Source organism: Corallibacter sp. (genome assembly GCF_048381695.1).
GTDB classification, from domain to species: domain Bacteria; phylum Bacteroidota; class Bacteroidia; order Flavobacteriales; family Flavobacteriaceae; genus Corallibacter; species Corallibacter vietnamensis.
The window spans coordinates 1-56673 of record NZ_JBLXHI010000002.1 but is presented as its reverse complement, the minus strand read 5'-3'; the positions used below and the strand labels follow the sequence as shown (position 1 = coordinate 56673).

Below are 56673 nucleotides of genomic sequence, written 5' to 3'. Positions count from 1 at the left end.
TTAACATTTGAGAGACATTCATTTTTCCCCATTGTGGTTTGTGAGTTGGTGATAGTTGTTCTAAACGAGATTTTATTTCTGTAACTGCGTCTTCTGAAAACAATGATTTCATAATAAGTTTTTAAAAGGTTGAATGGATAAAAAATTGCTTCTGAAAGTTACAATATTTATCTTTATGCTATGCAGGAGAAACCCACGTCATTTTCTATAAAACATTGGAGTCAAGATGACCAACCTAGAGAAAAGCTTCGCGATAAAGGTAAAGCAACGTTAAGTGATGCCGAATTGGTAGCTATATTGATAGGTTCAGGAAATAAAGAAGAAAGTGCTGTAGAGTTGTCTAAACGTATTTTGGCAAGCGTGGGCAATAACTTAAACGAACTTGGAAAACTATCACTCAAACAATTGATGGATTTTAAAGGTATTGGTGAAGCTAAAGCCATTACTATTGCAGCAGCTATGGAATTGGGACGACGACGTAGAGGAGAAGAAGCACTGGAAAGAAAGAAAATTACCTCAAGTATTTCGGTATTTGAATTGATGCAACCTGTTATTGGCGAGTTGCCACATGAGGAATTTTGGATTGTATATTTAAACAATTCTAATAAAGTAATTCAAAAGCAACAATTAAGTAAAGGAGGCATTACAGGAACTCTAGTAGATGTACGTTTAGTGATGAAAAATGCATTAGAGCTTGGTGCTACAGGACTTATTTTAGCGCACAATCATCCATCAGGAACATTAAAACCTAGTGAAGCCGATAAGCAACTTACCCAAAAAATGAAGCATGCAGGAGAAAGTTTAGATATAAAAGTACTAGATCACTTAATTGTTACAGAGAAAGCGTATTTTAGTTTCGCCGATGAAAATATCTTATAAGTGCTATTAGTTTACACCCATAAAATCACGCCAAGAGTAAAATATGCCTTTAAGCATATACTTACACGAATTTTAGGAATACCTGTTACATTTACTACAACTATAGAAGATTTTATAGCTCATGACAGCCTAAAAATGTCTTATACAAAGCAACCTTTAAGTCATGAAGTTTTTGTAAGAAGTCACGATATTTTATTTGAGCATGGATTATCAGATATAGATATTCATGTTCAAGATTGGGAAAACACAAAATGTTTCTTTTCTAATGGAGAAAAAAGCGCAATACCTTTTGATATTTTTTCAGCAGCATTTTATCTGTTGAGTCGCTATGAAGAATATCTACCACACGTAAAAGACGAATATGGACGCTTTACGGCTGTAGAAAGTTTAGCGTACAAGCATGATTTTTTACATCAGCCAGTGATAGATATTTGGGCTTACAAGTTTAAAAAGGTTCTTGAAACTCAATTTCCAGATTATGAGTTTCCAAAAAAATCTTATGCTATAAAGCCTATAATAGATGTGCCTTCACCTTACAATTTTAAGCTAAAAGGTCTAATGCGTAATTTTGGAGGAACCATAAAAGACCTTTTCGGATTTAAGTTTAAACGCCTTTACTATAGGTATATGGTGCTTTTTGGAATTAAGAAAGACTCTTATGATACCTTTAAGTACATCATAAACAAGCAAAAGCAAAGCGACTTTAAATTCTTATTCTTTTTCTTGATAGGCGATTACTCTACATATGATAAAGGCATTAGTGCAAATAAAAAACAGTTTATTTCTTTAATAAAACAAGTAGCAGACTATTGTAAAGTAGGAATAAAAGCATCATATTTTGCACTAGAAGACATTGATGTTTTAAAAAAAGAAAAACAACGTATGGAAGCTATTTTAAATACCTCATTGACAGCTTCTAGACAATCTTTTTCTAAACTAAATCTGCCTCAATCTTACAGAAACTTAATTGAGTTAGAAATACTTGAAGATTATACTATGGGTTATGTAAATCATACAGGATTTAGAGCAGGTACATGCACGCCTTTTTTCTTTTATGATTTAGATTATGAAATACAAACACCACTTAAAATTACATCATATCATCTGTTAGATTTTTCGTTGCTGAAACACCAATCATTATTAGATAAAAAGAAAGCTCTGAATGAGATAATATCAGAAATAAAAGCTGTAAACGGAGAGTTTGTTCCAGTGTTTCATAATTATACATTTAGTGATGTAGATAGATGGATTGGCTACAAAGAATTATTTAATAATATATTAAATTCAGTAAATGAAGATTAACGGAATAGAGCATGTGTTTTTTGATTTAGATCACACACTTTGGGATTTTGATAAAAACTCTGCATTAACATTTGATTATATTTTTAAAGACAATAATATCTCATTAAGTCTTGATGAGTTCTTAATGCATTACGAACCAATAAATCATGCTTATTGGAAATTATTTAGAGAAGATAAAATAGATAAGGAGAGCTTACGCTACAAGCGTTTGTATGATAGTTTTAAGGCAGCAAATTACCAAGTATCAACAAGTATGATTTATAAACTATCAGAAGCCTATATTAACGAACTGTCTAATTACAACCATCTATTTGTAAATGTATTTGAAGTTTTAGATTATTTAAAACCAAAGTATAAGCTACATATTATTACCAACGGATTTAAAGATGTACAGCATAGTAAATTAAATAAATCTAATATTAATCATTATTTTGAAACCGTAACAAATTCTGAAATGGTAGGTGCAAAAAAGCCTAACCCAAGAATATTTAATCATGCTTTACAAATGGCAAGAGCTAACCCAGAAACAAGTATTATGATTGGTGACAATTATGAAGCTGATATTTTGGGAGCACTTAATATGGGAATGCGAGCTATTTGCTTTAATTATCATGACACAAGCTTAGGTAACGACATACATCAAGTTAAAAATTTGATAGATTTAAAAAACTATCTATAAATCGCCGTATCTTTATAAAAAATATGACAAGTATTATGGTAAAAAAAATGTTTCTTCTTTGTTCTTTATTTGTATGTACAACAATTGTTTTAGCTCAAGATAATTTAAACGCTTACAAGTATGTAATTGTACCATCAGCGTATGATTTTCAACATGAAGAAGATGAATATCAGTTAAACTCACTTTCAAAATTTTTATTTGAAAAATATGGTTTTAACGCTGTTATTGATGATGAAGCCTACCCAGAAGAGATAGCAAAGAATGCCTGTTTAGCTTTGCGAGCTGATGTTTTAAAGGATCCAGGAATGTTTAAAACCAAGCTTAAAATTCAATTAAAGAATTGTAAGAATGAGGTTGTTTATGTTTCTAAAGTAGGAGAGTCAAGAGAGAAACAATTTAAAGTAGCATATAATGAAGCTTTAAGAGATGCGTTTTCATCTTTGTCAATGTTAAACCATAAGTTTGATTCATCTCAAGCTATAGTTAATACGTCTCCACAAGTAACTCAAACAGATACGTCATCCAAAGAAGAAATCAAGCGTTTACAGGAAGAAATAAAAACTCTAAAAAGAGAAAAACAAGTTGAGGTTGTTAATAAGGTGCCAAAAACAGAAATTTCTAAACCTGAAGAAGTAAAAAGTAAATCTGTAAATTTTACAGCTAAGTTAAAGAGTGGTGGTGTTTTTAATTATGATTTAATAGATGAGAATAATCAAATAGCTTATACCATTTTATTTTCAGGAAAAGAAGATGTCTATATGGTAAAAGATACCAATGCAATTATTTATAAAATGAATGGAAACTGGGTGCTTGCAACAAGCAAGCCTGATAACTCTTTAGAAGTTAAAGCTATAAAAATTACTTTTTAGTAGTTATACTTACCTTTCCAGCGTTGTTTTAAAAACTCTCTATGGCCATTTTCACGTGCATTATTTCCCGGGTCATAAAGCTTGGTGTTTTTTATATCGTCAGGTAGAAATTCTTGTTCAGCAAAATTATTGGCATAGTTATGAGCATATTTATAATTATCTCCATAGCCAAGTTCTTTCATAAGTTTTGTTGGCGCATTTCTAATTTCCAGTGGAACCGATAAGTCTCCAGTTTGCTTTACTAATTGTTGAGCACTATTAATGGCTTGATATGCAGCATTACTTTTTGGAGAACACGCAAGATAAGTAGCACATTGACTTAAAATAATACGAGATTCAGGGTAACCAATAGTTGAAACGGCTTGAAACGTGTTATTAGCAATAACTAAAGCTGTTGGGTTAGCATTACCTACATCTTCACTTGCTAATATTAATAAACGTCTAGCTATAAACTTAACATCTTCGCCTCCTTCTATCATTCTTGCTAGCCAATAAACAGCTCCATTAGGGTCGCTACCTCGAATAGATTTTATAAAAGCAGAAATGATATCATAATGTTGCTCTCCAGTTTTGTCATAACGCACCGTGTTGTTTTGTACTTTGTTTAAAACCGAATCGTTAGTTATGATAATATCATCACTAGCTTCAGAGTTTACAATCAACTCAAAAATGTTGAGCAATTTTCTTGCATCACCTCCAGAAAGACGCAATAAAGCGTCGGTTTCTTCAAGTTTTATATTTTTTTTAGAGATGTGTTCATCTTTTTCAATAGCACGCTTTAAAAGTGCTTCTAAATCGGTTTTACTAAAAGATTTTAAAATATAAACCTGACAGCGAGATAGAAGCGCTGGGATAACTTCAAAACTAGGGTTTTCAGTTGTCGCGCCAATAAGTGTAACCCAACCTTTTTCTACAGCTTGAAGAAGCGAATCTTGTTGCGATTTGCTAAACCTATGTATTTCATCAATAAATAGAATAGGGTTTTTACTTGTAAATAAACCTCCAGATTTTTTAGCTTTTTCAATAACATCTCTTACATCTTTAACACCAGAGCTTATAGCGCTTAACGTATAAAATGGTCTATCAGACTCTGTGGCAATAATATTAGCGAGTGTCGTTTTTCCAATACCAGGAGGACCCCAAAAAATCATAGATGGTATAAGTCCTTGTTGTATTTGTTGGGTCAAAGAACCATTTTTACCAACAAGATGTACCTGACTGATGTAGTCATCAAGAGTTTTTGGTCGTAAACGTTCTGCTAAAGGCTCATTCATAATGTAAAATTAATAGAATTATTTTGAGTTTATGTTCATGTGATTTGATTTTTTGCTGACAATTTATCATTTATATAAACATTGGATTGCTATTTGCTACATCTGTTAGTAAATTTACTTATGAAATCTTCAGAACAATTTCAATTTACAAATGGCGTCATCGTTTACCCTGTTTTTATGGTGTTAAGCTTATGGCTAGTTTTTTGGGTTGAAATTCGTTTTGGTTATGACTTTACAAAATGGGGTATTTACCCACAAACACTTAAAGGGTTAAGAGGTGTTGTATTTAGTCCGTTTATTCATTCAGGTATTTCCCATTTATATCACAATACCATACCGCTTTTTGTGCTATCAGCAGCAGTTTTTTATTTTTATAAACCCATTGCTTTAAAAGTATTTGTTTTTGGTGTTTTACTTTCTGGTTTATTGACTTGGTTGATAGGAAGATCATCTTATCATATTGGTGCCAGTGGACTTATATATGTACTTGTTAGTTTTACTTTTTTTAAAGGTGTTTTTGCAAAGCATTATAGGCTTATAGCATTGTCATTATTGGTTGTTTTTTTATATGGAAGTATGGTTTGGTATACCTTACCAATAGAGAAAGGTATTTCATGGGAAGGACATTTATCAGGTCTTATTGTTGGTTTGTTTTTTGCTCTCATTTTTAAAAAGCAAATAGCTAAACCCAAAAAATATGTTTGGGAAGATCCTGCTTATAATGAAGATAATGATCCTTTTTTAAGACATTTTGATGAAAACGGAAATTTTATAGAGCAATTACCTGATGACGAGCTTTATGATGTAAATGAAAGTGTAGAAGAGAGGTTTAATAAAAACCAACCAACAGTTAATTACATTTATAAAAAGCAGTCAGATGATTAACGACGTTGTCTTATAGCTTCATATAAAAACGCTCCACAAGCCACAGAAACATTAAGTGATTCAATCTCTCCTAATAAAGGTAGTTTAGCTTTGTCATCAACAAGTTTTAATACAGAAGGGTTGATGCCGCGACCTTCAGATCCCATGATGATTGCAGAAGGTTCTTTTAACGAGATATCGTATAGCGTATTGTCAGTTTTTTCTGTTGCTGCAATAACTTTTATGCCACTTGCTTGTAAATGAAATAAAGCATCTTTAATATGATCTACCTTACAAATAGGGATTTTAAAGACAGCACCAGCACTTGTCTTTATTGTATCACCATTTACTGGAGCACCACCTTTTTTCTGAATAATAATACCATTCACGCCTGTACATTCAGCAGTTCTAATTATAGCTCCAAAATTTCTTACATCATTTACTTGGTCTAACAACAAGAAAAGCGGAGTTTTAGTAGCTTCTGAAGCCTGCATAACTAATGTCTCAATATCTACAAAATCAATTGGAGAAATTTGAGCAATGGCACCTTGGTGGTTTTTATTGTTTAGTCTATTTAGTTTTTCTACAGGGACATAAGAATAGTTGATATTTTCTCTTTTTATAAGAGTTTCAAGTTCTTGAAAAAGATCACCGCGTAGTCCCTTTTGAAGAAATACCTTATCGATTGTTTTACCAGATTGAATAGCTTCAATTATAGCACGTATACCAAATATTTGTGTGTCTTTTTCCATGCAGTAAAGGTAAAAAAAAAGAGGCTGATTTTTCAGCCTCTTTTTAGTATTTATTGATAATATTTCTATTGCTCTTGAGCAACTATATTTCCATCAATATCCTTTACAGTGTACTTACCACCAACTACTTCTATAGTAGCTACAGTTACTGAACCAATAGGAGAGTATGTATATAATACATCACTATAATCTATAACAGTTTTGAATACACCAGTTTTTCCTATAGTAATCTGGAAAGGTATAGCAAAGCTACCTACTAGAGATTCATCTGGATCAAAACCAAAGTTGATTTCATATAAGTCAACATCGATTCCCCATACTCCATCAGGAAGTGTATAAGTTTCTAAAGCAACTTCAGGACAATCAGCCGTACCTGCTAAATAACCTACACCAGAAAGAATAACATCTAAATCAACAATTCCACATAAATCACCATGGTCATTGATAATTTCATCATCATCAGGATATGAAATAGGTGCACCAGTAGTTGGATCTGTATCTTCATGATTTAGCTTAAGGTATTGATAATTTTGATCTTTAGACCAAGCCAATTCAACACCTAAAGTTGTATTTGTATAGTTCTCAACATCTACAGAAAAAGTATCGTTTCCAACTAATGAACCATTACCATTTCTAGTACTTCTTAACTTGAAAACATATTTGTCTGTACCTTCTACTTCTAAATCGATTACTGGGTTAACAGAAAATGTATATGAAGTTGCATATGCAGGTATTTGGATTAAATATCCATCAACACCTAAACCATCTTCAATTGTTGTAGGAGCATCTGGTTCACTAGGGTCTCCAATATTGAAGTCAGACATGTCACCACCAGAAACTATTTCTAATTTAAAATCTAAAGTTTCTTTATATGGAGTATTTGTGTTTAAAGTTACAGTAAAGCTATCTCCTTCTGTTACTGTTGAAGCAGAAACATTATCTATAGTAACTTGTGGTTTTACAGAATATATATACTCTGTATCATCATCGTTACAAGACGAAACTCCTAATACAACAAGAGATGATAAAATTATATTTTTTATATATTTCATTTTATTAAGTTTAATAATTATTAATTAAGAGTCATAACTAAAGTCCATCCTGAATAAAGAGGACCATCAGATCCACCAATTCCAAATTGTTCGAAAACAATTTGACCACTAGCGTTTACATAACCTGGCACACCTTGAATAATCTCATTAGAGTAAGCCCATTCAGTAAATACTAATTGACCAGCACATGCATAGAAATAACCTGTATAACCAGCTCCTGGCCATCCAAACATACTATCAATAGAGTAATTACCATCACCAAGGTGAGTTATAGTATGAGTATATGAGTTACCACCATTGTATTGTACAGAATAAGATCCTTGTAAATCAGTTCTACATAATTGTAATTTTACAATAGTAGATTTTAATTGCTCACCAATTACTGTATTACCAGCAGTAACGATAGTTCTTAAGTGTAATACATAAAATGTGATTTTAGATGGGTTTAAAGCATCATTATATACATTTGTATCAATTAAATCAAAAGTTAAATTAGCAGGAACTACAGCTTCTCTTACTGTATCAACAAAATCAAAGTGAGTACCTTCAAAAGCTTCATCTACAAAATCTCTAATTTCAGCGTTACCATCTTCTAAAGCAATTCTTTGATCTTTAGTTAAATTAAAAGTAGAAGCATATTCTGAAGGTGTTAGATTTAAATCTTCTATTGTTCCTAATTCATAAGTTATTTTAACTTCAGCATTATTAGGTAAACCATTGTTACCACCTAAATAATGTACTGGAACTCCCATTTCAAATGTAGCACCAGGTTCTTCAACAAAGTTTCCTAATGTTACTTCGTCTTTGAACCCATATATACGGGCTAAACTTTCATTTTGAGTTGTGTTTTCAACTTCATCATCAACTAAACATGAAAAGCAAAATACTGATGCCATGATAGCGATGAAACAAATTTTTATATTTTTCATAATTTCTATTTTTTTTAATTATTGAGCCCAGAAAGGACCAGTTGCAAATACATCAGCAGATGTTTGTTGTGGAACATTTCCCGAGTTAGATACTAATTCAGATGATGGATACATCAATCTTTTTGGTCTTGTCGGTGATTGAGCTGTTAATGCTAATGGTATGTCATCAGGATATCCTGTACGAGTAAACTCGATGTAAGATTCAATAGCATTGATACCATTTGTAGCAATCCATTTTTGTCTCATGATAGCTTCTAATTTATCTTCATCAGAACCAGTCCATCCTAAACCAGGAGCGGTTGGGTTATAGCTAGCACGATTTGCACCTAACAAATTAAAAGAAGCATCTATTGCAGCGTCAAAACTTGCTTGAGGATCACCAGGAATATACGTTTTTAATTGAGCTTCAGCTTGAAGTAATAAACTTTCAGCACCAGTCATAACATATCCATCTTGACCAGAATCAATTACTAAACCTGGACCAATTGGAGATAAACCAGCAGGAGAGTTATCACTATCAGCACCTTGTTCATGTCCAACAATACCACCACTACCATCGTCAGCTTCATCGTATAAGTAGTTTACACGATCATCTGCACTGTTAATTAAAAAGTTAACAGCATATTGAGAAGCTCTGTAGAAATTGTAGTTTACACTAGTCGTTTCATTGTTAGAGAAAAATAAAGCGTAGAAAGGATTTTGTTGTGCTACACTTTCGTTAGAATAACCAGGATTTATAGTTACATCAGAATTGATAAAAACAGCTGTTTGTAAGCTAGCAAATTGTTGGTTTAAGTAAGTTTGAGATTCAGTATCTCCGTTTTCTGCTTTTGTAGATTCACGCATTAGTATACGTAATTTAACAGTGTTAGCAAAGCTAACCCAGCTAGACATAGAACCGTTAAAGATGATATCTTCAGAACCTACTTCAATAGTTGAAGCATCAGCATTTCCAATCATAGCAATAGCTTCATCTAACTGTACTATTAAAGCTCTATAAACATCCTTGTCATCATCATAAGCAGGAGTAAGGTTATCAATACCTTTGTGTGCTTGAGAGTAAGGAATATCTCCATATAAATCTACTAAATACTGGAAGTAGAAAGTCTTCATTATTTTAGATATTGCTTTATGGTTATTATAAGCATCACCAGGATAGTTTATAATAGCTTCAAAATTAGCAGTGTTTCTGAATAATGAGTTAAATATTCCAGAATAAAAGTTGTTATCTATAGCAAGAGAAAACTCTTCAGAAAATCCACCTGTAAATGAATTAACGTTAGCTCCCCAGTTGTTCATCATGGCATTACCCAAAATGTTCATTGTTCTTGCTTGCGTTCTGTATGTGTCAGACATAGCACCTGATAAAATTAAATCTGGAGTTACGTCATCTGCTGAAGGTGCATTTGGATTATCATTAATATCCAAATAATCGCTACATGAGAAAGTAATCGTAAGGACTACTAATAATATTAATTTAAATTTCGTATTCATAATTTTTTTTAATTAAAAAGTTAAGTTTAGAGTCATACCATATGTTCTTGTAATAGGGTATTGTCCAGTAACACTAAGACCTTGATCATTTCCAGAACTTCTTCCGATTTCTGGATCTGCATAACCTCTATTTTCTTTAGGTAATACGATGAAAGGGTTTCTCGCATTAACACCTAATCTTAAACTAGTTAAACCAACATTTTTCAACATTTCTTTATTGAAAGCATAGCTTAATGAAAGCTCTCTAACTTTAAATGCAGTAGCATCTAAAACAAAGTTTTCAGTTACATCTCTATACTCATTTGAGAAATAATCTAAATAGTTAGCGTATGTAGTACCACCAGTGATTACACTTGTGTTAGCTTCGTATACTCCAGGAGAAGTTTCAATTGCTGAATTAGGGAAAATAAATCCTCTACGACCACCTTGAGCAGATTCTACTAAGTGTCCTGACCAAGATAACCAGTCTTTAGTTCCAGCCCAGAATTGGTGACCTGTTCTGTAATCCATAACAGCAGCTAATCTTAAACCTTTGTACTCAACAGAAGTACTTAAACCTAAAATATAGTCAGGAGTTGATTTTCCTAATACTTTAAATTCAGAAGTTTTAATAGGGTTACCTGTATCTGGGTCTATTAATACTCTTCCTTGAGGATCTCTCTCATAAGCAGTACCTTTAATAAGTGGGAACTCTTCTCCTTCAGTAGCGAAAATACCTACGTCAGCAAATGATGCTAAAGCAACCTCATTTGAGTTGTCAGAAACTTTATCAATAATAGTTTCGTTAGTAGAGTAGTTTAAGTTAAGATCCCATCTGAAGTTATCTGTTCTGAATGGAGTTAAACCTAAATCAATTTCATAACCACTAGTTGTAGAAGATGCAACGTTAATTGTAGAGTTTGTTAACCCTGTTGCAGCTGATGTACTAATAGCTGTTACTAAATCTGTGTTTTTAGACTCATAGATAGAGAAATCTAAAGTTACACGATCTCCTTTAAAGAATCCTAAATTAACGTTTAATTCGTAAGACTCGATAAACTCATTTACTAAATCTGGATCAGCAATTGATTGATCTAAAACAAAAGAGTTTAAAGTACTAAATGGATAACCTGTTGCTTGGTTTAAAGTTGAGTTAATTTGGTATACACCAACTCTGTCATTACCAACTTTAGCCCAGTTAGCAGATATTTTTGCATAAGATAAAACATCTCCACTGATGTCAAATGCTTTAGTAGGAACAAAAGAAAGACCTACTTTAGGATAGAAGAAAGAATTGTTTTCTTTCTTTAATCTTGATGTCCAGTCATTACGACCTGTAACGTCTAAGAATAAATAATCTTTATATCCTAAATTGATGCTTCCAAATAAAGAAACTCTTCTGTCTCTAAAAAAGCTGTTAGATGTATTAGGAATACCTGTTACGTTACTAATGTTGTAGTATCCAGGGATTGTTAAGTTACTTCCAGAAACAGCTGTAGCTGTAGACATGTTATCTTGAATGTTGTTACCAATGATAGCTTTTAAGTTAATATCATCAGTTAACATGTAATCAAAATTGATTAATAAATCGTTATAGATATCTCTAGACTCACTGTTTGTTTGACCAAAAGTAGAAACAGTTGAGTGATCTCCACCACCTACACCGTTGTTATCAACGTATCCATTAGTATAGCTCATAGCGTAAGATCTAAATGTTCTAACACTAGCATTGTTTACGATGTTGATGTTGTCGTTAATATCATACTTAACATTTAAAATACCGTTAAAACGGTCAGATCTGTTAAAGTTTCTGATATTATCTCTCATCCAATATGGGTTTCTGTAGTAAGAAGTCCAGTGTCCTTCGTTTCCAGAGTTTTCAAACATTTCAACAGGAACGTTTGAAGCAGTTTGTAATAATTCAGTAAATAAGTTTGAAGTTGTAGTTTCAGTACTTGCAGTGTTGTAAGTAACGTTACCACCAACAAACCATTTTCCTACTCGCTTACTAGCTTTTAATAAAACAGTTGTTCTATCTAATTCATCTCCCTCAACAACGAAATCAGTGTTTTGTTTGTTAACAGATAATAAAACGTTACCATCTCTATCTCCAGCAGAAATAGAAACACCGTTTTGAAGGATAGTACCAGTTTTAAAGAATTCTTTAATATTATCACTATCTCCAGTGTAAGGAGCCATGATATAAGATCCATTAGCTTGAGGTAAACCTACAGGTTGTAAAGTACCATCAAACTCAGGTCCCCAACCACCATTTTCATATGATGTATGAACACCGTTCCATCCTTGACCATATTTAGTTTGTCTTTCTGGAACAAAAGAAACTTCTTCAAAAGAAACAGATGAATTTACAGCAACTTCTAGCTTACCACCAGTATTTCCTGATTTTGTTGTAACAATGATAACACCGTTTGCACCTTGAGATCCATAAAGAGCACTACCACCAGCACCTTTAATTACGTTTGTAGACGCAATAATCTCTGGAGCTAAACTAGCTAACGTATTAGCGCTAGATATAATACCATCAATTACAATTAAAGCTTCGTTGTTACCAGTTAAAGATCTGTTACCTCTCAATACAATTCTTGTTGTTTGATTAACACCGTTATTAGTGGTATTAATTTGAAGTCCAGAAACTTTACCTGTTAAACTTTGTACAACGTTAGGGTTTGACGCTTGAGTTAACTCTTCAGACTTTACTACTTTAGAAGCCGATGTTAACTCGTCAGCCTTACGTTCTACACCTAAAGCTGTAATTACAACTTCATCAATAGCTTGAACATCTGGCTCTAAACCAAAACTAATAGTGTTTGATGCACCTACTGTCATTTCTTTACTTGTGTAACCAACAAAAGAATAAGATAGTACATCGCCTACACTAGCAGAAATGGAATAGTTTCCATCAAAGTCTGTTTGTGTACCGTTAGTCGTACCTTTAACAATAATATTAACCCCAGGAAGTGGTAATCCGTTTTCATCGGATATAGTTCCTGAAATTGTTTTTTCTTGTGCAAACGTGAATTGCACAACAAACGCTAGGAATAGCGTTAAAATTCCACTAAACTTTGTTTTCATTTTATATTTTATTTGAATTAGTCTACGCCAAAAATCATAATAAAAAGTTAATTAAACAATAATAATTGGTTAAAATTTTAATTTTTTTCAAAAAAAAGCTTTTGAAGCATTATTATATCTAAAAACTGCTGATAAACTTAAGTGAATTTGTGAGTTGGAAAGTTTAAATTTTTGGTTCTCACTTTTACCATTTGCATAGTTGAATTTTAATAAACCAGCTTTGGTTAATATTCCAAATCTAGTCCAAAACCGTAGAGTTTTCTTTTTGATTTATTAATTTGTTTTCAAAATATGAAAAATCTACAATGCTGTGTATGTATATGTTGTTGCTTAAGGTGTATCTGTACTCGGTGTTTATTAAGCCAAAAGTGAAGCCGTGAGGCTGTTTTCTTCAAAACCTCTAATTGAGTTGATGCCACCAAAGCGAATAAGCTCGTTTTCTAAAAAGGTATTAGAAAATAAGTTAAAGCTATTTAATCTTATGTAAGCACTGTTTTTGAATTTAATTCAAAAATGTTAAATGTGTTGAAACTTACTTGTGTTTGATTTTCAGAAATTGTTTCAAATTCACGTTTTCCAGTACCAACTTCAATATCAAATAATGATTTTACAGGAAATAAGCGATTATTATTTTTTATTTTAACGTATTCATATCTTAAGCTATAAAGAGTTTTTGAATAATCTTTAATAGAAGCTATGCTGTTTTGCTCGCTTAGTAAGTTTTCAGATTGTGTTGTGTTAACGCCAAGAGAAAGTTTGTTTTTTGTGTTTAATTGGTAGTTGATATAAATGTTTTGATTTACTGTTGAAAATGTTGAATCTTTTTGAAGATATTTAATTCTGCTTCGGTGCCAATTGGAGACCCAAATAGGTAAGGTATATTTATGTTCGCGTTAAAAGTTTTTTGGTCGTTCTCATCGCTCTTGTAAATGATGTTTAAACGCTCACCATAATTTAGATTGTTGAGCAAGCTTAAATTTAGATATCCGTTAAATTCTAATTTGCTAGTTTCTTCGTTTGTGCCAAAACCTAAAAACCATCGAAAGAGTTGCTTTTAATTTTATCAATATATAGATACAAGGTTGTTGAGTCTTCTGTAAAAAGAACTTCAGGATCTTTTAACTGGTTAGCAAATTTTAGATTCTCAAACTGAAGTGTTTTTCTTTTTATTGCAGATAAATTAAAAACGTCATCTGTTTTAATTTTAAAAAATACTTCAAATATGATTTGGAAATCTTTCATAACCTTTTACTATAATTTCATCAATGGTTCTTGTTTTTTGTTTTTGAGATACAAATAATGAGGCTTCAATATTGTCCTCATTAATGATTATGTTTGATAATTTAATTCTGTTAAAAGGTTGTCCGTTTTCAGAGAGTTTTAAGTTAATATGAGATAACGTTTCTTCTGTAGCTTCTATGGGAATTACAAAATAACCATCATTAATATTTTTTGTAATAGACTTTAAGATGGATTTAGGTATGATGTTTTCATTATACTTAATATGTAGATTATTGTATTTTTTTTAAATAAAGCGTAGCGTTAAAACAAGTCATTTTCTTTATTTATGTTTTGAACAAAAGAATTAAGGTAGCCTATTTTTAAAAACTTATTTTTTAATGAATCTACTTCTGCTTTTATAGATGAAAAATCTTTATGGTATTTGTTGTAAGAAACTGAATCAATAATTTTTGTTTCTATTTCATTATTGCCTATAACTTGTAGCTGTAAATCTTGAGCTTTAGTAGAAAAGGAAAAGTATAAATTGATAATGAAGAATAGAAGCAGTGATTTATTCACAATGTCGTAACTGTTTAATTTGTAAAACTAACGCAAAAAGTACATTTATTATATGTGAGGATATAATATTTTTAAAAACAGTTGAAAATTAATGTGTTTACATTTGAAAAATTCAAATTTATTTCTACCTTTGCAGCCCTCTAGAAGAGGTATTAGTAAAATAATATAGAAAATTTATGCCAACAATTTCACAATTAGTACGAAAAGGAAGAGCCAAAATAACCAAGAAGAGTAAATCGGCTGCTTTAGATTCGTGTCCACAAAGACGTGGAGTGTGTACTCGTGTTTACACTACAACACCTAAAAAACCAAACTCGGCAATGCGTAAAGTTGCAAGGGTAAGGTTGACAAACGGTAAGGAAGTGAACGCGTACATCCCAGGAGAAGGTCACAATTTACAAGAGCACTCGATAGTATTGGTTAGAGGTGGAAGGGTAAAAGATTTACCAGGAGTTAGATATCACATCGTTCGTGGTGCTTTAGACACAGCAGGTGTTGCAGGTAGAACACAACGTAGATCTAAGTATGGTGCAAAACGCCCTAAAAAGTAATTTTAAAAAACTTTAAGAAGAAGACATGAGAAAAAGACAAGCGAAAAAAAGACCGCTTTTGCCAGATCCACGTTTTAACGATCAGTTAGTGACTCGTTTTGTAAACATGATGATGTGGGATGGTAAAAAGTCTGTGGCTTTCAAAGTGTTTTATGATGCAATTGATATTGTAGAACAAAAGAAAACTGACGAAGAAAAAACAGCTTTAGAGTTGTGGAAAGATGCTTTATCTAATGTGATGCCTCACGTAGAAGTACGTAGTCGTCGTGTAGGTGGTGCAACATTCCAGATTCCAATGCAAATTCGTCCAGACAGAAAAGTTTCAACAGCTATGAAATGGTTGATTAGCTTTTCAAGAAAAAGAAATGAAAAATCTATGGCTCAAAGACTAGCTTCAGAAATTTTAGCAGCAGCTAAAGAAGAAGGAGCAGCAGTTAAAAAGCGTGTAGATACACATAAAATGGCAGAGGCAAATAAAGCATTCTCTCACTTTAGATTTTAATAAGACATGGCAAGAGATTTAAAATACACAAGAAATATAGGTATTGCTGCACATATTGATGCAGGGAAAACGACAACAACAGAGCGTATTCTTTTTTATACAGGTGTTTCGCATAAAATTGGTGAAGTTCATGATGGAGCTTCTACAATGGACTGGATGGAGCAAGAAGCAGAAAGAGGTATTACAATTACTTCTGCTGCAACTACTTGTACATGGCAGTTTCCTTTAGAGAATGCGCAACCTACTCCTGATACAAAAGGATATCACTTTAATATTATTGATACTCCAGGTCACGTTGATTTTACTGTAGAAGTAAATAGATCATTACGTGTATTAGATGGTTTAGTATTCTTATTTAGTGCTGTTGATGGTGTTGAGCCGCAATCAGAAACTAACTGGAGACTTGCAGATAACTATAAAGTACCTCGTATTGGTTTCGTTAACAAAATGGACCGTCAAGGGTCTAATTTCCTTGCTGTTTGTCAGCAAGTAAAAGACATGTTAAAGTCTAATGCAGTGCCAATCGTATTAAATATCGGTGATGAAGCTGATTTTAAAGGTATTGTAGATTTAGTTAAAAACAGAGCTATTGTATGGCATGATGATAACTATGGTTCTACATTTGACGTAGTTGAAATTCCTGATGATTTAAAAGAAGAAGCTCGTAAATACAGAGCGTTATTAATCGAGGAAGTAGCAACTTACGATGAAAACTTATTAGAAAAATTCATGGAAGATGAAGATTCTATTACAGAAGAAGAAGTGCACGCTGCACTTAGAGCTGCTGTAATGGATATGGCTATCATACCAATGATATGTGGTTCTTCTTTCAAAAATAAAGGTGTTCAATTCTTATTAGATGCGGTATGTCGTTACTTACCATCACCTTTAGATAGAGATAATATTGTAGGAACAAATCCTGTTACAGGAGCAGAAGAGTCTCGTAAGCCAGATGCAAAAGCACCATTTTCTGCTTTAGCATTTAAAATTGCAACAGATCCTTTCGTAGGGCGTTTAGCATTCTTCCGCGCTTATTCAGGACGTTTAGATGCTGGTTCTTACATTTTAAATAACCGTTCAGGAAAAAAAGAACGTATTTCTAGAATCTATCAAATGCACTCTAACAAACAAAACGCTATCGATTTTATCGAAGCTGGAGATATAGGTGCAGCAGTAGGATTTAAAGATATCAAGACTGGTGATACTATGTCTGATGAGAAAAATCCAATTGTATTAGAATCTATGGATTTCCCTGATCCGGTAATTGGTATCGCAGTTGAGCCTAAAACTAAAGCTGATGTTGATAAACTAGGTATGGCTTTAGGTAAACTAGCTGAAGAAGATCCAACGTTTACAGTTAGAACTGATGAAGCTTCAGGTCAAACAATTATATCAGGAATGGGTGAGCTTCACTTAGATATCATTGTTGATCGTCTTAAAAGAGAATTTAAGGTTGAAGTAAGTCAAGGTCAACCTCAAGTAGAGTACAAAGAAGCTATCATGAGACGTGCAGAACACAGAGAAGTTTACAAAAAACAATCTGGTGGACGTGGAAAATTCGCAGATATTGTATTTACTCTTGAACCTGCAGAAGAAGGAAAAGAAGGATTAGAGTTTATTTCTGAAATTAAAGGTGGTAACGTTCCTAAAGAATTTATCCCTTCAATTGAGAAAGGATTTAAAATGGCAATGCAAAACGGTCCTTTAGCAGGATACGAAGTTGATGCTATGAAAGTTACATTAACAGATGGTTCATATCACGATGTAGATTCTGATCAACTATCTTTCGAATTAGCTGCAAAATTAGGTTTCAAAGCTGCTGCAAAAGCTGCAAAAGCTGTTATTATGGAGCCAATGATGAAGTTAGAAGTTATCACACCAGAAGAAAACATGGGTGATATCGTAGGAGACCTTAACCGTCGTAGAGGACAAGTAAGTGACATGGGAGATAGAGCTGGAGCAAAAACAGTAAAAGCAATAGTTCCTTTATCAGAAATGTTTGGATATGTAACAACATTAAGAACATTATCATCTGGACGTGCGACATCAACAATGGAATTTTCACACTATGCTGAAACTCCTTCAAACATATCTGAAGAAGTAATTAAAGCAGCAAAAGGCGTAGAAGCTTAATACCTAAAAGAAATGAGTCAAAAAATCAGAATAAAATTAAAGTCTTACGATCATAATTTAGTTGATAAGTCTGCTGATAAGATTGTAAAAACAGTAAAAAGTACTGGTGCTGTTGTAACAGGTCCAATTCCTTTACCAACACACAAAAAGATTTTCACTGTATTACGTTCACCACACGTAAATAAGAAGTCAAGAGAACAGTTTCAATTAAGCTCTTATAAGAGATTATTAGATATCTATTCTTCATCTTCTAAAACAATTGACGCTCTTATGAAATTAGAGTTGCCAAGTGGTGTAGAAGTAGAGATCAAAGTGTAAGGCACTTATAAAGCATCTAGTTTTAATTAGATGTAAACATGTCCTCAACGAAGGTTGTGGAAAAACGGATAAAATACAATTCAAGGCTGAAACGTATTTTTCAGCCTTGAGTTTTAATAAATAAATTAATAATTAAATAAATAAATATGTCTGGGTTAATTGGAAAAAAAATCGGTATGACCAGCATTTTCGATGAAAATGGAAAAAACATTCCATGTACAGTAATCGAAGCAGGTCCATGTATCGTTACCCAAGTCAGAACTGAAGAAGTTGATGGCTATAATGCTGTTCAATTAGGTTTCGATGACGCGACAGAAAAAAGTGCTACTAAAGCAGACTTAGGTCACGCTAAAAAAGCAGGAACTTCTGTAAAACGCAAAATCGTTGAATTTAAAGGTTTTGATGCGGAGTACAAATTAGGTGATGCAATCACTGTAGAGCACTTTGTAGAAGGTGAGTTTGTTGATGTTTCAGGAACATCAAAAGGAAAAGGATTCCAAGGAGTTGTTAAACGTCATGGATTTGGTGGTGTAGGTCAAGCTACTCACGGTCAGCATAACCGTTTAAGAGCACCAGGATCAATTGGAGCTGCGTCTTATCCAGCACGTGTATTCAAAGGAATGCGCATGGCAGGAAGAATGGGTGGTGAAAAAGTGAAAGTTGAAAATTTAAGAGTTTTAAAAGTAGTTCCAGAAAAGAACTTACTAGTTGTTAAGGGATGTGTTCCTGGACACAAAAACGCTTATGTAATTATTAGAAAGTAATGAAAGTAGCAGTTTTAGATATAAACGGAAAAGATACAGGTAGAAAGGTAGACCTTTCTAAAGATGTATTTGCTATTGAGCCTAATAATCATGCAGTGTACTTGGATGTTAAACAATATTTAGCAAACCAAAGACAAGGTACTCACAAATCTAAAGAAAGAGCAGAGATAGCTGGTAGTACACGTAAGATTAAAAAACAAAAAGGAACAGGAACAGCTAGAGCAGGAAGCATTAAGTCTGGAGTATTCAAAGGTGGTGGACGTATGTTCGGACCAAGACCAAGAAACTACAGCTTCAAGCTTAACAAAAACGTAAAGCGATTAGCTAGAAAATCTGCCTTAACAATCAAAGCTAATGAAAACTCAATTGTTGTATTAGAAGATTTTAATTTTGATACTCCAAAGACAAAAAATTTCACAGCTATTTTAAAGGCTTTAGATTTAGAAAATAAAAAATCTCTCTTTGTGTTGGGTGCGTCAAATAATAATGTATATTTGTCGTCACGCAATTTAAAAAGCTCTGAAGTTGTAAGTAATTCACAATTAAACACTTACAAAATATTAAACGCAAATAGTGTTGTGCTTTTAGAGAGCTCTTTAGAAGAAATTGAAACGAATTTAAGTAAATAAGAAGACCATGAGTATCTTAATTAAACCTATAATCACAGAAAAAGCTACAACTCAAAGTGAGTTGTTGAATAGCTATACATTTCAAGTGAATACAAAGGCGAACAAGGTAGAAATAAAAAAAGCAGTTGAAGCTGCTTATGGTGTTTCTGTTGAAAAAGTTCGTACTATAAATGTCCGTCCAGATAGAAGAACCCGTTATACAAAAACAGGTATTCAGCATGGTAAAACAAATGCAGTTAAAAAAGCAATTGTACAACTGGCGGAAGGTGAAATGATTGATTTATACACTAACATGTAATTAAAGACAAATGTCAGTAAGAAAATTAAAACCAATCACACCAGGACAGCGATTTAGAGTAGTAAATGGATTTGACGCCATTACTACTGATAAGCCGGAGAAAAGTTTATTAGCTCCGAAAAAAAGGTCTGGTGGTAGAAACAGTCAAGGAAAAATGACTATGCGCTACAAAGGTGGTGGTCATAAGAAGAGATATCGTATTATCGATTTCAAGCGTAACAAAACTGGAATTCCAGCAGAAGTTAAGTCTATTGAGTACGATCCAAATAGAACAGCATTTATTGCGCTTTTAAACTATCAAGATGGTGAGAAGCGTTATATCATTGCTCAAAACGGTTTGCAGGTAGGTCAGACAGTTGTTTCTGGAGAAGGAGCAACAACTGAAATAGGTAATGCAATGCCATTAAGCAAAATTCCTTTAGGAACTATAATATCTTGTGTTGAGTTACGTCCTGGGCAAGGAGCAGTTATGGCTCGTAGTGCAGGTGCTTTTGCTCAATTAATGGCGAGAGACGGTAAATTTGCAACTGTAAAATTACCATCAGGAGAAACTCGTTTAATATTAGTGACTTGTATGGCGACAGTAGGAGTTGTATCAAATTCAGATCATCAATTGTTAGTGTCAGGTAAAGCTGGTAGAACAAGATGGTTAGGAAGAAGACCTCGTACTAGACCAGTAGTTATGAACCCTGTTGATCATCCAATGGGTGGTGGTGAAGGAAGATCTTCTGGAGGTCACCCACGTTCTAGAAATGGTGTACCTGCTAAAGGTTATAGAACCCGTTCTAAAACAAAAGCGAGTAATAAGTATATTGTAGAACGTAGAAAGAAATAATAAATCATGGCAAGATCATTAAAAAAAGGACCTTACGTTCATTATAAATTAGAGAAAAAAGTAGCTGCCAATGTTGAAGCTAACAAGAAAACAGTAATCAAAACTTGGTCAAGAGCAAGTATGATTACTCCAGATTTTGTTGGTCAAACAATTGCAGTGCATAACGGTCGTCAATTTGTACCTGTTTATGTAACTGAAAACATGGTAGGACATAAATTAGGAGAATTTTCACCAACAAGATCTTTTAGAGGTCATGCGGGTGCTAAAAACAAAGGTAAAAAGTAGTAAGCTATGGGAAGTCGTAAAAAACAAATGGCAGACGCTATTAAGGAAGCAAAAAAACAAGTAGCTTTTGCAAAACTTAATAACTGTCCTACATCACCAAGAAAAATGCGTTTAGTAGCCGATTTAGTAAGAGGTGAACGCGTAGAGAAAGCGCTTAATATTTTGAAATTCAGTCAAAAAGAAGCTTCAAATCGTTTAGAGAAATTGTTATTATCTGCAATTGCAAACTGGCAAGCTAAAAACGAAGATGCAAGTATTGAAGAAGCTGAATTATTTGTAAAAGAAATACGAGTTGATGGTGGGGCAATGTTAAAAAGATTGCGTCCAGCACCGCAAGGTCGTGCACACAGAATAAGAAAACGTTCAAACCACGTAACATTAGTGGTTGGAGCTAACAATAATACACAAAGTTAAGATAGAGATATGGGACAAAAAACAAATCCAATCGGAAATCGCTTAGGAATTATCAGAGGATGGGAATCTAACTGGTTCGGAGGAAACGATTATGGTGATAAACTTGCCGAAGACGATAAGATCAGAAAGTACGTTCACGTACGTCTATCTAAAGCTAGTGTTTCAAGAGTAATTATCGAAAGAACTCTTAAACTTGTAACCGTTACTATCACTACTGCTAGACCTGGTATCATTATCGGAAAAGGTGGACAAGAGGTAGACAAGTTAAAAGAAGAGCTTAAGAAAATTACTGGTAAAGAAGTTCAAATAAACATATTTGAAATTAAAAGACCTGAACTTGATGCGCATTTAGTAGCAGCAAGTATTGCTCGTCAAATAGAAAATAGAATTTCTTACAGACGTGCAATAAAAATGGCTATCGCTGCAACAATGCGAATGAATGCTGAAGGAATAAAAATTCAAATTAGTGGTCGTTTAAATGGTGCTGAAATGGCACGTAGTGAACACTATAAAGAAGGACGTATTCCTTTGTCAACATTTAGAGCCGATATTGACTATGCTTTAGTAGAAGCACATACTACTTATGGTAGATTAGGTGTAAAAGTATGGATCATGAAAGGTGAAGTATATGGTAAAAGAGAACTTTCTCCGCTTGTTGGTCTATCTAAGAAGCAAGGAAAAGGTGGACGTGGAGGAAACAATAAACCTCGTCGTAGAAAGTAATTTTTTAAAGAAAAGAAGACATGTTACAGCCGAAAAGAACAAAATTTCGTAAGCAACAAAAAGGGCGCATGAAAGGAAATGCCGGAAGAGGGCATAGATTATCAAGCGGAACTTTTGGAATAAAATCATTAGACTCTTGTTTTATTACAGCTCGTCAAATTGAAGCAGCTCGTATTGCCGCTACACGTTACATGAAAAGAGAAGGATCTATCTGGATTAAAATTTTCCCAGATAAGCCAATTACAAAGAAACCTCTTGAAGTACGTATGGGTAAAGGAAAAGGTGCTGTTGAGTATTGGGCAGCCGTTGTAAAGCCAGGAAGAATATTATTTGAAGTTGGTGGTGTTCCTTTAGACGTAGCTAAAGAAGCATTACGTTTAGCAGCTCAAAAATTACCTGTAAAAACAAAGTTTATAATTGCTAGAGATTACGAAGCATAATTTATTTGATATTATGAAACAATCAGAAATTAAAGAATTATCTGTAGCTGAGTTACAAGAAAAACTTAGTGAGACAAAAAAGAGCTATTCTGAAATGAAAATGGCTCACGCAATTTCTCCTCTAGAGAATCCAATTCAAATACGTTCTGCAAGAAGAACTGTAGCTAGAATTGCGACAGAATTAACTAAAAGAGAAATACAATAATTCTGCATAAAGATGGAAACAAGAAATTTAAGAAAAGAACGTATAGGAATTGTTACTAGTAACAAAATGCAGAAATCAATTGTGGTATCTGAAGTTAAGAAAGTAAAACATCCTATGTATGGAAAATTCGTGTTAAAAACAAAGAAATACGTTGCACACGATGAAACAAACGATTGTAACATTGGAGATACTGTAAAGATCATGGAAACAAGACCTTTAAGTAAATCTAAATGTTGGAGATTAGTTGAAATAATTGAAAGAGCGAAGTAATTATGGTACAGACAGAATCAAGATTAAAAGTAGCTGATAACACTGGAGCTAAAGAAGTATTAACAATACGTGTTCTAGGTGGTACTAAAAGACGATACGCTTCTGTAGGAGACAAAATAGTTGTCTCTGTAAAAGATGCAACTCCTAATGGAAACATTAAAAAAGGAGCTGTTTCTACAGCAGTAGTAGTTCGTACTGTAAAAGAAGTAAGAAGACCAGACGGATCTTACATTAGATTTGACGATAACGCATGTGTTTTATTAAACCCAACAGGTGAGATGAGAGGAACACGTGTTTTTGGTCCTGTTGCAAGAGAACTTCGTGATAAACAATTCATGAAAATTGTATCATTAGCACCTGAAGTGCTTTAATGACTAAAAAAATGACAAAGCTTAAAATAAAATCAGGAGATACAGTAAAAGTTATAGCTGGAGATCACAAAGGATCTGAAGGTAAAGTTTTACAAGTATTAAAAGATAAGAACAAAGCGATTGTTGAGGGAATCAACATGGTTAAGAAACATACTAAACCAAGTGCACAAAACCCTCAAGGTGGAATCGTAGAAAAAGAAGCGGCTATTCACGTATCAAACTTATCATTACTTACTTCAAAAGGAGAAGAAACAAGAGTAGGATACAGAATGGAAGGCGATAAGAAAGTGAGATTTTCTAAAAAATCTAATGAAGTAATATAGTTATGGCATATACACCGAGACTTAAAGAAGAGTACAAAAGCAAAGTAATTGCTGCTCTAACAGACGAATTTGGTTATCAAAATGTAATGCAAGTACCTAAATTGCAAAAGATAGTATTATCTAGAGGTGTAGGTGCTGCAGTAGCAGACAAAAAATTAATTGATCACGCTGTTGATGAATTAACAACGATAACAGGACAAAAAGCTATAGCAACAATATCTAAAAAAGACGTTGCATCTTTTAAATTACGTAAAGGCATGCCAATTGGAGCAAAAGTAACTTTACGTGGAGAAAGAATGTATGAATTTTTAGATCGTTTAATAACTTCAGCATTACCACGTGTAAGAGATTTTAATGGAATTAAAGCGACTGGTTTTGATGGTAGAGGTAATTACAATTTAGGAATTACAGAACAAATTATATTCCCAGAAATTGATATCGATAAGGTAAACAAAATTTCAGGTATGGATATTACATTTGTAACTACTGCTGAAACTGATAAAGAAGCAAAATCATTATTAACACAATTAGGATTACCATTCCAAAAGAATTAAGATATGGCTAAAGAATCAATGAAAGCCCGTGAGGTAAAAAGAGCTAAAACAGTAGCAAAGTATGCTGAAAAACGTAAAGCTTTAAAAGAAGCTGGAGATTACGAAGCATTACAAAAGTTACCAAAAAACGCTTCACCTGTACGTATGCACAACCGTTGTAAATTAACAGGAAGACCTAAAGGTTACATGAGAACTTTTGGTATTTCACGTGTTATGTTCAGAGAAATGGCAAACAAAGGGTTAATACCTGGTGTTAAAAAAGCCAGCTGGTAAAAAATTAAATATTTATAAACTGGTTTCAGGTTTAGCAAACATTGTTAAAAACCGTTACCGCAAATTAATAACTATGTACACAGATCCAATAGCGGATTATCTAACAAGAATTAGAAACGCAGTACGTGCTAATCACAGAGTAGTAGAGATACCTGCATCTAATCTTAAAAAAGAAATCACTAAAATATTATTCGACCAAGGATATATTTTAAGTTACAAATTCGAAGACAACACAGTACAAGGAACTATTAAAATAGCTCTTAAGTACAACAAGGAAACAAAAGAATCTGTAATTAAGAAAATTCAAAGAATAAGTAAACCAGGTTTACGTAAGTATGCAAGTTCAAAAGACTTACCTAGAATCCTTAATGGTCTTGGTATTGCCATAGTTTCTACATCTCACGGTGTAATGACAGGTAAACAAGCTCAAAGAGAAAATGTAGGTGGTGAAGTATTGTGTTACGTTTACTAATTTAAAGCAGAAAGAACATGTCAAGAATAGGTAATAACCCAGTAGCAATTCCAGAAGGAGTTACAGTAGAAGTTAAAGACAATGTAATTACTGTAAAAGGTAAATTAGGTGAATTAACTCAAGAATTTTCTTCAGTATCAGTAAAAGTTGAAGAAGGAAATGTAATAGTAGAACGTTCTTCTGAAAAGAAAGAAGAAAAATCTAAACACGGTCTTTATAGAGCATTAGTTGCAAATATGATTCATGGTGTATCTAACGGATGGACTAAAGAATTAGAACTAGTAGGTGTTGGATATAGAGCAAGTAACCAAGGACAAAAATTAGATTTGGCTTTAGGTTTTTCTCATAACATTATTATTGATTTAGCTCCTGAAATCAAGGTAGAAACAGTATCTGATAAAGGTAAGAACCCAATAGTAAAATTAACATCTCATGACAAACAACTTGTAGGTCAAGTAGCTGCAAAAATACGTGGCTTTAGAAAACCAGAACCTTACAAAGGAAAAGGAGTTAAGTTTGTTGGTGAAGAAATTAGAAGAAAAGCAGGTAAATCAGCTTAATAAGTAAGTTATGGCATTAACAAAGAACGAAAGAAGATTAAGAATAAAAAACAGAGTTCGTAAAATAGTTTCAGGAACTGAATCTAGACCAAGACTATCTGTTTTTAGAAGTAATAAAGAAATTTATGCTCAAATTGTTGATGATGTTACTGGTAAAACAATCAGTTCATCATCTTCAAGAGACAAAGATATTAGCTCTGCAAAAGGGACAAAATCAGAAATAGCTGCACTAGTAGGTAAATCTGTTGCTGAAAAAGCTCTTAAGGCAGGAATTGAAACAATCTCTTTTGATAGAGGAGGTTATTTATATCATGGACGTGTTAAATCATTAGCCGAAGGAGCTAGAGAAGCAGGACTTAAATTTTAAGAAATTATGTATCAAAAATATAAAAGTGCAGAACTAGTAAAACCAAGTGGATTAGATCTTAAAGATCGTTTAGTTGGTGTACAAAGAGTTACAAAAGTAACAAAAGGTGGTAGAGCCTTCGGATTTTCAGCTATCGTTGTAGTTGGTGATGAAGCAGGTGTAGTAGGTCACGGTTTAGGAAAATCTAAAGATGTTGCTAGCGCAATTGCAAAAGCAGTTGAAGATGCAAAGAAAAATTTAGTAAGAATTCCTATCGTAAAAGGAACATTACCACACGAACAAAAAGGTAAATTTGGTGGAGCAAGAGTAAACATCATTCCTGCAGCTCCTGGTACAGGAGTAATTGCTGGTGGTGCTGTAAGAACAGTATTAGAAGCAGTAGGTGTACATGATGTATTATCTAAATCTCAAGGATCATCAAACCCACACAACGTTGTAAAAGCAACCTTTGATGCATTATTACAATTAAGAGACGCAAGAACAGTAGCTCGTGATAGAGGTATTTCTCTTGAAAAAGTTTTTAAAGGTTAATAATAAAGAAAAGAGATGGCAAAGATAAAAGTAACAAAAGTAAAAAGTGCAATCAATCGTACTCAAAGACAAAAAAGAACTCTAGAAGCTCTTGGTCTTAAAAAGATTGGACAAGTAAAAGAGCACGAAGCTACACCTAATATTTTAGGTATGGTTGCTAAAGTTTCACATTTAGTTTCTGTTGAAGAAACAAAATAATATAACACTGAAATGGATTTAAGTAATTTAAAACCTGCAGAAGGTTCAGTAAAAAATCAAGGAAAAAGAGTAGGACGTGGTCAAGGATCTGGTAAGGGTGGTACTGCAACTCGTGGTCACAAAGGTGCAAAATCTCGTTCTGGTTACTCTAAGAAAATAGGATTTGAAGGAGGACAAATGCCACTTCAAAGACGTGTTCCAAAATTTGGTTTTACAAACATTAACCGTAAAGAGTACCAAGGCGTAAACCTTGATACTTTACAACAGTTGGTTGATGATAATAAAATTAAAGATACAATAGATTTTGAAACATTAGTTTCTTTAAGATTAGCTGGTAAAAATGACCTAGTTAAAATATTAGGAAGAGGCGAATTAAAATCTAAATTAAAAGTATCTGCTCATAAATTTACTGCTTCAGCAAAAGCTGCTATAGAAGCTGCCGGAGGAGAAGCTGTAACATTATAATTCACGACAAGCGCATGAAATTTATAGAAACAATTAAAAATGTTTGGAAAATAGAAGAACTAAGAAACAGAATCGTAGTAACCCTAGGTCTGTTATTAGTTTACCGTTTTGGCGCTCAAGTTGTTTTACCAGGTATTGATGCAGCGCAATTAGAAAACCTTCAAGGCAACACAGAAGAAGGCCTTTTAGGACTTCTTAATGCCTTTACAGGAGGTGCTTTTGCTAATGCATCAGTTTTTGCTTTAGGTATTATGCCTTATATATCAGCATCTATTGTAGTTCAGTTAATGGGTATTGCAATACCATATCTACAAAAACTACAAAAAGAAGGAGCAAGTGGACAAAAGAAAATAACACAAATTACACGTTGGTTAACCATTGCAATTTGTTTAGTTCAAGCTCCAGGATATTTAGCTAGTTTACCAGCATTAGGAATACCAACATCAGCATTTTTATTAGGTCAAGGAGGTATCTTCTATGTTTCATCTGTAATAATCTTAATAACAGGAACCATATTTGCAATGTGGTTAGGAGAAAAGATAACAGATAAAGGAATAGGAAACGGTATCTCTTTATTAATTATGGTAGGAATCATTGCTAATTTACCTCAAAGTTTCTTATTAAATGCATCATCTAGATTAGAGACTAACAGCGTTATGCTTATAGTAATAGAATTAGTAATTTGGTTAGTTATTATCTTACTATCTATTATGTTAGTAATGGCAGTTAGAAAAATAGCTGTTCAATATGCTAGAAGAACTGCATCAGGAGGTTATGAGAAAAATGTTTTTGGTTCAAGACAATTCTTACCTTTAAAACTAAATGCCTCTGGTGTAATGCCAATCATTTTTGCTCAAGCAATTATGTTTGTACCTGGTCTAATAGGCGGATCATCTTTCTTAAAAGAGACTGCAACAGGACAATGGATGCAAACAAACTTTGCTGACATATTTGGTCTTTGGTACAATATTGTATTTGGATTCTTAATAATCGTATTTACATACTTTTATACAGCAATTACAGTACCAACAAATAAAATGGCAGATGACTTAAAACGTAGTGGTGGTTTTATACCTGGAATTAGACCAGGAAGTGAAACATCTGAATATTTAGACAAAGTAATGTCTCAAATTACTTTACCTGGATCTATATTTTTAGCGCTTATAGCTGTGTTCCCAGCAATTATTGTAAAGCTAATGAATGTGCAAACAGGTTGGGCTTTATTTTTTGGTGGAACATCACTATTAATTATGGTTGGAGTTGCAATAGACACTATGCAGCAAGTAAACTCTTACTTGTTAAATAGACATTATGATGGCTTGATGAAAACTGGTAAAAATAGAAAAGCAGTAGCTTAATTACTTATACTATGGCAAAACAAGCAGCAATAGAACAAGACGGAACAATTATAGAAGCATTATCAAATGCAATGTTTCGTGTTGAATTAGAAAATGGTCACATTGTGACAGCACACATATCTGGTAAAATGCGTATGCATTACATAAAATTATTACCAGGAGATAAAGTAAAATTAGAAATGAGTCCTTACGATTTAACGAAGGCTCGAATAACCTATAGATACTAATACTATGAAAGTAAGAGCATCAGTAAAAAAACGTAGCGCAGATTGTAAAATAGTGCGTAGAAAAGGTAGACTTTACGTAATAAACAAAAAGAATCCTAGATTCAAACAAAGACAAGGATAATTATGGCAAGAATTGCAGGTGTAGACATACCAAAGAACAAAAGAGGAGTTATCTCCCTTACTTATATCTATGGAATAGGTAGAAGTAGAGCAAAAGAAATTTTAGCTACTGCTAAAGTTGATGAAAGTACAAAAGTACAGGATTGGACAGATGACGAAATTGGAAACATTCGTGAAGCTGTAGGATCATTTACTATTGAAGGTGAATTACGTTCTGAAACTCAATTAAACATTAAGCGATTAATGGATATTGGGTGTTACAGAGGTATTCGTCATAGAGCAGGACTTCCTTTAAGAGGTCAACGTACTAAAAACAACTCTAGAACAAGAAAAGGTAGAAGAAAAACAGTTGCTAACAAAAAAATGGCAACTAAATAATAAGACATTAGTCATTAGAGTTTAGACGTTAGATGAATCTGTTTGAAATAGCAATGTTTAGGATTCTAACAACTAAAAGCTAACAACTAGAAACTAAAATAATATGGCAAAGTCAAGTACAAAAAAACGAAAAGTAATAGTTGAGTCTATTGGAGAAGCTCACGTAACAGCTTCTTTCAATAATATCATTATCTCACTTACTAACAAAAAAGGAGACGTTATTTCATGGTCTTCAGCTGGTAAAATGGGATTCCGTGGATCTAAAAAGAACACTCCTTATGCAGCTCAATTAGCAGCAGAAGATGCAGCAGCAGTTGCTCAAGAAGCTGGATTGAAAAAAGTAAAGGTATATGTTAAAGGTCCAGGAAATGGTAGAGAATCTGCTATTCGTTCTATCCACAATGCAGGTATAGAAGTAACAGAAATTATCGATGTTACTCCATTACCACATAATGGATGTCGCCCTCCAAAACGTAGAAGAGTTTAATTTATAGACTATTAAAATTAATATCAATTGTTTTTTACAGTTGATATTAATTTTTTTATACGTAAATTTGCAAACTGAAAAAAAATAACAACAAGTATAACAAGAGATTAACGATTATCGAAGGATAAGATTAAGACCTTAATTCATAATCACTCTTAAATTCAATTTTAAAATGGCAAGATATACTGGTCCTAAAACTAAAATAGCTCGTAAATTTGGTGAAGCTATATATGGAGATGATAAAGCTTTTGAAAAAAGAAACTATCCTCCAGGACAACACGGAGCAAACAAGCGTCGTGGAAAAAAATCTGAATACGCTATCCAGTTAATGGAAAAGCAAAAAGCAAAATATACTTACGGTATATTAGAAAAGCAATTCAGAAACATGTTTAAAAGAGCAACAGCTGCACAAGGTATTACAGGTGAAGTATTACTTCAATTATGTGAATCTCGTTTAGATAATGTTGTATACAGAATGGGAGTTTCTCCTTCAAGAAGTGGTGCGAGACAATTAGTATCTCACAGACACATTACTGTAAATGGAGAAGTAGTAAATATCCCTTCTTACCAATTAAAAGCTGGTGATGTTGTAGGTGTTAGAGAAAAATCTAAATCTTTAGAAGCTATTGATAGATCATTATCTAACTCAAGCAATGTTTACGAGTGGATTACTTTCAACAACGAAACAAAAGAAGGTACTTACGTATCAGTTCCACAAAGAATCCAGATTCCAGAAAATATCAACGAGCAATTCATCGTCGAATTATATTCTAAATAATAAATTTAAAACATTGGTATTTGGCCAAAGGGTTTATTCGTACTTCTTCAAACTTATAAACCGCGCAACCAAGTAACAATTAAAACGAAGAAACAATATGGCAGTATTTAATTTTCAAAAACCAGACAAAGTAATCATGATCGATTCTACTGACTTCGAAGGTAAATTCGAATTCAGACCATTAGAACCAGGTTATGGTTTAACAGTTGGTAACGCTTTACGTAGAGTATTACTATCTTCTTTAGAAGGTTTTGCAATTACATCAGTAAGAATAGAAGGTGTAGATCATGAGTTTTCAACAATCGCAGGTGTTGTAGAAGATGTTACAGAAATAATCTTAAACTTAAAACAAGTACGTTTTAAAAGACAAATTGATGATGTAGATAACGAATCAGTATCTATTTCAATTTCTGGACAAGAGCAAATAACAGCTGGTGATTTCCAAAAGTTCATTTCAGGATTTCAAGTATTAAATTCAGATTTAGTAATCTGTAATTTAGATCCTAAAGTAAACATAAATATGGAGTTAACTATTGAAAAAGGTAGAGGTTATGTTCCTGCAGAAGAAAACAAAAAAGCTTCAGCACCAATTGGAACAATTTTTACTGATTCAATTTATACACCAATTAAAAATGTTAAGTATAGCATTGAGAATTACCGTGTAGAGCAAAAGACAGATTACGAAAAATTAGTTTTCGAAATCATTACAGATGGTTCTATCAATCCTCAAGATGCTTTAACAGAAGCTGCCAAAACATTAATTCACCACTTTATGTTATTCTCTGATGAGAGAATTACTTTAGAAGCTGATGAAATCGCACAAACTGAAACATATGATGAAGAATCATTACATATGAGACAGTTATTAAAAACTAAATTAGTTGACATGGATCTTTCTGTGCGTGCGCTTAACTGTTTAAAAGCTGCTGAAGTAGATACATTAGGTGATTTAGTATCATTCAACAAAAATGATTTAATGAAGTTCCGTAATTTCGGTAAAAAATCTTTAACAGAGCTTGAAGAGCTTGTAAACGTTAAAGGACTTAATTTCGGTATGGATTTATCAAAATATAAATTAGATAAGGATTAATTAATCATATTTTGCTCCTCGAAATTAACGAGTTTGGTAGCAAGATGATAAAACAAAAGTCATGAGACACGGAAAAAAAGTAAACCATTTAGGTAGAAAAACAGCTCACAGAAAAGCAATGTTAGCTAATATGGCTTGTTCTTTAATAGAGCACAAGCGTATTAACACTACAGTAGCAAAAGCAAAAGCCTTAAAGCAATTTGTAGAGCCTTTAGTAACAAAGTCTAAAGAAGATACAACACATAACAGACGTATTGTTATGTCTCGTTTAAGACAAAAAGAAGCTGTTGCTGAATTGTTTAGAGATGTTGCTCCTAAAGTAGGTGATCGTCCAGGCGGATATACTAGAATTATTAAGTTAGGAAATCGTCTAGGTGATAACGCTGATATGGCAATGATAGAATTAGTTGATTACAACGAGATCTATAATGCTGGTAAAGCGAAAAAGAAAACAACTCGTAGAAGTAGAAGAGGTGGTTCTAAACCAGCAGCTGCTCCAGTAGCAGAAACTAAAGCTTCAAACGAAGAAGAATAAAATTAAGTTTTTTTTAAGAAAAGGTGAGCCATAAGGTTCACCTTTTTTTTTAATTTTAGCATTCCACAAAAAAAGAAAATATAATTATTATGATTAAAAAAATTTTAGCTATCCTATGTATTTTAGTTTCTAGCCAAGCGCTATTTGCTCAACATGGGCAAGCGCCTGTAGGACAAAGCCTGCAGTCTAATTCATTTGGTGAAACCATGAATGCATTAAATTCAAGAGGTAGTTGGTTGCCACCATTAGGAAAAAGAAACATTGTAGATGGAACTCCTTTTGCATTTGAAGGAAGTGACAATAAAGTAATATTATATACTAAAAAAGGAGACGCTTATAAAGTGCCAAAAGGTAATTATGATGCCCAAAGAGGTGTTTTTGTGTCATCTTTTACAAAAGATTCAACATTTGTTTTTAATAATAGAGACGTTGATTACGCTCTTATTAATAACAAAAAGATGGTTAGACTTTCAGATGCTGTAAATTCAAATGGAAAATTCTATTTAGTTTTAGCTGAAAATCAATCTACAAGTATAGTAAAGGAGTTTGAAGCAAAAATAATTCCTGGTGCTATCAATCCTTTAACGCAAGAAAAAACATCTAATGACAGATATTACTTAAGTGAAGATTTACTAATCTATAAGGATAATGAGTTAGATAAACTGAAACTAAACAAAAGAGTTATATCTAATTTATTCTCTGATAAAGAAAAAGAGATTAAAGCATACATCAAAGAAAAAGATTTAAATATTAAGGAGTTAAGTGATTTCTTGAAAATTTATACTCATTATAACTCGCTTAAATCTTAAGTAAGATGAAAATTAAAAACACTATAAAAACATATTTATTATAGTAATAAAAAGGATAAACATTTTAGTTTATCCTTTTTTTTATGCAATTTTGCAAAACCCTTTTTTAGAAATGAAATACAACAAACGAGACAAAGCCATAATACTCCTAGCAGATGGTACAATTTTCCACGGTAAATCTATAGGAAAAAAAGGAACTGCTTTTGGCGAAGTGTGTTTTAACACAGGAACAACAGGATATCAAGAAATATTTACAGATCCTTCTTATTTTGGTCAATTAATGGTAACAACCAATGCCCATATAGGAAACTATGGTACCTTAACTGAAGAAGTTGAGTCTAATTCAGTAAAGATTTCAGGGTTAATTTGTAAAAATTTCAGCTTCAACTATTCAAGACCTGCAGCAGATGCATCTCTAGAAAGTTTTTTTGAAAAACATAACGTATTAGCCATATCTGATGTTGATACGAGAGCTTTAGTAAGCTATATTAGAGATCATGGTGCTATGAACGCAGTAATATCAACTGAAGTAGATGATATAGATAGCTTAAAAGAACAATTACAGTCTGCTCCTGAAATGAAAGGATTAGAACTAGCATCTAAAGTGTCTACAAAAGAAGCTTATTATTTTGGTGACGAAAATGCGACTTACAAGATTGCTGCTTTAGATATAGGTGTGAAAACTAACATTCTACGTAATTTAGCTAAACGTGATGCCTACATAAAAGTATTCCCTTATAATGCAACATTTGAAGAAATGAGCGCATGGAATCCTGATGGATACTTTTTATCAAATGGTCCTGGAGATCCAGAACCACTTGTAGAAGCACAAAATTTAGCTAAAGAAATTATAAAACGAGATTTACCACTTTTTGGTATTTGTTTAGGACATCAAGTCATAGCTTTAGCAAATGGTATTTCTACTTATAAAATGCATCATGGGCATAGAGGTATTAACCATCCTGTAAAAAACTTGATAACAGGAAAAGGAGAAATAACTTCACAAAACCATGGATTTGCTATTAATAGAGAAGAGACAGAAAATCATCCTGATATTGAAATAACACACATACATCTTAATGATGAAACAGTAGCAGGAATTAAAATGAAATCTAAAAATTGTTTCTCGGTACAATACCATCCAGAAGCTAGTCCAGGACCTCATGATTCATCCTATCTATTTGACCAGTTTATAGATAACATAAAAAATAAATAGTAATAGAACCTCAAAGAAATTTAATTTTCTTTGAGGTTTTTTTATTACGAAAACATTATCGTAACATTTAATCATAATAATATATTAGTAGAGATTATTTAGAGTAACAATTTTGTAAATTTGTTACTAATTAAAACCAATTAATTTTTAATAACAAATGAGTATTATAACAAACATTCACGCAAGACAGATTTTAGATTCAAGAGGAAATCCAACAGTAGAAGTTGATGTGATTACAGAAAATGGTATTATGGGAAGAGCAGCTGTTCCTTCAGGAGCATCAACAGGAGAACACGAAGCTGTAGAGTTGCGAGATGGTGGAAATACTTATATGGGAAAAGGTGTAGCCAAGGCCGTAGAAAATGTTAATACAATTTTAGCTCAAGAACTATTAGGAGTTTCTGTTTTTGAACAAAACTTAATAGATCAAATTATGATTGAGTTGGACGGTACACCAAATAAATCAAAGTTAGGAGCTAATGCTATTTTAGGCGTGTCTCTAGCAGCAGCAAAAGCAGCAGCAAACGAATTAAGAATGCCTTTATATAGATACGTTGGTGGTGTATCAGCCAATACACTTCCTGTGCCTATGATGAATATCATTAACGGAGGTTCTCATAGTGATGCGCCAATTGCGTTTCAAGAGTTTATGATTATGCCTGTAAAAGCAAAAAACTTTACGCATGCAATGCAAATGGGAACTGAAATTTTTCATAACCTTAAAAAAGTACTTCATGATAGAGGTTTAAGTACAGCAGTTGGTGATGAAGGTGGTTTTGCACCAAACCTAGAAGGAGGAACTGAAGATGCTCTAGATACTATAAAAAAAGCAGTAGAAAAAGCAGGTTATACATTAGGTGATGATATTATGATTGCTTTAGATTGTGCATCTGCCGAGTTTTATGTAGACGGTAAATACGATTACACTAAATTTGAAGGAGACAAAGGCCAAGTAAGAACTAGCCAAGAACAAGCTGATTATCTTGCTCAATTAGCAGATAAATATCCTATTATCTCAATAGAAGATGGTATGGATGAAAACGATTGGGAAGGTTGGAAATACCTAACAGAAAAAATAGGAAATAAAGTTCAACTAGTAGGAGACGATTTATTTGTAACAAATGTAGAGCGTTTATCACGTGGTATAGAAAATGGAATAGCAAACTCTATACTAATAAAAGTAAACCAAATAGGTACTTTAACAGAAACAATAGCAGCTGTTAATATGGCTCACAATGCTGGTTATACTTCAGTAATGTCACACCGTTCAGGAGAGACTGAAGATAACACTATTGCAGATTTAGCTGTAGCCCTTAATACAGGTCAAATTAAAACAGGATCGGCTTCACGTAGTGACCGTATGGCAAAATACAACCAATTACTTCGTATTCAAGAAGAGTTAGGAACTGTAGCTTATTATCCTCAAGAAAAAGCTTTTAAAATCAAATAAAAAAATTAGTTCTATCATACAAAAAGAAGCGGTTATTAAATTGTTAATAATCGCTTTTTTTTTATCAATTTTAATAATATGATTATTGTTAAAACCTTTGTTAACATGCTTTATAAATCGTGATATATTTCTTAAATTTGTGAAGTTCAATACAGATAAAATTAAACTAAAAATTTTACATAATAAATATGACAGATAAAGCTACTTTGGAGATAAACGGAGAGAAACACGAATTTCCGTTAATAGTTGGAACAGAAAATGAGGTAGCCATCGATATTAAAACACTTCGTGGTGTTACCGGAGGCGTAACAACAATTGATCCTGGATACAAAAATACAGGCTCATGTGAAAGTGCTATTACTTTTCTTGATGGTGAAAAAGGAATTTTAAGATATAGAGGATACTCTATTGAAGAATTAGCTGAAAAAGCTAGTTTTTTAGAGGTTGCTTATTTACTTATTTTTGGAGAGTTACCAACACAAAATCAACTAGATAAATTCCATAGTGATATAAAAGCGCAATCTGTTGTAGATGACGATGTAAAGAAAATATTAGATGCATTCCCAAAATCAGCTCACCCAATGGGAGTTTTATCTTCTTTAACAAGTGCACTAACAGCATTTAACCCATCTTCAGTAAATGTAGATTCTGAAGAAGATATGTACAATGCAATTGTTAGAATATTAGGAAAATTCCCGGTATTAGTTGCTTGGACAATGCGTAAGAAAAAAGGACTTCCTCTAGATTACGGAGATAGTTCTATAGGATATGTTGAAAATGTCTTAAAAATGATGTTTAAACAACCTAATGAAGACTACAAAATGAACCCAATATTAGTAGACGCATTAGATAAACTATTAATATTACATGCAGATCATGAGCAAAACTGTTCTACATCTACAGTTAGAATAGTAGGTTCATCTCATGCAGGTTTATTTGCATCATTGTCAGCAGGTATTTCTGCGCTTTGGGGACCACTTCATGGTGGAGCAAACCAAGCTGTTTTAGAAATGCTAGAAGCAATCAAAGAAGATGGAGGCGATACTAAAAAATACATGGGTAAAGCAAAAGACAAAGAAGATCCATTCCGTTTAATGGGATTCGGTCACCGTGTTTATAAAAATTTCGACCCTAGAGCAAAAATCATAAAAGTAGCAGCTGATGAAGTTTTAGGTGATTTAGGTGTTGAAGATCCAATTCTTGATATAGCAAAAGGATTAGAAAGAGAAGCGCTAGAAGATGATTACTTCGTAAAACGTAAACTATATCCAAACGTAGATTTCTATTCAGGAATAATTTACCGTGCTATGGGAATTCCTGTAGAAATGTTTACAGTAATGTTTGCATTAGGACGTTTACCAGGTTGGATTGCTCAATGGAGAGAAATGAGATTACGTAAAGAGCCTATAGGTCGTCCAAGACAAATATATGTAGGAGAAAATACAAGAGATTTTGTAGAAATTAGCAAAAGATAACTTATTTTAACAACATAAATAAAAAGCTTCATAAGCAACTATGAAGCTTTTTTTATACATTTAATTATGCTCAACTTAAACGTAAAAAACGAAACATCAAGATTACGCGCCGTTGTTTTAGGAACGGCAAAAAGCAATGGTCCAACTCCAACTATAGAAGAAGCCTATGACCCTAAGTCATTAGAGCATATAAAAGCAGGAACTTATCCTGTTGAAGCTGATATGGTAAAAGAAATGGAAGCAGTTGCCGCTGTTTTTGAAAAGTATGATGTCACTGTATTTAGACCAAAAATCATTGAAGACTACAATCAAATATTCTCAAGAGACATTGGTTTTGTAATAGATGATAAGTTTGTTGAAGCAAATATTTTACCAGATAGAGAGCAAGAATTTGAAGCTATAGAACACGTATGGTCTCAAGTGCCTAAAGAGCAACGAATAAAATTGCCAGAGCACTGCCATATTGAAGGTGGTGATGTTATGTTGTATAACGACTATATTTTTATAGGAACATACAGAGGAGCCGATTATTCTGATTATATCATTGCAAGAACCAATATGGAAGCAGTTGAAGCAATGAAAGCGTTGTTTCCTCATAAAAAGATAAAATCCTTTAACCTTCGAAAGTCAAATACCAATCCTAGAGAGAATGCTTTACATTTAGATTGCTGTTTTCAACCTGTAGGAAAAAATAAAGCCATTTTGCATAAAAATGGGTTTCTTGAAGAGGAAGAGTATGAGTGGTTATTTAATTTCTTTGGAAAAGAGAATGTTTTTGAGATTGATAAAGAAGAAATGTATAATATGAATAGTAACATTTTTTCTATCTCTGAAAATGTTGTAATCTCTGAAAAAAACTTTACACGTTTAAACACCTGGCTTCGTAGTCAAGGAATAACCGTTGAAGAAGTTTCTTATTCTGAAATAGCAAAACAAGAAGGCTTGTTGCGTTGTAGTACAATGCCTCTTATTAGAGACTAAACTACTGTTTTACCACGCAATTTATGCTGACTTCAGCTTCATGGCCAACTCTAAATGAGCCAAAGTCTTCACCAATATTATAGTCAAGACGAAGCACTTGAAAAGTACCTTTAAACGTGTTGTTAGAAAACTTGAAAGGAATTTCAACAGTTTTTGTAATACCATGCATTGTTAATTCTCCTGTTGTAGCATAGTGATTATCTTTTGTGGTAATATTTGTAGACTTAAAACATATTTCAGGGTATTTCTCAACATTAAAAAAGTCATCACTCTTTAAGTGGTTATCACGCTTTTCATTGTTTGTGTCAATAGTGGTTGCATCAATACAAATATTAAAGCTTGAGTTTTCAAGGTCGTTTTCGTCAAAATTGAAATCACCTTGCATACCTGTAAAATCACCATTGACTTTAAAGAAGCCACCACCAGTAATTTTAAATGTAACCACAGAAGCATTTGTGTCTATAGTTTGTGCCATTAAAACAGTGAAAGGCATCAAAAGTAGGCTAAATAAAAATATTGTTTTTTTCATAGCATAAAGGTTTTTCTCTTGTAAGCTACTTAAAAATACAAATTTCAAATTGAAATGTTTTTACAAACAGAATTTTTTAACCATTAATTAAGTAAAGTACGTAGCAATTAATCTGTATAAACGCTCTTTAGTAAATGGCTTTGTAATATAATTATTCATGCCACTATCTAAAGCTTTTTGAATAGCGGTTGATGTTACATTTGCAGAGAGACCAATTATAATAACATCAGAGTCTTGTTTACGTATGATTTGTGTGGCTTCATAACCATCCATTTTTGGCATATGAATATCCATGAGAATAAGATGGTATTTATTTTCTTTAAACTTGTCTAAAGCTAATTGACCATTCTCAACACTGTCAACATGTATGCCTATATCTTCAAGTAGTTTTCTTAATACAATAACATTAATTTTGTTGTCATCAACAACTAGTACGTTAAGTTTAGGAAGTTTAAAGTTCTCATAAGTCTCTCCAAATTGATAAGATTGCTTTTCAGAGATTTCCATAATTCCAGTAAAAGTGAAGATACTTCCTTTGTTTTCACAACTATCAACTGTTATAGATCCATTTAATAATTCAGCGAAGTCTTTACTAATGGCTAACCCTAATCCACTACCTTCATGCTCTTTTTTAAGGCTGCTTTCAATTTGTGTAAATCTATCAAATATGGTTTTTAATTTACTTTTAGATATCCCAATTCCAGAATCTTTTACTTGAATTTTAATACTTAATTTTTCTTCAATCTTTTCTTCCTTATAAGTAACTTCAACGCCTCCGTTTACTGTAAACTTAAGAGCGTTTTTTAATAGGTTTGTAATAATTTGCGAATATTTATTCATATCGCTTATTACACTATAGCTTTCATTATTTAGAAACGATAAGTTTATATAAAGACCTTTTTGTTTAAAATGGTATTCATAAGTATCAATAAGTTCTTTAAGTTTTTCTGAAGGGCAGAACAAGTGCTTTTCTAATATAATATTACCAGATTCTATTTTGTGTATTTCTAAAATATCATTAACAATAGCTAATAAATTATTAGAAGATTTATCCATTAGCGCTACATATTCTTTGTCACTTTCTTTAAGATTACTGCTTTTTAATACTTGAATAAAGCCTAATATAGCATGAAGCGGTGTGCGTATTTCATGGCTCATATTAGATAAAAAATCTGTTTTTGCTTTTGAAGCTTGCTCGGCTTTTTGTTTCTGTTTGTTTAGTCTGAAATTAACATTAGCTAATTTTTTATTGATAGATAAGGTTCGTTTAGTTTCTCTCAAAGCCTTTAGGTAAAAGTAAATTAGCATGCTTATTAATAAGGATAATATAAAGCCAAATAAAAGCATGTAATTTATAAAAGCACGTTTGTTGGTTAAAAACAATAGCTCGTTAGTAGGGTATAGTTTTAGATTCCAAAACTGCTTGTCTAAATAATCTATGGTTAAATCGCTTTTATAAACAAAGCTATCGTCTATTAAAGCTCTGTTTTTAGTGTTGTATTCATAAAATAGTACACCTTTATTGTCTCGTAACTCAATGGCGTAGTCTTTTAAGCTAGTAGAAAAAGTATTAAAACTATGGGTGAAGTCCATTCCTGCACTTGCAGTTCCTTGAAATGTATTATTATAATATGTTGGAATATCTATAAGAAAAGCATAGCCGCCTTGTGTCATTTTTGACCAAGGTGTAACGTTTATAGAACTATCAATACTATGAGATTCCCACTCTTTTTTACGATAATCAATTTTTGATATATCTAGATTTAAAGCAGCTTCATTACCTTTTAAAGGGTTAATTTTTCTAATAACCAAAGAGCTGTCAATCCATTCAACAAACTTAATTGCATCAGATTGTTTAAGAATAGTATTTACTTCTTTATCCCAATATTTATGATAATCTCCATTTGTAAACTCTAATCTGTTTTTTAAGTTTTCAAGTTGAATAATCTCCTTGTTAATGTGAGCGATAAACTCTTGAGTAGTTAATTCTCCAGTAAGTTGAATTTGCTGTTTAACCCATACCTGATAGTCATCAATAGATTTATCCCAAATGGTAATAACCAAAACAGCTATTGAGGTTAATGCAAGAATAGGTAAAACAAATATTCTTTGTAAAACCGCATCATAAATTTGGGACATGTTAATCTTCATGAGTACTAAATACTATTTAAAAATATAAAAAAGGAACTGTAAAAAAAAACAGTTCCTTTTTTATTGTTTAGAAAGCTTCTACAAACAGATTTTCGTCTGTTTTCTCTACTTTAGCAAGCTTGTTTTTTGTCAACTCTTTTATGGTTTTATCCCATTTTTTATTGCTTAAACCAGATTGTGTTTTTAACTCTACAAGTTCTAATTTTTCAGCCTTTTTTAGAAGTTCTAAAACAGCTTTTGCGTCGTCACTTATAGCTAGAGGTTTTTTTTCAGGTCTCATTTGTGGGAAAAACAAAACTTCTTGTATAGATTGATTATTGGTTAAAAACATAATTAATCTATCCATACCAATTCCCATACCAGATGTAGGAGGCATACCATACTCTAAAGCGCGTAAAAAGTCAAAATCTATAAATTCTGTAGCTTCATCATCGCCTTTTTCAGCAAGTTTTAATTGGTGCTCAAAGCGTTCACGTTGATCTATAGGATCATTTAATTCAGAATATGCATTGGCTATTTCTTTACCACAAACCATAAGCTCAAAACGCTCTGTTAATTCAGGGTTGTCTCTGTGCTCTTTACAAAGCGGACTCATTTCTTTTGGGTAATCTGTAATAAATGTTGGTTGAATGTAGTTGCCTTCACACTTTTCACCAAAAATTTCATCAATTAGCTTTCCTTTCCCCATAGTTTCATCAACTTCAATCCCCATACCTTTGGCAGCTTCACGAATTTCAGTTTCGCTTTTACCAGTTATGTCAAATCCGGTAAAATGTTTTATAGAGTCAGCCATTGTTACACGTGCATAAGGTGCTTTGAAATCTATTTCATGATCTCCAAAAGTAACTTTTGTAGTACCGTTTACAGCCGTAGCACAATGCTCAAGTAATTGTTCACAAAAATCCATCATCCAGTTGTAATCTTTGTAGGCAACATAAATTTCCATAGCTGTAAATTCTGGATTGTGCGTACGATCCATACCTTCATTTCTAAAGTTTTTAGAAAATTCATATACACCATCAAAACCACCAACTATCAGTCTTTTTAAATATAACTCATTAGCAATTCGCATGTATAAAGGAATATCTAAACTATTATGGTGCGTTATAAAAGGTCTTGCTGCAGCACCACCTGGAATAGGTTGTAAAATAGGCGTTTCTACTTCAAAATAACCAGCGTTATTAAAGAAATTACGCATGGCGTTAAATAGTTTGGTACGTTTTACAAAAACGTCTTTTACATGAGGATTTACAACAAGGTCAGCATAGCGTTGTCTATAACGTTGTTCTGCATCAGTAAAAGCATCATGAACTTTACCATCAGCATCTACACGAGGTTGAGGTAATGGTTTAAGAGCTTTGCTTAATAACGTAAAGTCTTTTACCATAACCGTTTTTTCGCCAACTTTTGTTGTGAAAAGCTCTCCTGTAACACCAATAAAATCACCTATGTCTAGGAGTTTTTTGTATACGGTATTGTATTTTGTTTTGTCGTCACCAGAACAAATTTCATCTCTATTAAAATATACTTGAATTCTGCCTTCACTGTCTTGAAGTTCAGCAAAGCTAGCATTTCCTTGAATACGACGCGACATCAAACGACCGGCAATAATAACCTTTTTTCCTTCTTCAAAATTATGTTTGACTTGTTTAGAAGTTTCTTCAACAGGAAATAAATCTGCTGGATAAGGGTTGATACCTAATTCGCGTAATTTTGAGAGCTTGTCTCTACGTACTAATTCTTGTTCTGATAATTGCGACATAAATAAATTTGAATTGTATAATTTTATGAAGCTACAAAGATAATTACTATTCGTTAGGATTTCAATTTATTATATTGGAAATATATGATGTAACAATTAGTAAATTATGTAGACATATAAGTACATCAATCATTAAAAACAAATCAATATGGGATTTTGGAGAGTGCTCCTTTCAATATTATGCCCGCCTTTAGCCGTTATAGACAAAGGTTGTGGTTCAATTTTAATTGTATTTTTATTGTGGCTTTGCGGCTGGGTTCCGGGAGTTATAGCTGCTTTAGTCATTTTAAATAACCCTAATAGATAAGCCAAGAATTTTCCGTAATTTTGTATTCTATGAATAAGAAAGTAGAATTACAGGAATTAGGCCATAAAGATTATAAAGATACTTGGGATTACCAAGAGACTTTATTTAAAGGAATTGTTGATACTAAAATAAAAAATAGGCGAGAAGATGCCAATCTTGAAACGCCTAATTATTTTTTATTTGTAGAGCATCCACACGTATACACTCTTGGTAAGAGTGGCGATATGTCTAATTTACTTATTGATGAGAAACAGCTTGCCGAAAAAAATGCTGTTTTTTATAAAGTGAATCGCGGCGGAGATATAACTTATCATGGTCCAGGACAAATAGTAGGGTATCCCATTTTAGATTTAGACAATTTTTTTACAGATATTCATAAATATTTGCGATTTCTTGAGGAAATGATCATTCTAACTTTGGCAGAATATGGTTTGAAAGCCGAGCGAAGTCCTGGAGAAACAGGTGTATGGTTAGATGTTGGGACACCTTTTGCTAGAAAAATTTGTGCTATGGGCGTTCGTGCAAGTCGTTGGGTAACCATGCATGGTTTTGCTTTAAATGTGAATGCTGATTTAGGATATTTTGACAATATGATTCCTTGTGGCATTCGTGGTAAGGCAGTAACATCTCTAAATGTAGAACTAGGTAAAAAAGAAGTTTCTATTACTGAAGTGAAAGATAAATTACTAAAGCATTTTGTTAATCTTTTTGAAGCAGAGATGAAGTTTCAAGAAGAAAAAGTCTGATTTTTTACTCAATGCTTTGATAGATATTGTATCTTCAATTATAAAAAAACGAAGCAATAAAAAAAAGCACCAATTAATATGGTGCTTTTTTATTATCCTTCAGCATTAAAAAATACTTTGTAGTAATGCATTTTCTTTTCTTCATCATACCCACGTTCTAGATATTCACTAGAGGCTTCAGGGGCATCAATATCTAGTTTTATTTGTATGTTAGTATCTAGTTTAATTTCTGTTTTTATTTTTTTCTTCTCTTTTTTTACAACAGCTTCAGCAACATCAAATTGATTGCGAATTACAATATCCATTTCACTTTCAAATGATTTTTTATAGTCATCAAAAAGTGTTTTATGTTTGTCTTCTTCAAAAATCTCATCTTTAAAAGTTTCAACATTTACGGTTTCATGATCTTTAAAAAAATCTATGGTTTTTGCCAAGAAATTGTTTTGTTCTTGGTTGCCATAACTTGTTTTTAAAACTTCTTCAGAAAAATCTTTACATAATGCTATATACTGTTGTGTATGGCTATTGGCATCATCAGCATATTTAATGTTTAGGAAATGATTGGTCCAATAATGCGCATCGTAATTGTTATTATCTGCACTTAAAATAATACGTCCTTCTGTATCGCTTTGATTTAAAATTAAGCAACCTTTATCTACTTTTTTAGAGCTAATGCCTTTTTGTACAACAACATCATAACTGTTATTTTCAAGATAGGTTTGAAAGAAATTAACCTTATTTTCAATTTTAAAAATCCCTAATGCGTTTGTGGTAATTTCATTAAACTCGATACCTTCAAAAAGCACCACCAAAACATCTCCAGTTTTTATTTGTGCAGAATTAGATTGCTCAAATAAATGTTTTACAATATGTTTTGAGGTTTCAATAAAAGCATCATCATCTGTAAAAATTTGTGAGCTATAGGTGTTTATTTCATTTAGTGAAATATCTGCATGATGATTAAAACGATAGCTTTGCACAGCAGAACCAAATGGTCTTAATAAAAATGGAAGCATAAGGTCATAACTAGCTTCATCAAAATGAATTTCGTTTTCTGAAAACGCATTTTTAGTACTGTTGAATTTGTTTCCTACTTTATGTAATATGCATTTAGCAATAGAGGCGTTTCTACGTGAGATCATAATCTGAAAAATTGAGATTACAATACTAATCATTTCGGTAATAATAGTCATAAAAAAACCGAAGGTTTTAACTTCGGTTTTTTAAAAAGTATTGTTAGAAAGATTATGGTTCTAATTCAAAATGATTTACAACTTCTTTATAAGACATTTTTTCAAAATTAACTTGACTTTTTGAAGTTGTGTTCCCTGGAACTAAAATATATCTAAACGTTAACCCTGGTTCTGTCTCTAAATCGCTAACGTTTGTTTGGTTTGCAAAAAGGACTAATGAATTTTCTACACCTTCACTAGGAACATTAGCTAAAGCAAATCTAAAAATGTCTTCAAATGGTAGCGGATGGATTATATAGTCACCAGTTGGAAGTGTTTGTCTAACATACATCATGGCAACACCGCCGTTATCAATAAATTCTTGATAGTTAGGGATGTCTATAGCCATGTAACCATAGTCGTTTGGACCATTAGTGTAATCAAATTGGATTTGAAACCAGTCTGAAGATACTACATTAGCATTCCCATCTTGACCTGCAGGGCCTTGTTCACCTGGCAAACCATCACGACCGTCTTCAGGTGAGCATGATATTGTAAATGCCATAACAAAAGCTAACATTAAATACGTTGTTGTTTTTACGGTTTGTTTAATTGTTTTTGTAAGTTTCATAATTTTAAAAGTATTATTGATTAATATGCTCTTTTATGTGTTTTTCTTTATGAAGGTTAACATTTGTACTAAAAAAGTTTTTACATGAAAAAGCCAAAAATTTAGGTCTCGCTATAACGTAAACTTTTGGCATAATCAACTAACTCAAAAAAACTAAATTATTATACGTTCTGTTTTTACTTATTTTTCTAATGTTGTAGTCATTGTACCAGAAGATATTTCTTGAGTAATTATTAATCTGGTATCTGAAATGAATTCTATATTTAGGTTACTAGTATCTGTACCAATTGTTACTTGAATGATACTGTCATCTATTAATTGATATGTAACTGAGTTTATACCGTTAGATTCACAAACATCAGATGAGTTGATTCTGAAATCCTCTATCAATAAAGTGTCTAAATCTATAAATTCAAGGTAGGATTGTTTTTGGCAATCATCTAATGTGCTTTCAGAAGATGAAACCCAATACCATTTTCCTGATATTAATAAATCTTGTGTAGTTGGTTCTGGCTGAATTTGTGGTTGAAAATTATCATCATCATTACTACAGTTTAATACCAATAGTGTGATTAACATAAAGCTTAAGAGTTTTAAAATTTTCATTGTTTTAATTTTTAAAGTTTAACTCTTTATGCTTTATTTTTTTTAAGGTTAACATTATTTCTAGAATAATTGTAAAATGATTGTTTTGGGTAGAAATGAGATATTCTGACTAAAAAAAATTAAATTAGCAGCAAGAAATTGTTAACCTTTTAAGTTTCTTTCTATTAAATGGTAAATAAGCACGCAGATAGTTTTCTTAAAGAATTAAAGCAAGGCTCTAATGCTGCCTTTAGGCAGGTTTATGAAGAAAATAGAGACAAGTTTTTAAATTATGCCAAGCGATATAATTTATCTGAAGATGATAATATTGATATCTATCAAGATGCTTATGTAATATTTTACAACAACATTATAAGTGGTAAAATAGAACGTTTTACAAGCAGTATTTCAACCTATTTATTCAGTATAGGAAAATATTTAATACTTGATAAGATGAGAAAAGATAAAAAGAAAGTAGGTAACAATTTTGACTTGTCTTTAGTAGGCGATCAAGATGCATTGATAACTAATATTGATATGCATGAGCCAGAACTAACAACAGAACAAAAGCTCCTTCAAACCCACTTTAAATCTTTAGGAAAAAAGTGTCAAGAACTTTTAACCTTATTTTATTATAAAGGTTTTACTATCAAAGAAATTTTAGAGTCTGGAGATTATAATAGCGAGAATGTTATAAAAAGTCAGAAATCAAGATGTATGAAAACATTAAGGGAACGTATAAATTCTAATACCATATAATATGAATAAACAGGATTTATTATATCGTTACTTTTCAAAATCTTTAACACCAAACGAAGAGCACGTTTTTGAAAACCTATTAAACACTGATGCGGAATTTAAAAAGCAGTTTGAGTTTGAAAAAAATTTAAAGCAGGTAATACAAAAAGAAGAAAGCAAAAAACTTAAAGCTAAACTGCAAGATTTTGAAAAAGACATTATAACCAAGACTTCTTCAGAAAAAACAACTCAAAATATATTTAATTATAAAAACTTTGCCATAGCAGCAACTATAGCTTTGCTAATGGGTTGGTTTGGATACAATACTTTTTTTAACACAAGTTATAACGACTTATATCAAGACAATTTCAAGGTTTATCCTAATACTGTTTATACCATAACAAGGAGTGATGATAATAATACAATAGAGCGTCAAGCTTTTGTAGCTTATGAAACAGAAGATTACCAGCTAGCAATCAATAAATTTAATGCCATTCCTGAAACTGAAAAGAATAGTTACCTAACGTTCTATAAAGCTCAAGCGTTTTTGAAATTAGAAAATCTTAAAGATGCCAAGTTGTTGTTTGAAGAAGTTATTGTAAAAGATAGAGACTTTGTTGCAGAATCTCATTGGTATTTAGCATTGATTTACTTAAAAGAAAATGATAAAGAAAATACACGTAAGCAATTAAAATTACTTATTTCAAATTTTGATTATAATAAAAGTAAAGCCAAAGATTTATTAGACAAAATAAATTAAGATCGTTTCTTTTTATATGTAATAAACCCCAAAAGGATAAAAATAGCCATACCAGAAAGTATCCAAATAAAATAGTTTGTGTTAGTTATAGCAGTAGTGTTACCAGAAATTACAAATCCAGACCAATAGTAAGGATGTGATAAGTTGTTTTCATTATTTTCTTTTATAAAAAATAACTTGGCTTTTTGAAGCGCTTCATTTTTGGTTTTTCCTTTTGATAAAAGTTCGTAAAAACGCGCCATGATTTCTGAAGATGTCCCGTCATTAATTTTCCATAGTGTGCTAGCTATACTAGAAGCGCCACTAAAATAAAAACCGCGAGCCAAACTCATAAAGCCTTCACCACGTTTTAAATTACCAATACCACTTTCACAAGCACTTAAGGTTACAAGATTGGCATCAAGATTAAGGTTATACAAGTCACTAACATATAATAAGTGCTCTTGGTTAGAAACTGGTTCAAAAGCCAAATAAGAGAATTCTGGATTAGCATCATTTACAATTGCGTGCGTAGCTAAATGTAACATTCCGAATTTTTGATTTTCTAAATCAAAGTTTTTTAAAGTAGCATTATTACCAGAAAACATAACGCCATCAAAGTAACTTAAAATAGATTCCGCTTCTTTTTTGTTGTTAGGTAATGGCAGCAAGTTTTCATTTGAAGGATTTGTAAAACTAGGAGCAAAAGCAAGTAGTGCGTTGTTTTCTTTTTTGTTTTCTAATAATTGAAAAAATAGGGTAGCAGAATTTGAGTAACTAATAGTTTTATCTTGAATTAAATAATGCAAACCATCTTTTTCTGTATTTAGACTACCAAAAGGAATGTAGTTAAGAAGGCCATCAGGAATAATTACAAGGTTTTTATATTCTTCATGTTTGCTTGCTATTGGGTTTAAAATAGTATTGTATAAGTTATATGTGTTTTTTGCTAGTGCCTTAATATCAGATTTAGGATTACTAATATCTTTATAAGTACTTACTATAGATTCATTAAAATGGTTTGACAACAATACTTTGTTAAAAGAACACGCGTTTTTATCTATTGAAATAATGTACAGCGCATTTGTTCCAAAAAAGTAAGAAACTAAAACAGTATCATTTTTTAAATCATTCTGAATGTTTTTTAAACTAGAAACTTGAGTATTGTATTTTAAATCATAATAAGATTTATAATTGGTTTCAATGGTTTTTATATGTTGTCTGTAAGATTCCTTTAACTGAAAAAGCTGTTCTCTTTCAAGGTCTGTAACTTGTTTCTTTGAGTTTAATCGTTTCTCAAGACTACTTATTTCAGATTTTAATTGTTTTTCTTGTTCTAATAAGGTTTCAGGAACAGCACCAAAACGTGTTGCTTTTGCACTCAAAAGCGCTTCAAAAAGTAAAATGTTCTTGCTTTTCTCTGAATAAAAAAAGGCTTGTTCTATATACTTTTGGTTTAGGCTATTCTCATATAAGTTATATGTAGCTTCCATTCCGGATTCAAATAGGGGAAAAGCATCTTCAATTAAAAGAAGTTTATCTGCTTCACTTTTAAAAGAAGGCTTTAAACTGTCTAATGTTTTTATACCTGAATTTACTGTTTGAATAGATTTGTTATAGCTTGTTGTTGTATTTTCAGCATTAAGTATTGCGGCTTTATCTTTATATAGTTTAACTAAAAGTGATTTGTTTGAAAAAGCATCAATTTTGTTTGTCAAGATATTGATGCCAGAATTAAAGTTTTCAATAGCCTTTTTGTGCTTTTTGTTAGCCGCATATAATAATCCTATTTTTTGATAATAGGTGGCAATTTCAGGATGAGGTTTATTTTGCCATTTATCTTGAGTTAGTTTTAATGCCGTTTTATAAGCTTGTAAAGCCAAATTGTCGTTTTGTTCAGATTTGTAAAGTTCAGCTTTTATGTCATAATACTTATTCCAAAATGGATGAGAATCGGTAAGGTTTTTACTTAATATATCCAGATATAATTTTGCGCTATCTGGTTGTTTCAAATTTATGTGGTTTAAAGCCAAAATTTGAGAAATAGAAATAATGCTGTTTTTGTTTCCTTGATTATTTAAGTTGTAGTTGAGCGCTTTTTTAAAATAACCGTTAGAGGCGTTGTAATCTTTTGTGCGTCTTAACAAATCTGCCAATAAGCTATAGTTTGCATAAAGCGAAGCTTTATCATCAGGCTTTGTTTTAGATATAAACCGAATGTTTTTGTTGTAAAATTGTTTTGCTATATCATACTTTCCTTCTTCAGAATTCATTTTAGCAATAAAATTATAAGAACCCGAAAGAAGATCTATAGCGTCTTTTGTTATAAGTGAATCTGAAACTTGTTCTATTTGATTAATTATTTTTTGAAACACTTGCTTTGAAACTTTATAGTTATTTGTTTCAAAATGATAAATTCCGGTGTCGTACAAATAAGAGTTTTGGTAATCTGTATAATTAGGAACGGTTTTTAAGTAAGCTTCATGATTATTAAAAATACTATCTAAAGCATTTAAGTTAGATCTCATTTTGCTTAAATTATAGTTGTAGCTAGCAATTCTATTTATACTAACTAATGAGGCTATAACATTTTCCCATTCTTCCTTCTCTATATATATGTCTTTTATTTTATTAAAGTAGTAGTAAGCAGAATCCTGATTGGTATAAAAGTGCGTATATCCTTTTTGAATTAAAATGTTTACATCTTGAGGATTGTTTTCTTCTTGCGCATTTAGATTAAGCGTCAATAAGAGAATAAAAATGTAAATGATTTTTTTCATAAAAAAAGCTTTCAATACGTTTTGTACTGAAAGCTAATATACAAATAATTAAACCTGATAGGTTATGGTCTTATATAGCCATTAATTTGATAAGAAGTTTCTATGCCTTCAGTATCAGTTTTATTTACAACGATAAAAACATCACCAGTATAATCAGGATCTAAATCTATATTTTGAAATTGTGTTTCAGCTTCAAATCCAGGAACAGGTTGTAATTCTGAATTTTCAGTAGATCCTACTAAAATCTCTTGGTTGTTATAAATGTAAACGTTTAGAGTTGCTACATCAATATCACAAACTATATAATCTAAATTTATAGGCATACATGTTCCTGTTGTTGGGCAAGGCGGCGGCGGCGGCGGTAAAGGAACGCCTCCAATTGGGCGAGGTCTTATTCTTTCTAACTGATCTGTAAGTAAAGATTTTGTTAATAAGGCTTCTTCTAAATCGGCTTCGGTTTCTGCGCTTCCTTGACCATTATCTATAATGGCTTGCAAGGAGTCTATTTCAATTTGAATATCGGCAATTTGAACATTAAGGTATTGCCTTTGCATGTCTCCTTCATAAGAATAATTGCTTTCGTTTAAAAAAGCTTGTTGTACTGGTAAATTATCATCATTGTCTTCACTACAAGAAGTGGCATAACTAAAGCAAAGCATAATTGCCAGTAAATAAAATAAGCGGTTTAGCTTCATAATATTGTTTTTTATTATTTAATGTTAGCGAAGTAATAAAGTTAACATATTTTATTAATATTTTTTTGAGACTATATACTTCAGAGTTTTAATTTATCTGATAAAGCAAAATAGAATTATCATCTCCTTTAGTTACAAACTCAAGATTTCTATCAGAATCAATGTTGTCAAGTTCAATTTTTGAGTTTCCGTACACTGGGAAATTTGAAATAGACTTGGCTTGGCTATCAAATAAATAAATCTTTTTAGATTGTAAATCTGTTATAGCTACATAGATTTTGTCATTTATATAGTAAATTTCAGGTTTACTATAATTACCATAATCCATTTCTAGAGTTTTAGACTTAATGGTTAATTTGTTTTCAGATTGCGCAACTAGTGTTTTACTTGTTGAGGTAATATGGTGCAAGTCTGTTAAGTTAATATTTTGAGAAGCTGTGTTTCCTTGTGTGTCTATAGTTATTAATGCTCCATTTTTTGACGTAGTTGTAAATTTACCATTATATAAGTATATGGCTTCGCTAGAGTAGGAGTAACTATTTTTTAGCTGCACACGTGTTTTTCCTGTTCTGTCTAAAATGTGAAGCTTGTTGTCTGTTTTTACAAGTATGTAATCTTTTCTTCCTATTCTGATATGTTGAGGTTGATGATTAATTACATCGTCAGCATTTTTAAATGTAAAGCCTTTTACAGTTTTTCCGGCATCGTCATACATTAAAATGTTTTTACCTTGTGTTATTAGTAATCTGTAATTTCTGTTGTTGTCATAATCAAAAACAGATAAAGGTTGTGTGATGTTATCATTAAACTTTAATGGAAATGGTGAAACATCTTTTCCGTTTCTATCTAAAACATAAACACGATTAGGTGTTGCAAATGCTAATTGAAGTCGACCGTTTTTATACATGTCTATTTGTTCAATCTTCCCTAAAACGGCTCCTTCTAATTGTTTTTTCCAAAGCACTTTGCCTGTATTTGAAATAAGGTACAAGTTGTTTTTTATATCTTGAACAACAATATCTTTTCCATGAGTAAGATGATTGGTAACAAATTGTGGATTATTAAGTATGTTGTTACTTAATTTTAAACTGAATGATTCACTAATTGAGTTTTCTACAGCTTTAGTTTTGCCTTTTTGAATTACAGCGTTTACATGAGAAAAATCAGTGTCATATATATATTGTATAACGGTAGATTTATAATTGTCTAAATTAAAACCGATGGATTCACCAATATGTGTTTCAATAAAGGTTTTTAATCCGTCGTTGTTAGATACAAACATTAACGAAGCTTCATCAGTAATACGTGATTTTATATTGTCGTAATATGAGCGGTCATTTAAGGTTGTGCTGTTTTGGTGGCTAGCAATTATGTTTTGAAGAAGCTCTATACTATCTGAAAAAATAAAAAAGGTATCTATAATACAATATTTGGTTGCTGCTTTATAGTTTATAAAAGGTGTAAAATTTTCATAAAATAGCTCGGGCTTATTAAAACTATAAATAGGAACTTGTCTATATGTTTCTATTTCTAGTTCATTTTCAGATAGGGCATCTTGTGTTGAGGTTTCATCTAATGAGTTTAAAACGACTGCTTGGTCGTTACCATAATATATAACACCAGTTTCAATAACATTATCAAATAGAAGTGTGTTTGATTGTAAAGAGTCCTTTTTATTAAAATGCTGCAAATTTTGTTTTAAAGTATTGTAATTATCAAAAGTAAAACTTAAAAAGCCATCACTATTTGCAGGTGTTATATTAGCAAGTTGGTTTTCTTGAGGTTTTGTGTTTTTAAAAACGTTTATTAAGCTTTTTGTTGAGTCTGTAGCTTTTGTTATACCGTTTATAAAAATATCATCTTGTTGTAAATCTACATCTAGCAGAAAATAGTTGGTGAAATTTTTTAAACCTGTTGTATCGTTCAATGTTGTTTGAAGCGTTTCATTATTTTGTTTATTGTTTATTAAAACTGAAAGTTGACTATTGTTTCCTGAAGAGTCTAATAATGAAACAAGCTCTTGGTTTGGCTTTTTTATGTTGATAGTTTGCTCAAGAAAATCTTTGTTTGAGGCTCCTATAAAAATACTGTCTTTAATAACACTATATAAGGTTTCATTATTAATAGTTGTTTTCCTGTAGGTGTTACTTTTTGTTTTAACAGTTTCTACCTTAATATCAGGAAGCGAATCTATGTTAAATAGTGATGGATGGTATTTGGTTATAATACTATATTGTAAACTATCACTAGTATCATTTGCAAAACAAAGCAACACATCATCATTTGTATTAAAGTGTTGTATTGGGCTTACAATGTTAGATAGTTTTTTATAAACATTGGTTTCAGAAGTTTTTTTTAAAAGATCGTTATTGTTTAAATTACTTTTTAAGCTTTCAAGATTAGAAACCTTTAATATATATGTAGCATTTTCAGGGATGAAATCTGAAGGTTGCTTTAAGTTGCGGTCAGTTTTGCAACTTGTAATTAATAAAATAATGCTTAAAAAATATAAATGTGATTTCATTAAATAGATAGGTTTGTACAAAGATATAAAGTTATAGCTCTAATTTTAATTGTTCAGGTAATAGTCTAAACGATTTCCTATGATAATTAGTAACCCCATGTTTTTTTATAGCTTCTCTATGTGTTTTTGTAGGGTAACCTTTGTTTTTTCTCCAATCATACATAGGGAATTCTTCATGAATGCCCTTCATATAATCATCACGATACGTTTTTGCTAATACCGAAGCCGCCGCGATAGACAAGTATTTACTATCACCTTTTACTATAGTTTCATGGTTTACATTATTAAAAGGTTTAAACTTGTTGCCATCAACAATAATAAAGTCAGGATTAACCTGCATGTTTTTTATAGCTTCATGCATAGCAAGTATAGAAGCATTTAATATATTGATGTCATCTATAGTTTCCGGAAAAACATGAGCAACGCCAAAAGCAAGCGCTTCTTTTTCAATTATAGGTCTAATTAACTCGCGTTTCTTTTCAGATAATTGTTTAGAGTCGTTTAGTATATCATTTTTAAAGGTGTCAGGCAAAATTACAGCAGCAGCAGTAACAGGACCGCAAAGGCAGCCTCTGCCAGCCTCATCTGTTCCACATTCTAGTTTAAAACCTGAATAATTTAACTTGAGCATTTAAATAATTCTTAATATAATAGCGTTATTGTAAATTGTATTTACCTTTGCAAGGTCGAAAAAATAATTATGAGGAAAATATTTTTAGCATTTTTTTTACTATGCCTTTTTAATTTTGGGTTTTCTCAAACAAAGCCAACACTTTCAAATAGTCCAGGAACCATAAGAAATTTATCTGCAGAGGATACTTTAAGCAGAGGTTCAACTAGAAGCACAAGTAACGAGAAAATAAAAAACCTTGATGCTAAAATAGAGCAATACCTAATTATTTCGGCAGAACGAGATACTACAATAGTTGATACAAGCTTGACTATTCAGCGTTATTATAAATTTAATTACTTAAGACGTGATAATTTTGGCTTAATGCCTTTTAATAATGTAGGTAGAAGCTATAACTCGTTAAATTACGATTTTGAGAGCACCAAACTTATGCCACAGTTTGGAGCAAGAGCACGCCATTTTAATTATATGGAAATAGAAGACATTAATTATTATGATGTGCCAACGCCATTAACAGAGCTTTATTTTAAAACAGCTTTTGAACAAGGGCAACAAGTAGATGCATTCTTTACCGTAAATACATCTAGACAATTAAACTTTTCATTAGCTTATAAAGGTCTACGATCTTTAGGAAAATATCAACACGCACTTACAAGTACAGGAAACTTTAGGTTCACTACAAGTTATAAAACTAAAAACAAACGTTACATAGCAAATGCGCATATAGTGATGCAGGATTTGCTTAACGAAGAAAACGGAGGTTTGGTTGATAGCAATATTGAATTTTTCGAATCAGGAGCTCCAGAGTTTCGTGATAGAGCCGTTTTAGCAGTGAATTTTGAAAATGCCGAAAACATTCTAGAAGGTAAGCGTTTTCATTTAGACCATCAATACCATATAACAAAGCCTCAAGATTCATCAGCAAATAACTTAAACATAAGACACATTATATCTTTAGAAGATAAGTTTTTTGAATATAGACAAACAAGAGCCAATGAATATTTCGGTACAGCCTTTATTCAAAACAATATAAAAGAACGAGTAACTCTAGAAGACTTTTATAGTCAGCTTCAATTAAATTATAATAATGTTACATTAGGAAGTTTCCAGGTTAATGTTGGCTACGATAATTATAACTATGGTTATGATAAAGTTGTTAGACTAATTAATCAAGATATACCAAATAGGTTAAAAGGAGATGTTGTAACATTAGGAGGTAAATACAAGAAACAATTTGGTAAGTTTTTATTAAAGGGAGAACTTCAAGCAAATGTTTCAGGAGATTTTGATGGAAACTACTTTTTAGCCCAAGCATCATACCCAATTACAAAAGGAATCAATTTAAGTGCTAAAATAAACCATAGCTCTAGAATGCCTAATTATAATCAGTTATTATATCAAAGCAGTTATAGAAACTATAATTGGAGTAATAACTTTAAAAATCTAGAGACTCAAAAGTTAGAGTTTAAAATAAGCGCACCAAAAATAGCCAACATAACAGTTGATGCTACAACAATAAATAACTATACATATTTCAAAAAGAATAAAGATTCTAACTTAGTTAAGCCTTTTCAAAATGATAAAACAATAAATTACATAAAGGTAAAACTCTCTAGAGAATTTAAATTAGGCAAGTTTGCTTTAGATAACACTATAATGTATCAAAAAGTAGACGATGATAATGCCGTGCTTAATGTTCCAGAACTTGTAACAAGAAATACACTGTATTATTCTGATTATTTATTTAAGAAAGCGTTGTTCTTACAAACAGGAGTAACCTTTAACTACTTCTCAAAGTATCATATGAATGCTTATGATCCTTTGTTAGCAGAATTTTATGTGCAAACCAATCAAGAATACGGAGGATTCCCTAGGTTTGATTTCTTTATAAACGCAAGAGTTCAACAAGCTAGAATATATTTAAAAGCAGAACATTTTAACGCTGCATGGACAGGATACGACTTTTATTCTGCGCCAAACTATCCATATAGAGACTTTGTTATAAGATTTGGTCTAGTATGGAACTTCTTTTTATAAGCTTTAAGTAACCCGCTCTATAGTATTTTAGTTTTGTAGTTTACTATATATAGAGGTATAGATTTAAAGTGTAGTATAAGGTTTTTATTGATTTAAGGAGTATAATTTAGGGTCTATATAAAAAGGATTAAAAAAACTTTATCATTAACATATTGTAAACAAGGTTTTTAATGGTTAAGGTTAAAAAAAAGGCAAAAAAAGGTTAAAAAAAGTTTGTTATAAAGTAAAAAAGGGTTGTATATTTGCAGCCGCTAAAAACGGTAGCGTTTACGGCGAAGTTCATAAACAGGCTGTT

Annotated in this window: 66 protein-coding genes (1 of these 66 only partly in view); 47 read left to right on the top strand and 19 right to left on the bottom strand. The window is 32.0% G+C overall.

From position 1 onward, the window contains the following. A protein-coding gene (locus ACN5J3_RS04055; RefSeq protein WP_418510856.1) for a DUF1569 domain-containing protein crosses the window boundary here: on the bottom strand, window positions 1–112 show its start. Its footprint begins 338 nt before the window's first position; only the first 112 of its 450 coding nucleotides appear in the window; its start codon is at window positions 110–112; its stop codon lies off the left edge, out of view. Between the two features lie 68 nt (window positions 113–180). Here ACN5J3_RS04055 and radC point away from each other — a divergent pair, with 68 nt between their 5' ends. From radC to ACN5J3_RS04035, 4 genes are read left to right on the top strand one after another with little or no spacing between them, the layout of a single operon-like run. Beyond that, complete coding sequence (radC, locus tag ACN5J3_RS04050) at window positions 181–879, top strand: RadC family protein (RefSeq protein ID WP_418510855.1); 699 nt, start codon at window positions 181–183, stop codon at window positions 877–879. Next, the gene (locus ACN5J3_RS04045; RefSeq protein ID WP_418510854.1) at window positions 880–2181 is read left to right on the top strand and encodes a polysaccharide deacetylase family protein; all 1302 of its coding nucleotides are present in this window, start codon (window positions 880–882) and stop codon (window positions 2179–2181) included. Further along, window positions 2171–2860 carry a YjjG family noncanonical pyrimidine nucleotidase gene (locus tag ACN5J3_RS04040; RefSeq protein ID WP_418510853.1) on the top strand — a complete coding sequence of 230 codons (690 nt, stop codon included), beginning with the start codon at window positions 2171–2173 and terminating at the stop codon, window positions 2858–2860. The genes ACN5J3_RS04045 and ACN5J3_RS04040 overlap by 11 nt, the downstream gene beginning before the upstream one ends. Window positions 2861–2883: 23 nt before the next feature. Then, on the top strand, window positions 2884–3729 hold the full coding sequence (locus ACN5J3_RS04035) for a hypothetical protein (protein WP_418510852.1): 846 nt from the start codon (window positions 2884–2886) through the stop codon (window positions 3727–3729). On the opposite strand, the gene ACN5J3_RS04030 is transcribed toward ACN5J3_RS04035, so the two are convergent. Continuing rightward, on the bottom strand, window positions 3726–5003 hold the full coding sequence (locus tag ACN5J3_RS04030; protein ID WP_418510851.1) for a replication-associated recombination protein A: 1278 nt from the start codon (window positions 5001–5003) through the stop codon (window positions 3726–3728). The genes ACN5J3_RS04035 and ACN5J3_RS04030 overlap by 4 nt on opposite strands. A gap of 120 nt (window positions 5004–5123) precedes the next feature. Between ACN5J3_RS04030 and ACN5J3_RS04025 the strand changes: the two genes are divergently transcribed. After that, window positions 5124–5888 carry a rhomboid family intramembrane serine protease gene (locus ACN5J3_RS04025; protein ID WP_418510850.1) on the top strand — a complete coding sequence of 255 codons (765 nt, stop codon included), beginning with the start codon at window positions 5124–5126 and terminating at the stop codon, window positions 5886–5888. On the opposite strand, the gene rlmB is transcribed toward ACN5J3_RS04025, so the two are convergent. The 7 genes from rlmB to ACN5J3_RS03990 all read right to left on the bottom strand — a co-directional run bounded on the left by rlmB (window position 5885) and on the right by ACN5J3_RS03990 (window position 14966). Further along, complete coding sequence (rlmB, locus tag ACN5J3_RS04020) at window positions 5885–6619, bottom strand: 23S rRNA (guanosine(2251)-2'-O)-methyltransferase RlmB (protein WP_418510849.1); 735 nt, start codon at window positions 6617–6619, stop codon at window positions 5885–5887. The two genes, ACN5J3_RS04025 and rlmB, sit on opposite strands and share 4 nt — an antisense overlap. A 65-nt stretch (window positions 6620–6684) precedes the next feature. Then, window positions 6685–7671: a hypothetical protein gene (locus ACN5J3_RS04015; RefSeq protein ID WP_418508381.1), complete on the bottom strand. Its 987-nt coding sequence runs from the start codon at window positions 7669–7671 to the stop codon at window positions 6685–6687. A gap of 20 nt (window positions 7672–7691) precedes the next feature. Next, window positions 7692–8600 carry a hypothetical protein gene (locus tag ACN5J3_RS04010; protein WP_418510848.1) on the bottom strand — a complete coding sequence of 303 codons (909 nt, stop codon included), beginning with the start codon at window positions 8598–8600 and terminating at the stop codon, window positions 7692–7694. Between the two features lie 18 nt (window positions 8601–8618). Next, window positions 8619–10094: a SusD/RagB family nutrient-binding outer membrane lipoprotein gene (locus ACN5J3_RS04005; RefSeq protein ID WP_418508379.1), complete on the bottom strand. Its 1476-nt coding sequence runs from the start codon at window positions 10092–10094 to the stop codon at window positions 8619–8621. Between the two features lie 12 nt (window positions 10095–10106). After that, window positions 10107–13166, bottom strand: coding sequence for a SusC/RagA family TonB-linked outer membrane protein (locus ACN5J3_RS04000; protein WP_418508378.1), 3060 nt, complete (start codon window positions 13164–13166; stop codon window positions 10107–10109). Window positions 13167–14195: 1029 nt separating this feature from the next. Continuing rightward, window positions 14196–14408 carry a hypothetical protein gene (locus ACN5J3_RS03995; protein ID WP_418510847.1) on the bottom strand — a complete coding sequence of 71 codons (213 nt, stop codon included), beginning with the start codon at window positions 14406–14408 and terminating at the stop codon, window positions 14196–14198. Between the two features lie 300 nt (window positions 14409–14708). Continuing rightward, entirely contained in the window at window positions 14709–14966 is a 258-nt protein-coding gene (locus ACN5J3_RS03990) for a hypothetical protein (RefSeq protein WP_418510846.1), read from the bottom strand. A gap of 176 nt (window positions 14967–15142) precedes the next feature. Between ACN5J3_RS03990 and rpsL the strand changes: the two genes are divergently transcribed. The 37 genes from rpsL to ACN5J3_RS03805 all read left to right on the top strand — a co-directional run bounded on the left by rpsL (window position 15143) and on the right by ACN5J3_RS03805 (window position 38351). Next, the gene (rpsL, locus tag ACN5J3_RS03985; RefSeq protein ID WP_006795815.1) at window positions 15143–15517 is read left to right on the top strand and encodes a 30S ribosomal protein S12; all 375 of its coding nucleotides are present in this window, start codon (window positions 15143–15145) and stop codon (window positions 15515–15517) included. A gap of 25 nt (window positions 15518–15542) precedes the next feature. Further along, window positions 15543–16019 carry a 30S ribosomal protein S7 gene (rpsG, locus tag ACN5J3_RS03980; protein ID WP_417290212.1) on the top strand — a complete coding sequence of 159 codons (477 nt, stop codon included), beginning with the start codon at window positions 15543–15545 and terminating at the stop codon, window positions 16017–16019. 6 nt (window positions 16020–16025) lie between these two features. After that, entirely contained in the window at window positions 16026–18152 is a 2127-nt protein-coding gene (gene fusA, locus ACN5J3_RS03975; RefSeq protein ID WP_417290211.1) for an elongation factor G, read from the top strand. 12 nt (window positions 18153–18164) lie between these two features. Next, window positions 18165–18470 carry a 30S ribosomal protein S10 gene (rpsJ, locus tag ACN5J3_RS03970; protein ID WP_007650482.1) on the top strand — a complete coding sequence of 102 codons (306 nt, stop codon included), beginning with the start codon at window positions 18165–18167 and terminating at the stop codon, window positions 18468–18470. Window positions 18471–18616: 146 nt separating this feature from the next. Next, complete coding sequence (rplC, locus tag ACN5J3_RS03965; RefSeq protein WP_344725838.1) at window positions 18617–19234, top strand: 50S ribosomal protein L3; 618 nt, start codon at window positions 18617–18619, stop codon at window positions 19232–19234. Continuing rightward, window positions 19234–19863, top strand: a complete 630-nt coding sequence (gene rplD / locus ACN5J3_RS03960) for a 50S ribosomal protein L4 (RefSeq protein WP_418510845.1) — start codon at window positions 19234–19236, stop codon at window positions 19861–19863. The genes rplC and rplD overlap by 1 nt, the downstream gene beginning before the upstream one ends. A gap of 7 nt (window positions 19864–19870) precedes the next feature. Beyond that, window positions 19871–20161, top strand: coding sequence for a 50S ribosomal protein L23 (gene rplW / locus ACN5J3_RS03955; protein WP_417290209.1), 291 nt, complete (start codon window positions 19871–19873; stop codon window positions 20159–20161). 10 nt (window positions 20162–20171) lie between these two features. After that, window positions 20172–20996: a 50S ribosomal protein L2 gene (gene rplB / locus ACN5J3_RS03950; protein WP_344725832.1), complete on the top strand. Its 825-nt coding sequence runs from the start codon at window positions 20172–20174 to the stop codon at window positions 20994–20996. 6 nt (window positions 20997–21002) lie between these two features. Further along, window positions 21003–21281 (top strand): 30S ribosomal protein S19, encoded by a 279-nt coding sequence (rpsS, locus tag ACN5J3_RS03945; RefSeq protein ID WP_027880209.1) that lies wholly within the window; start codon window positions 21003–21005, stop codon window positions 21279–21281. Between the two features lie 6 nt (window positions 21282–21287). After that, the gene (gene rplV / locus ACN5J3_RS03940; RefSeq protein ID WP_344725829.1) at window positions 21288–21695 is read left to right on the top strand and encodes a 50S ribosomal protein L22; all 408 of its coding nucleotides are present in this window, start codon (window positions 21288–21290) and stop codon (window positions 21693–21695) included. A gap of 9 nt (window positions 21696–21704) precedes the next feature. Next, window positions 21705–22418 (top strand): 30S ribosomal protein S3, encoded by a 714-nt coding sequence (gene rpsC / locus ACN5J3_RS03935; protein WP_344725827.1) that lies wholly within the window; start codon window positions 21705–21707, stop codon window positions 22416–22418. A 20-nt stretch (window positions 22419–22438) separates the two neighbouring features. Further along, entirely contained in the window at window positions 22439–22858 is a 420-nt protein-coding gene (gene rplP, locus ACN5J3_RS03930) for a 50S ribosomal protein L16 (RefSeq protein WP_344725825.1), read from the top strand. A 13-nt stretch (window positions 22859–22871) separates the two neighbouring features. After that, on the top strand, window positions 22872–23063 hold the full coding sequence (gene rpmC / locus ACN5J3_RS03925; protein WP_417290208.1) for a 50S ribosomal protein L29: 192 nt from the start codon (window positions 22872–22874) through the stop codon (window positions 23061–23063). A 12-nt stretch (window positions 23064–23075) separates the two neighbouring features. Next, entirely contained in the window at window positions 23076–23333 is a 258-nt protein-coding gene (rpsQ, locus tag ACN5J3_RS03920) for a 30S ribosomal protein S17 (RefSeq protein WP_119030689.1), read from the top strand. 2 nt (window positions 23334–23335) lie between these two features. Next, window positions 23336–23704 (top strand): 50S ribosomal protein L14, encoded by a 369-nt coding sequence (gene rplN, locus ACN5J3_RS03915; RefSeq protein WP_344725817.1) that lies wholly within the window; start codon window positions 23336–23338, stop codon window positions 23702–23704. 11 nt (window positions 23705–23715) lie between these two features. Continuing rightward, window positions 23716–24027: a 50S ribosomal protein L24 gene (gene rplX / locus ACN5J3_RS03910; protein ID WP_344725816.1), complete on the top strand. Its 312-nt coding sequence runs from the start codon at window positions 23716–23718 to the stop codon at window positions 24025–24027. 2 nt (window positions 24028–24029) lie between these two features. Beyond that, window positions 24030–24581, top strand: coding sequence for a 50S ribosomal protein L5 (gene rplE / locus ACN5J3_RS03905; RefSeq protein WP_344725815.1), 552 nt, complete (start codon window positions 24030–24032; stop codon window positions 24579–24581). Window positions 24582–24584: 3 nt separating this feature from the next. Beyond that, window positions 24585–24854: a 30S ribosomal protein S14 gene (gene rpsN / locus ACN5J3_RS03900; RefSeq protein ID WP_027880200.1), complete on the top strand. Its 270-nt coding sequence runs from the start codon at window positions 24585–24587 to the stop codon at window positions 24852–24854. Window positions 24855–24927: 73 nt separating this feature from the next. Next, window positions 24928–25326 (top strand): 30S ribosomal protein S8, encoded by a 399-nt coding sequence (gene rpsH / locus ACN5J3_RS03895; protein ID WP_344725810.1) that lies wholly within the window; start codon window positions 24928–24930, stop codon window positions 25324–25326. A gap of 17 nt (window positions 25327–25343) precedes the next feature. Beyond that, a complete protein-coding gene (gene rplF, locus ACN5J3_RS03890) occupies window positions 25344–25886 on the top strand; it encodes a 50S ribosomal protein L6 (RefSeq protein ID WP_417290207.1) in 543 nt (180 codons plus the stop codon). Window positions 25887–25896: 10 nt separating this feature from the next. Beyond that, a complete protein-coding gene (gene rplR / locus ACN5J3_RS03885; protein WP_418510844.1) occupies window positions 25897–26253 on the top strand; it encodes a 50S ribosomal protein L18 in 357 nt (118 codons plus the stop codon). A gap of 6 nt (window positions 26254–26259) precedes the next feature. Beyond that, entirely contained in the window at window positions 26260–26784 is a 525-nt protein-coding gene (gene rpsE, locus ACN5J3_RS03880) for a 30S ribosomal protein S5 (protein ID WP_344725804.1), read from the top strand. A 15-nt stretch (window positions 26785–26799) separates the two neighbouring features. Continuing rightward, window positions 26800–26982 carry a 50S ribosomal protein L30 gene (gene rpmD, locus ACN5J3_RS03875; RefSeq protein ID WP_054729595.1) on the top strand — a complete coding sequence of 61 codons (183 nt, stop codon included), beginning with the start codon at window positions 26800–26802 and terminating at the stop codon, window positions 26980–26982. 12 nt (window positions 26983–26994) lie between these two features. Next, window positions 26995–27447, top strand: coding sequence for a 50S ribosomal protein L15 (rplO, locus tag ACN5J3_RS03870; protein WP_418508374.1), 453 nt, complete (start codon window positions 26995–26997; stop codon window positions 27445–27447). Window positions 27448–27461: 14 nt separating this feature from the next. Beyond that, window positions 27462–28805 carry a preprotein translocase subunit SecY gene (secY, locus tag ACN5J3_RS03865; RefSeq protein ID WP_418508373.1) on the top strand — a complete coding sequence of 448 codons (1344 nt, stop codon included), beginning with the start codon at window positions 27462–27464 and terminating at the stop codon, window positions 28803–28805. 11 nt (window positions 28806–28816) lie between these two features. Next, window positions 28817–29032 carry a translation initiation factor IF-1 gene (infA, locus tag ACN5J3_RS03860; protein WP_007094967.1) on the top strand — a complete coding sequence of 72 codons (216 nt, stop codon included), beginning with the start codon at window positions 28817–28819 and terminating at the stop codon, window positions 29030–29032. A gap of 4 nt (window positions 29033–29036) precedes the next feature. Further along, the gene (gene ykgO / locus ACN5J3_RS03855) at window positions 29037–29153 is read left to right on the top strand and encodes a type B 50S ribosomal protein L36 (RefSeq protein WP_013305171.1); all 117 of its coding nucleotides are present in this window, start codon (window positions 29037–29039) and stop codon (window positions 29151–29153) included. A gap of 2 nt (window positions 29154–29155) precedes the next feature. After that, a complete protein-coding gene (rpsM, locus tag ACN5J3_RS03850; RefSeq protein WP_344725793.1) occupies window positions 29156–29530 on the top strand; it encodes a 30S ribosomal protein S13 in 375 nt (124 codons plus the stop codon). Window positions 29531–29633: 103 nt separating this feature from the next. Next, window positions 29634–30017: a 30S ribosomal protein S11 gene (rpsK, locus tag ACN5J3_RS03845; RefSeq protein ID WP_344725791.1), complete on the top strand. Its 384-nt coding sequence runs from the start codon at window positions 29634–29636 to the stop codon at window positions 30015–30017. 172 nt (window positions 30018–30189) lie between these two features. Next, window positions 30190–30795, top strand: a complete 606-nt coding sequence (gene rpsD / locus ACN5J3_RS03840; protein WP_417290205.1) for a 30S ribosomal protein S4 — start codon at window positions 30190–30192, stop codon at window positions 30793–30795. Between the two features lie 97 nt (window positions 30796–30892). Then, the gene (locus tag ACN5J3_RS03835; RefSeq protein ID WP_417290204.1) at window positions 30893–31885 is read left to right on the top strand and encodes a DNA-directed RNA polymerase subunit alpha; all 993 of its coding nucleotides are present in this window, start codon (window positions 30893–30895) and stop codon (window positions 31883–31885) included. 61 nt (window positions 31886–31946) lie between these two features. After that, a complete protein-coding gene (gene rplQ / locus ACN5J3_RS03830; RefSeq protein ID WP_418508372.1) occupies window positions 31947–32420 on the top strand; it encodes a 50S ribosomal protein L17 in 474 nt (157 codons plus the stop codon). An 89-nt stretch (window positions 32421–32509) separates the two neighbouring features. Continuing rightward, entirely contained in the window at window positions 32510–33229 is a 720-nt protein-coding gene (locus tag ACN5J3_RS03825) for a hypothetical protein (protein ID WP_418510843.1), read from the top strand. Window positions 33230–33341: 112 nt separating this feature from the next. Further along, on the top strand, window positions 33342–34445 hold the full coding sequence (gene carA / locus ACN5J3_RS03820; protein WP_418510842.1) for a glutamine-hydrolyzing carbamoyl-phosphate synthase small subunit: 1104 nt from the start codon (window positions 33342–33344) through the stop codon (window positions 34443–34445). A gap of 157 nt (window positions 34446–34602) precedes the next feature. Beyond that, on the top strand, window positions 34603–35895 hold the full coding sequence (gene eno, locus ACN5J3_RS03815; RefSeq protein WP_418510841.1) for a phosphopyruvate hydratase: 1293 nt from the start codon (window positions 34603–34605) through the stop codon (window positions 35893–35895). A 188-nt stretch (window positions 35896–36083) separates the two neighbouring features. Continuing rightward, complete coding sequence (locus tag ACN5J3_RS03810) at window positions 36084–37370, top strand: citrate synthase (protein WP_418510840.1); 1287 nt, start codon at window positions 36084–36086, stop codon at window positions 37368–37370. Between the two features lie 66 nt (window positions 37371–37436). After that, on the top strand, window positions 37437–38351 hold the full coding sequence (locus ACN5J3_RS03805; protein WP_417290453.1) for a dimethylarginine dimethylaminohydrolase family protein: 915 nt from the start codon (window positions 37437–37439) through the stop codon (window positions 38349–38351). A gap of 1 nt (window position 38352) precedes the next feature. On the opposite strand, the gene ACN5J3_RS03800 is transcribed toward ACN5J3_RS03805, so the two are convergent. The 3 genes from ACN5J3_RS03800 to lysS form a co-directional block, all read right to left on the bottom strand. Next, complete coding sequence (locus ACN5J3_RS03800; protein WP_418510839.1) at window positions 38353–38880, bottom strand: YceI family protein; 528 nt, start codon at window positions 38878–38880, stop codon at window positions 38353–38355. Between the two features lie 87 nt (window positions 38881–38967). Then, the gene (locus ACN5J3_RS03795) at window positions 38968–41031 is read right to left on the bottom strand and encodes a response regulator (protein WP_418510838.1); all 2064 of its coding nucleotides are present in this window, start codon (window positions 41029–41031) and stop codon (window positions 38968–38970) included. A gap of 67 nt (window positions 41032–41098) precedes the next feature. Then, window positions 41099–42793, bottom strand: coding sequence for a lysine--tRNA ligase (lysS, locus tag ACN5J3_RS03790; protein ID WP_418510837.1), 1695 nt, complete (start codon window positions 42791–42793; stop codon window positions 41099–41101). 148 nt (window positions 42794–42941) lie between these two features. Here lysS and ACN5J3_RS03785 point away from each other — a divergent pair, with 148 nt between their 5' ends. After that, a complete protein-coding gene (locus tag ACN5J3_RS03785) occupies window positions 42942–43100 on the top strand; it encodes a YqaE/Pmp3 family membrane protein (protein WP_344725767.1) in 159 nt (52 codons plus the stop codon). A 29-nt stretch (window positions 43101–43129) separates the two neighbouring features. After that, window positions 43130–43846, top strand: coding sequence for a lipoyl(octanoyl) transferase LipB (gene lipB / locus ACN5J3_RS03780; protein ID WP_418510836.1), 717 nt, complete (start codon window positions 43130–43132; stop codon window positions 43844–43846). A 92-nt stretch (window positions 43847–43938) separates the two neighbouring features. On the opposite strand, the gene ACN5J3_RS03775 is transcribed toward lipB, so the two are convergent. The 3 genes from ACN5J3_RS03775 to ACN5J3_RS03765 all read right to left on the bottom strand — a co-directional run bounded on the left by ACN5J3_RS03775 (window position 43939) and on the right by ACN5J3_RS03765 (window position 46255). After that, window positions 43939–44988, bottom strand: a complete 1050-nt coding sequence (locus ACN5J3_RS03775) for a nucleoid-associated protein (protein WP_417290452.1) — start codon at window positions 44986–44988, stop codon at window positions 43939–43941. 103 nt (window positions 44989–45091) lie between these two features. Then, a complete protein-coding gene (locus ACN5J3_RS03770; RefSeq protein WP_418508365.1) occupies window positions 45092–45649 on the bottom strand; it encodes a hypothetical protein in 558 nt (185 codons plus the stop codon). 180 nt (window positions 45650–45829) lie between these two features. Further along, a complete protein-coding gene (locus ACN5J3_RS03765; RefSeq protein ID WP_418510835.1) occupies window positions 45830–46255 on the bottom strand; it encodes a lipocalin family protein in 426 nt (141 codons plus the stop codon). A gap of 168 nt (window positions 46256–46423) precedes the next feature. On the opposite strand from ACN5J3_RS03765, the gene ACN5J3_RS03760 reads away from it, so the two are divergent. Further along, the gene (locus tag ACN5J3_RS03760) at window positions 46424–46993 is read left to right on the top strand and encodes an RNA polymerase sigma factor (protein WP_418510834.1); all 570 of its coding nucleotides are present in this window, start codon (window positions 46424–46426) and stop codon (window positions 46991–46993) included. 1 nt (window position 46994) lies between these two features. After that, window positions 46995–47732, top strand: a complete 738-nt coding sequence (locus tag ACN5J3_RS03755; RefSeq protein ID WP_418510833.1) for a tetratricopeptide repeat protein — start codon at window positions 46995–46997, stop codon at window positions 47730–47732. Here ACN5J3_RS03755 and ACN5J3_RS03750 read toward each other — a convergent pair. The 4 genes from ACN5J3_RS03750 to ACN5J3_RS03735 all read right to left on the bottom strand — a co-directional run bounded on the left by ACN5J3_RS03750 (window position 47729) and on the right by ACN5J3_RS03735 (window position 54341). Continuing rightward, window positions 47729–50491: a CHAT domain-containing protein gene (locus ACN5J3_RS03750; protein ID WP_418510832.1), complete on the bottom strand. Its 2763-nt coding sequence runs from the start codon at window positions 50489–50491 to the stop codon at window positions 47729–47731. The two genes, ACN5J3_RS03755 and ACN5J3_RS03750, sit on opposite strands and share 4 nt — an antisense overlap. Before the next feature lie 62 nt (window positions 50492–50553). Then, window positions 50554–51186 (bottom strand): hypothetical protein, encoded by a 633-nt coding sequence (locus ACN5J3_RS03745; RefSeq protein WP_418510831.1) that lies wholly within the window; start codon window positions 51184–51186, stop codon window positions 50554–50556. A gap of 88 nt (window positions 51187–51274) precedes the next feature. Next, window positions 51275–53710 carry a ribonuclease HII gene (locus ACN5J3_RS03740; RefSeq protein ID WP_418510830.1) on the bottom strand — a complete coding sequence of 812 codons (2436 nt, stop codon included), beginning with the start codon at window positions 53708–53710 and terminating at the stop codon, window positions 51275–51277. 31 nt (window positions 53711–53741) lie between these two features. Continuing rightward, window positions 53742–54341, bottom strand: coding sequence for a ribonuclease HII (locus tag ACN5J3_RS03735; protein ID WP_418510829.1), 600 nt, complete (start codon window positions 54339–54341; stop codon window positions 53742–53744). Window positions 54342–54410: 69 nt separating this feature from the next. Here ACN5J3_RS03735 and ACN5J3_RS03730 point away from each other — a divergent pair, with 69 nt between their 5' ends. Beyond that, complete coding sequence (locus ACN5J3_RS03730; protein ID WP_418510828.1) at window positions 54411–56378, top strand: putative porin; 1968 nt, start codon at window positions 54411–54413, stop codon at window positions 56376–56378. The last annotated feature ends 295 nt before the right edge of the window (window positions 56379–56673 follow it).

Coding starts and splice junctions, on each gene's coding strand:
- ACN5J3_RS03835 (WP_417290204.1), top strand. CDS start 30,893: ATGGCAGTATTTAATTTTCAAAAACCAGACAAAGTAATCATGATCGAT.
- rpsN (WP_027880200.1), top strand. CDS start 24,585: ATGGCTAAAGAATCAATGAAAGCCCGTGAGGTAAAAAGAGCTAAAACA.
- ACN5J3_RS03735 (WP_418510829.1), bottom strand. CDS start 54,341: ATGCTCAAGTTAAATTATTCAGGTTTTAAACTAGAATGTGGAACAGAT.
- ACN5J3_RS03785 (WP_344725767.1), top strand. CDS start 42,942: ATGGGATTTTGGAGAGTGCTCCTTTCAATATTATGCCCGCCTTTAGCC.
- rplX (WP_344725816.1), top strand. CDS start 23,716: ATGACAAAGCTTAAAATAAAATCAGGAGATACAGTAAAAGTTATAGCT.
- ACN5J3_RS03825 (WP_418510843.1), top strand. CDS start 32,510: ATGATTAAAAAAATTTTAGCTATCCTATGTATTTTAGTTTCTAGCCAA.
- rlmB (WP_418510849.1), bottom strand. CDS start 6,619: ATGGAAAAAGACACACAAATATTTGGTATACGTGCTATAATTGAAGCT.
- fusA (WP_417290211.1), top strand. CDS start 16,026: ATGGCAAGAGATTTAAAATACACAAGAAATATAGGTATTGCTGCACAT.
- ACN5J3_RS03745 (WP_418510831.1), bottom strand. CDS start 51,186: ATGAAGCTAAACCGCTTATTTTATTTACTGGCAATTATGCTTTGCTTT.
- rplD (WP_418510845.1), top strand. CDS start 19,234: ATGAAAGTAGCAGTTTTAGATATAAACGGAAAAGATACAGGTAGAAAG.
- rpsG (WP_417290212.1), top strand. CDS start 15,543: ATGAGAAAAAGACAAGCGAAAAAAAGACCGCTTTTGCCAGATCCACGT.
- eno (WP_418510841.1), top strand. CDS start 34,603: ATGAGTATTATAACAAACATTCACGCAAGACAGATTTTAGATTCAAGA.
- rpsQ (WP_119030689.1), top strand. CDS start 23,076: ATGGAAACAAGAAATTTAAGAAAAGAACGTATAGGAATTGTTACTAGT.
- rplB (WP_344725832.1), top strand. CDS start 20,172: ATGTCAGTAAGAAAATTAAAACCAATCACACCAGGACAGCGATTTAGA.
- secY (WP_418508373.1), top strand. CDS start 27,462: ATGAAATTTATAGAAACAATTAAAAATGTTTGGAAAATAGAAGAACTA.
- ACN5J3_RS03770 (WP_418508365.1), bottom strand. CDS start 45,649: ATGAAACTTACAAAAACAATTAAACAAACCGTAAAAACAACAACGTAT.
- ACN5J3_RS04035 (WP_418510852.1), top strand. CDS start 2,884: ATGACAAGTATTATGGTAAAAAAAATGTTTCTTCTTTGTTCTTTATTT.
- rplN (WP_344725817.1), top strand. CDS start 23,336: ATGGTACAGACAGAATCAAGATTAAAAGTAGCTGATAACACTGGAGCT.
- carA (WP_418510842.1), top strand. CDS start 33,342: ATGAAATACAACAAACGAGACAAAGCCATAATACTCCTAGCAGATGGT.
- rpsC (WP_344725827.1), top strand. CDS start 21,705: ATGGGACAAAAAACAAATCCAATCGGAAATCGCTTAGGAATTATCAGA.
- rplO (WP_418508374.1), top strand. CDS start 26,995: ATGGATTTAAGTAATTTAAAACCTGCAGAAGGTTCAGTAAAAAATCAA.
- rpsL (WP_006795815.1), top strand. CDS start 15,143: ATGCCAACAATTTCACAATTAGTACGAAAAGGAAGAGCCAAAATAACC.
- ACN5J3_RS04015 (WP_418508381.1), bottom strand. CDS start 7,671: ATGAAATATATAAAAAATATAATTTTATCATCTCTTGTTGTATTAGGA.
- rpmD (WP_054729595.1), top strand. CDS start 26,800: ATGGCAAAGATAAAAGTAACAAAAGTAAAAAGTGCAATCAATCGTACT.
- rpsM (WP_344725793.1), top strand. CDS start 29,156: ATGGCAAGAATTGCAGGTGTAGACATACCAAAGAACAAAAGAGGAGTT.
- rplC (WP_344725838.1), top strand. CDS start 18,617: ATGTCTGGGTTAATTGGAAAAAAAATCGGTATGACCAGCATTTTCGAT.
- rpsH (WP_344725810.1), top strand. CDS start 24,928: ATGTACACAGATCCAATAGCGGATTATCTAACAAGAATTAGAAACGCA.
- ACN5J3_RS03805 (WP_417290453.1), top strand. CDS start 37,437: ATGCTCAACTTAAACGTAAAAAACGAAACATCAAGATTACGCGCCGTT.
- rplP (WP_344725825.1), top strand. CDS start 22,439: ATGTTACAGCCGAAAAGAACAAAATTTCGTAAGCAACAAAAAGGGCGC.
- rplQ (WP_418508372.1), top strand. CDS start 31,947: ATGAGACACGGAAAAAAAGTAAACCATTTAGGTAGAAAAACAGCTCAC.
- rplF (WP_417290207.1), top strand. CDS start 25,344: ATGTCAAGAATAGGTAATAACCCAGTAGCAATTCCAGAAGGAGTTACA.
- ACN5J3_RS03765 (WP_418510835.1), bottom strand. CDS start 46,255: ATGAAAATTTTAAAACTCTTAAGCTTTATGTTAATCACACTATTGGTA.
- radC (WP_418510855.1), top strand. CDS start 181: ATGCAGGAGAAACCCACGTCATTTTCTATAAAACATTGGAGTCAAGAT.
- ACN5J3_RS03730 (WP_418510828.1), top strand. CDS start 54,411: ATGAGGAAAATATTTTTAGCATTTTTTTTACTATGCCTTTTTAATTTT.
- ACN5J3_RS04010 (WP_418510848.1), bottom strand. CDS start 8,600: ATGAAAAATATAAAAATTTGTTTCATCGCTATCATGGCATCAGTATTT.
- rpsJ (WP_007650482.1), top strand. CDS start 18,165: ATGAGTCAAAAAATCAGAATAAAATTAAAGTCTTACGATCATAATTTA.
- ACN5J3_RS03800 (WP_418510839.1), bottom strand. CDS start 38,880: ATGAAAAAAACAATATTTTTATTTAGCCTACTTTTGATGCCTTTCACT.
- ACN5J3_RS03750 (WP_418510832.1), bottom strand. CDS start 50,491: ATGAAAAAAATCATTTACATTTTTATTCTCTTATTGACGCTTAATCTA.
- ACN5J3_RS03995 (WP_418510847.1), bottom strand. CDS start 14,408: ATGAAAGATTTCCAAATCATATTTGAAGTATTTTTTAAAATTAAAACA.
- rplR (WP_418510844.1), top strand. CDS start 25,897: ATGGCATTAACAAAGAACGAAAGAAGATTAAGAATAAAAAACAGAGTT.
- ACN5J3_RS03810 (WP_418510840.1), top strand. CDS start 36,084: ATGACAGATAAAGCTACTTTGGAGATAAACGGAGAGAAACACGAATTT.
- ACN5J3_RS04040 (WP_418510853.1), top strand. CDS start 2,171: ATGAAGATTAACGGAATAGAGCATGTGTTTTTTGATTTAGATCACACA.
- ACN5J3_RS04000 (WP_418508378.1), bottom strand. CDS start 13,166: ATGAAAACAAAGTTTAGTGGAATTTTAACGCTATTCCTAGCGTTTGTT.
- rplV (WP_344725829.1), top strand. CDS start 21,288: ATGGGAAGTCGTAAAAAACAAATGGCAGACGCTATTAAGGAAGCAAAA.
- ACN5J3_RS04030 (WP_418510851.1), bottom strand. CDS start 5,003: ATGAATGAGCCTTTAGCAGAACGTTTACGACCAAAAACTCTTGATGAC.
- rpsE (WP_344725804.1), top strand. CDS start 26,260: ATGTATCAAAAATATAAAAGTGCAGAACTAGTAAAACCAAGTGGATTA.
- rpmC (WP_417290208.1), top strand. CDS start 22,872: ATGAAACAATCAGAAATTAAAGAATTATCTGTAGCTGAGTTACAAGAA.
- ACN5J3_RS04005 (WP_418508379.1), bottom strand. CDS start 10,094: ATGAATACGAAATTTAAATTAATATTATTAGTAGTCCTTACGATTACT.
- ACN5J3_RS03760 (WP_418510834.1), top strand. CDS start 46,424: ATGGTAAATAAGCACGCAGATAGTTTTCTTAAAGAATTAAAGCAAGGC.
- ACN5J3_RS03775 (WP_417290452.1), bottom strand. CDS start 44,988: ATGATCTCACGTAGAAACGCCTCTATTGCTAAATGCATATTACATAAA.
- lysS (WP_418510837.1), bottom strand. CDS start 42,793: ATGTCGCAATTATCAGAACAAGAATTAGTACGTAGAGACAAGCTCTCA.
- ykgO (WP_013305171.1), top strand. CDS start 29,037: ATGAAAGTAAGAGCATCAGTAAAAAAACGTAGCGCAGATTGTAAAATA.
- ACN5J3_RS03740 (WP_418510830.1), bottom strand. CDS start 53,710: ATGAAATCACATTTATATTTTTTAAGCATTATTTTATTAATTACAAGT.
- lipB (WP_418510836.1), top strand. CDS start 43,130: ATGAATAAGAAAGTAGAATTACAGGAATTAGGCCATAAAGATTATAAA.
- rplW (WP_417290209.1), top strand. CDS start 19,871: ATGAGTATCTTAATTAAACCTATAATCACAGAAAAAGCTACAACTCAA.
- rplE (WP_344725815.1), top strand. CDS start 24,030: ATGGCATATACACCGAGACTTAAAGAAGAGTACAAAAGCAAAGTAATT.
- ACN5J3_RS03795 (WP_418510838.1), bottom strand. CDS start 41,031: ATGAAGATTAACATGTCCCAAATTTATGATGCGGTTTTACAAAGAATA.
- rpsS (WP_027880209.1), top strand. CDS start 21,003: ATGGCAAGATCATTAAAAAAAGGACCTTACGTTCATTATAAATTAGAG.
- ACN5J3_RS04025 (WP_418510850.1), top strand. CDS start 5,124: ATGAAATCTTCAGAACAATTTCAATTTACAAATGGCGTCATCGTTTAC.
- rpsD (WP_417290205.1), top strand. CDS start 30,190: ATGGCAAGATATACTGGTCCTAAAACTAAAATAGCTCGTAAATTTGGT.
- rpsK (WP_344725791.1), top strand. CDS start 29,634: ATGGCAAAGTCAAGTACAAAAAAACGAAAAGTAATAGTTGAGTCTATT.
- ACN5J3_RS03755 (WP_418510833.1), top strand. CDS start 46,995: ATGAATAAACAGGATTTATTATATCGTTACTTTTCAAAATCTTTAACA.
- infA (WP_007094967.1), top strand. CDS start 28,817: ATGGCAAAACAAGCAGCAATAGAACAAGACGGAACAATTATAGAAGCA.